This is a genomic window from Aquitalea magnusonii, from assembly GCF_003202035.1.
In the GTDB taxonomy this organism is placed as follows: domain Bacteria; phylum Pseudomonadota; class Gammaproteobacteria; order Burkholderiales; family Chromobacteriaceae; genus Aquitalea; species Aquitalea magnusonii.
On the sequence record NZ_QJKC01000003.1, the window covers coordinates 284,325 to 328,947 of the forward strand.

Annotated in this window: 40 protein-coding genes and 1 rRNA gene (1 of these 41 running past the window's edge); 15 read left to right on the top strand and 26 right to left on the bottom strand. The window is 64.0% G+C overall.

The window, feature by feature from the left end:
- The 3 genes in view from DFR38_RS04950 to DFR38_RS04960 are tightly spaced (at most 36 nt apart) and all read left to right on the top strand, a layout consistent with a single transcriptional unit that may run on beyond the window.
- Nucleotides 1–96, top strand: the end of a protein-coding gene (locus DFR38_RS04950) for a class II aldolase/adducin family protein (protein ID WP_059285835.1). 663 nt of this gene lie to the left of the window's left edge; 96 of the gene's 759 nt are visible here — the last part of the coding sequence; its start codon lies beyond the left edge, outside the window; it ends in the stop codon at nt 94–96.
- Nucleotides 93–1,022, top strand: a complete 930-nt coding sequence (locus DFR38_RS04955; RefSeq protein ID WP_110313085.1) for a 2-hydroxyacid dehydrogenase — start codon at nt 93–95, stop codon at nt 1,020–1,022. The genes DFR38_RS04950 and DFR38_RS04955 overlap by 4 nt, the downstream gene beginning before the upstream one ends.
- 36 nt (nt 1,023–1,058) lie before the next feature.
- On the top strand, nt 1,059–2,288 hold the full coding sequence (locus DFR38_RS04960) for a Zn-dependent hydrolase (RefSeq protein ID WP_110313086.1): 1,230 nt from the start codon (nt 1,059–1,061) through the stop codon (nt 2,286–2,288).
- A gap of 13 nt (nt 2,289–2,301) precedes the next feature.
- On the opposite strand, the gene DFR38_RS04965 is transcribed toward DFR38_RS04960, so the two are convergent.
- The 5 genes from DFR38_RS04965 to DFR38_RS04985 form a co-directional block, all read right to left on the bottom strand.
- Complete coding sequence (locus DFR38_RS04965; RefSeq protein ID WP_082693775.1) at nt 2,302–3,531, bottom strand: GGDEF domain-containing protein; 1,230 nt, start codon at nt 3,529–3,531, stop codon at nt 2,302–2,304.
- Between the two features lie 121 nt (nt 3,532–3,652).
- On the bottom strand, nt 3,653–3,997 hold the full coding sequence (locus DFR38_RS04970) for a cupin domain-containing protein (protein ID WP_059287526.1): 345 nt from the start codon (nt 3,995–3,997) through the stop codon (nt 3,653–3,655).
- Nucleotides 3,998–4,057: 60 nt separating this feature from the next.
- On the bottom strand, nt 4,058–5,455 hold the full coding sequence (locus DFR38_RS04975) for an NAD(P)/FAD-dependent oxidoreductase (protein ID WP_110313087.1): 1,398 nt from the start codon (nt 5,453–5,455) through the stop codon (nt 4,058–4,060).
- Nucleotides 5,456–5,485: 30 nt separating this feature from the next.
- Nucleotides 5,486–6,310 (bottom strand): AraC family transcriptional regulator, encoded by an 825-nt coding sequence (locus tag DFR38_RS04980; protein WP_059286661.1) that lies wholly within the window; start codon nt 6,308–6,310, stop codon nt 5,486–5,488.
- A gap of 84 nt (nt 6,311–6,394) precedes the next feature.
- Nucleotides 6,395–7,327, bottom strand: a complete 933-nt coding sequence (locus tag DFR38_RS04985) for a LysR substrate-binding domain-containing protein (RefSeq protein WP_110313088.1) — start codon at nt 7,325–7,327, stop codon at nt 6,395–6,397.
- 103 nt (nt 7,328–7,430) lie between these two features.
- Between DFR38_RS04985 and DFR38_RS04990 the strand changes: the two genes are divergently transcribed.
- The gene (locus DFR38_RS04990) at nt 7,431–8,741 is read left to right on the top strand and encodes a D-serine ammonia-lyase (RefSeq protein ID WP_110313089.1); all 1,311 of its coding nucleotides are present in this window, start codon (nt 7,431–7,433) and stop codon (nt 8,739–8,741) included.
- Here DFR38_RS04990 and DFR38_RS04995 read toward each other — a convergent pair.
- From DFR38_RS04995 to DFR38_RS05050, 12 genes are all read right to left on the bottom strand, one after another.
- Nucleotides 8,727–10,505 carry an ABC transporter transmembrane domain-containing protein gene (locus DFR38_RS04995; RefSeq protein ID WP_110313090.1) on the bottom strand — a complete coding sequence of 593 codons (1,779 nt, stop codon included), beginning with the start codon at nt 10,503–10,505 and terminating at the stop codon, nt 8,727–8,729. The genes DFR38_RS04990 and DFR38_RS04995 overlap by 15 nt on opposite strands.
- 99 nt (nt 10,506–10,604) lie before the next feature.
- Nucleotides 10,605–10,793, bottom strand: coding sequence for a YgaP family membrane protein (locus tag DFR38_RS05000; protein WP_059286657.1), 189 nt, complete (start codon nt 10,791–10,793; stop codon nt 10,605–10,607).
- Nucleotides 10,794–10,921: 128 nt separating this feature from the next.
- Entirely contained in the window at nt 10,922–11,578 is a 657-nt protein-coding gene (locus DFR38_RS05005) for a Crp/Fnr family transcriptional regulator (protein ID WP_059286656.1), read from the bottom strand.
- Entirely contained in the window at nt 11,575–12,192 is a 618-nt protein-coding gene (locus DFR38_RS05010; protein WP_059286655.1) for a 3'-5' exonuclease, read from the bottom strand. The genes DFR38_RS05005 and DFR38_RS05010 overlap by 4 nt, the downstream gene beginning before the upstream one ends.
- Before the next feature lie 146 nt (nt 12,193–12,338).
- Complete coding sequence (locus tag DFR38_RS05015; RefSeq protein ID WP_059286654.1) at nt 12,339–13,205, bottom strand: alpha/beta hydrolase; 867 nt, start codon at nt 13,203–13,205, stop codon at nt 12,339–12,341.
- A gap of 109 nt (nt 13,206–13,314) precedes the next feature.
- Entirely contained in the window at nt 13,315–14,301 is a 987-nt protein-coding gene (locus DFR38_RS05020) for an amidohydrolase family protein (protein ID WP_204377512.1), read from the bottom strand.
- A 12-nt stretch (nt 14,302–14,313) separates the two neighbouring features.
- Nucleotides 14,314–14,877, bottom strand: coding sequence for a 3-hydroxyanthranilate 3,4-dioxygenase (gene nbaC, locus DFR38_RS05025; RefSeq protein ID WP_059286652.1), 564 nt, complete (start codon nt 14,875–14,877; stop codon nt 14,314–14,316).
- 35 nt (nt 14,878–14,912) lie between these two features.
- The gene (locus DFR38_RS05030; protein WP_059286651.1) at nt 14,913–15,329 is read right to left on the bottom strand and encodes a RidA family protein; all 417 of its coding nucleotides are present in this window, start codon (nt 15,327–15,329) and stop codon (nt 14,913–14,915) included.
- On the bottom strand, nt 15,326–16,102 hold the full coding sequence (locus DFR38_RS05035; RefSeq protein WP_110313091.1) for a 2-keto-4-pentenoate hydratase: 777 nt from the start codon (nt 16,100–16,102) through the stop codon (nt 15,326–15,328). The genes DFR38_RS05030 and DFR38_RS05035 overlap by 4 nt, the downstream gene beginning before the upstream one ends.
- Nucleotides 16,099–17,118, bottom strand: a complete 1,020-nt coding sequence (gene dmpG, locus DFR38_RS05040; RefSeq protein WP_059286650.1) for a 4-hydroxy-2-oxovalerate aldolase — start codon at nt 17,116–17,118, stop codon at nt 16,099–16,101. Before dmpG ends, DFR38_RS05035 begins: the two co-directional genes overlap by 4 nt.
- Before the next feature lie 11 nt (nt 17,119–17,129).
- The gene (locus DFR38_RS05045) at nt 17,130–18,065 is read right to left on the bottom strand and encodes an acetaldehyde dehydrogenase (acetylating) (protein WP_059286649.1); all 936 of its coding nucleotides are present in this window, start codon (nt 18,063–18,065) and stop codon (nt 17,130–17,132) included.
- Nucleotides 18,062–18,874: a 2-keto-4-pentenoate hydratase gene (locus DFR38_RS05050; protein ID WP_110313092.1), complete on the bottom strand. Its 813-nt coding sequence runs from the start codon at nt 18,872–18,874 to the stop codon at nt 18,062–18,064. The genes DFR38_RS05045 and DFR38_RS05050 overlap by 4 nt, the downstream gene beginning before the upstream one ends.
- Nucleotides 18,875–19,044: 170 nt before the next feature.
- Here DFR38_RS05050 and DFR38_RS05055 point away from each other — a divergent pair, with 170 nt between their 5' ends.
- From DFR38_RS05055 to DFR38_RS05075, 5 genes are all read left to right on the top strand, one after another.
- Nucleotides 19,045–20,022 (top strand): LysR substrate-binding domain-containing protein, encoded by a 978-nt coding sequence (locus DFR38_RS05055; protein WP_059287467.1) that lies wholly within the window; start codon nt 19,045–19,047, stop codon nt 20,020–20,022.
- Nucleotides 20,023–20,142: 120 nt separating this feature from the next.
- On the top strand, nt 20,143–21,606 hold the full coding sequence (locus DFR38_RS05060) for a 2-hydroxymuconic semialdehyde dehydrogenase (protein WP_211310729.1): 1,464 nt from the start codon (nt 20,143–20,145) through the stop codon (nt 21,604–21,606).
- Between the two features lie 53 nt (nt 21,607–21,659).
- Nucleotides 21,660–23,018 (top strand): MFS transporter, encoded by a 1,359-nt coding sequence (locus DFR38_RS05065; protein ID WP_110313094.1) that lies wholly within the window; start codon nt 21,660–21,662, stop codon nt 23,016–23,018.
- Between the two features lie 566 nt (nt 23,019–23,584).
- Nucleotides 23,585–24,280: a MarC family protein gene (locus DFR38_RS05070; RefSeq protein WP_059286122.1), complete on the top strand. Its 696-nt coding sequence runs from the start codon at nt 23,585–23,587 to the stop codon at nt 24,278–24,280.
- Nucleotides 24,281–24,350: 70 nt separating this feature from the next.
- On the top strand, nt 24,351–25,385 hold the full coding sequence (locus DFR38_RS05075; RefSeq protein ID WP_059286123.1) for a linear amide C-N hydrolase: 1,035 nt from the start codon (nt 24,351–24,353) through the stop codon (nt 25,383–25,385).
- Here the strand turns inward: DFR38_RS05075 and DFR38_RS05080 are convergent.
- Complete coding sequence (locus tag DFR38_RS05080) at nt 25,290–26,273, bottom strand: LysR substrate-binding domain-containing protein (protein WP_082693454.1); 984 nt, start codon at nt 26,271–26,273, stop codon at nt 25,290–25,292. The two genes, DFR38_RS05075 and DFR38_RS05080, sit on opposite strands and share 96 nt — an antisense overlap.
- A gap of 160 nt (nt 26,274–26,433) precedes the next feature.
- Here DFR38_RS05080 and DFR38_RS05085 point away from each other — a divergent pair, with 160 nt between their 5' ends.
- The gene (locus DFR38_RS05085) at nt 26,434–27,567 is read left to right on the top strand and encodes an S-(hydroxymethyl)glutathione dehydrogenase/class III alcohol dehydrogenase (protein ID WP_059286125.1); all 1,134 of its coding nucleotides are present in this window, start codon (nt 26,434–26,436) and stop codon (nt 27,565–27,567) included.
- Nucleotides 27,568–27,678: 111 nt separating this feature from the next.
- Entirely contained in the window at nt 27,679–28,512 is an 834-nt protein-coding gene (gene fghA / locus DFR38_RS05090) for an S-formylglutathione hydrolase (RefSeq protein ID WP_420865222.1), read from the top strand.
- A 62-nt stretch (nt 28,513–28,574) separates the two neighbouring features.
- Here fghA and DFR38_RS05095 read toward each other — a convergent pair whose 3' ends face one another.
- Complete coding sequence (locus DFR38_RS05095; protein ID WP_059286127.1) at nt 28,575–29,942, bottom strand: sodium:solute symporter family protein; 1,368 nt, start codon at nt 29,940–29,942, stop codon at nt 28,575–28,577.
- 84 nt (nt 29,943–30,026) lie between these two features.
- Entirely contained in the window at nt 30,027–30,983 is a 957-nt protein-coding gene (speB, locus tag DFR38_RS05100) for an agmatinase (protein ID WP_059286128.1), read from the bottom strand.
- A 107-nt stretch (nt 30,984–31,090) separates the two neighbouring features.
- Between speB and DFR38_RS05105 the strand changes: the two genes are divergently transcribed.
- On the top strand, nt 31,091–32,038 hold the full coding sequence (locus DFR38_RS05105) for a LysR family transcriptional regulator (protein ID WP_239688664.1): 948 nt from the start codon (nt 31,091–31,093) through the stop codon (nt 32,036–32,038).
- A gap of 6 nt (nt 32,039–32,044) precedes the next feature.
- On the opposite strand, the gene pdxH is transcribed toward DFR38_RS05105, so the two are convergent.
- A complete protein-coding gene (pdxH, locus tag DFR38_RS05110) occupies nt 32,045–32,686 on the bottom strand; it encodes a pyridoxamine 5'-phosphate oxidase (protein WP_059286129.1) in 642 nt (213 codons plus the stop codon).
- A gap of 193 nt (nt 32,687–32,879) precedes the next feature.
- On the opposite strand from pdxH, the gene hemA reads away from it, so the two are divergent.
- From hemA to DFR38_RS05125, 3 genes are all read left to right on the top strand, one after another.
- Nucleotides 32,880–34,133 (top strand): glutamyl-tRNA reductase, encoded by a 1,254-nt coding sequence (gene hemA / locus DFR38_RS05115; RefSeq protein WP_059286130.1) that lies wholly within the window; start codon nt 32,880–32,882, stop codon nt 34,131–34,133.
- The gene (prfA, locus tag DFR38_RS05120; RefSeq protein WP_059286131.1) at nt 34,133–35,209 is read left to right on the top strand and encodes a peptide chain release factor 1; all 1,077 of its coding nucleotides are present in this window, start codon (nt 34,133–34,135) and stop codon (nt 35,207–35,209) included. The genes hemA and prfA overlap by 1 nt, the downstream gene beginning before the upstream one ends.
- Before the next feature lie 494 nt (nt 35,210–35,703).
- The gene (locus DFR38_RS05125) at nt 35,704–36,621 is read left to right on the top strand and encodes a LysR substrate-binding domain-containing protein (protein ID WP_082693455.1); all 918 of its coding nucleotides are present in this window, start codon (nt 35,704–35,706) and stop codon (nt 36,619–36,621) included.
- A gap of 6 nt (nt 36,622–36,627) precedes the next feature.
- On the opposite strand, the gene DFR38_RS05130 is transcribed toward DFR38_RS05125, so the two are convergent.
- From DFR38_RS05130 to rrf, 5 genes are all read right to left on the bottom strand, one after another.
- Complete coding sequence (locus DFR38_RS05130) at nt 36,628–40,467, bottom strand: ATP-binding protein (protein ID WP_110313095.1); 3,840 nt, start codon at nt 40,465–40,467, stop codon at nt 36,628–36,630.
- A gap of 26 nt (nt 40,468–40,493) precedes the next feature.
- Nucleotides 40,494–41,231, bottom strand: coding sequence for a response regulator (locus DFR38_RS05135; protein WP_059286134.1), 738 nt, complete (start codon nt 41,229–41,231; stop codon nt 40,494–40,496).
- Between the two features lie 41 nt (nt 41,232–41,272).
- A complete protein-coding gene (locus DFR38_RS05140; protein WP_158527690.1) occupies nt 41,273–42,463 on the bottom strand; it encodes a response regulator in 1,191 nt (396 codons plus the stop codon).
- A 258-nt stretch (nt 42,464–42,721) separates the two neighbouring features.
- Nucleotides 42,722–44,335, bottom strand: a complete 1,614-nt coding sequence (locus tag DFR38_RS05145; RefSeq protein ID WP_059286136.1) for a mechanosensitive ion channel family protein — start codon at nt 44,333–44,335, stop codon at nt 42,722–42,724.
- Nucleotides 44,336–44,535: 200 nt separating this feature from the next.
- Nucleotides 44,536–44,623: ribosomal RNA gene (gene rrf / locus DFR38_RS21830) — 5S ribosomal RNA — on the bottom strand; the annotation flags it as partial.

The following is a 44,623-nucleotide window of genomic DNA, read 5'->3' on the forward strand; positions in this document are numbered from 1 at the left end:
CAGTTTGCCCGTGACGACGAGGAGGAAATCATCGCCCTGGGCTGGCAGGCGGCGCTGTCGCTGATTGCCGATCAACAGGAAAGCTACGCCTCATGAACACGATCGTCCTGCTGAGCGATGATGCCGAGCTGATCGCGGAATTGCGCCAGGCTTTTGCCCAGGTGTCACCCGAACTGCGCGTGGTGGAAGCCCACGAGGCGGCTGCCGCCACCGCGGAAGTGGCCGCCTGCTGGTTTCCGCCAGCCGGCAGCTGGCAGTCCCTGCCGCGGCTGCGGCTGATCCATTCCATGTCCGCCGGCATCGAGCATATCGGCCAGGCCGACAGCCTGCCCGCCGTGCCGGTATGCCGGGTGGTGGACCCGGAACAGCGCCAGGGCATGGTGGAATTCATGCGCTGGGCGGTCATCCACTATCAGCGCCATTTCGACCTGGTGCTGGCCAACCAGCAGCAGGCGCGCTGGCAGCGCCCGCCGCAATGCCCGGCCCGTGACTACCGGGTGGGCGTGCTGGGGCTGGGCTCGATGGGCAGCGCCGTGGCACAGGACCTGGCCGGGGCCGGCTATGCGGTGCGCGGCTGGTCGCGCAGCCCCAAGACGCTGGCCGGGGTGGACTGCCACCACGGTGACCATGGCTTGCAGGATTGCCTGGCCGGGCTGGATCTGCTGATCAATCTGCTGCCGCTGACCGCCGCCACCACAGGGCTGCTGGACCGCCGGGCATTTGCCGCCCTGGCCCGCGGCGCGGTGCTGGTGAATGGCGGTCGTGGCCAGCATGTGGCAGAAGCCGACCTGCACGCGGCCCTGGCCAGCGGCCAGCTGCGCGCGGCCTTGCTGGATGTGTTCGAGCAAGAACCGCTGCCCGCCGCTCACCCGTGGTGGCATACGCCGGGCGTCACCGTCACCCCGCACATGGCCTCGGCCGCCTCGGCGCGCTGCATTGCCAGCCAGATCGCAGAAAACACGCGGCGGCTGGCCAGCGGCGCAGAGCTGCTGCATCGCGCCGACCCGGCGCTGGGCTACTGATGCCCGCCACGCCAAGCAATATTGAGGAGAACAAGCATGCTGACCGTGAATGGTCCACGTTTATGGAATAGCCTGATGGACATGGCCAAGGTCGGTCCCACTGCCGCAGGCGGCAATTGCCGGCTGGCCTTGTCGGCCGAGGATTTCGCCGGCCGCGCCCTGTTTGCCGACTGGTGCCACCAGGCCGGCATGAGCCTGGATACCGATGCCATCGGCAATCTGTTTGCCCGCCGCGCCGGGCGCGACCGCCAGGCCAATCCGGTGGTGATGGGCAGCCATCTGGACACCCAGCCGGCCGGTGGCCGCTTTGACGGCATCTATGGCGTGCTGGCCGGGCTGGAGGTGGTGCGCAGCCTGAACGATGCCGGCATCGTTACCGACAAGCCGCTGGAAATTGCGGTATGGACCAATGAGGAAGGTGCGCGCTTCACCCCGGCCATGCTGGGTTCGGCGGCGTTTTGCGGGGTGCTGCCGCTGGCCACGGCCCTGGCGGTGGAGGACATGCAGGGTATCAGCGTGGCCACCGCGCTGGCCGGCCATGCCGGCAACCTGCCGCTGGGCCGGCCTTTTGATGCCTATTTCGAGGCCCATATCGAACAGGGGCCCATTCTGGAGCAGGCCGGCCTGCCCATCGGGGTGGTGACGGGCGGCCAGGCCATCTGCTGGCTGGATGTGCTGGTGACGGGCCGCCCGGCCCACGCCGGCACCACGCCCATGGCCTTGCGCCACGATGCGCTGTTTGCCGCCAGCGCCATGATAGGCCGGCTGGAGCAGCTGGCGGCTGCGTTCAGCCCCTACGGGCTGGTGACCGTGGGGCAGCTGCTGATTCCCGGCTCCTCGCGCAATACCATTCCCGGCCTGGTGCGCTTCACCATCGATCTGCGCCATCATCAGGACGCGCAGATCGCGGCCATGGAAGCACAGACCCGCAGCCTGCTGCAGCAACTGGCAGCAGAGCGTGGCCTGACGGTCGATATCCAGCGGCACTGGTTCAGTGCCGCCACGCCGTTCGACCGCGACTGCATCGGCGCGGTGCGCCAGGCGGTGACGGCGCTGGGCTATCCGCATCAGGACATTGTCAGCGGAGCCGGCCACGATGCCATCCATCTGGCACGGCATTGTCCCACCACCATGATCTTCATCCCCTGCGTGGAAGGCATCAGCCACAACGAGGCGGAAAACGCGCTGCCGCAAGACGTCAGCATGGGGGCGGATGTGCTGCTGGGGGCGGTGCTGCTGCGCGCCGGCGGCCAGCCACCAGGCTGATGCCGGGCAGGGTTCAGTCGCTGGTCACCGCCATGTCATCCGTCGCCAGCTGTAGCTGGTTGCGCCCTTGCTGCTTGGCGCGATACAGCATGCGGTCGCAGCAGGCCAGCAGGTCGGTGGCATGGCGCAAGCCGGCCAGGCTGGACAAGGCCGCCCCCACGCTGATGGTGAGATACGGCTGGCCGTCCGGGCGGTACTCGTGTGCTAGCTGCAAGGCGGCCACTTGCTGCAGCAGGCGCTGGCCGATGCGCCGCAGCTCATCCTGGCGGCCGCTTTGCAGCAGGATGGCAAACTCCTCGCCGCCATAGCGGAAGGCTCTGGCCTGCCCGCTGCGCAGGCTGCCCACCATGGCACTGGCCACCTCGGCCAGCACATGGTCGCCCGCCAGATGACCATAGTGGTCGTTATAGGGTTTGAAGTAATCGATATCGATCAGCAGCAGGGCAAAGGGCCGGCCATGCTGGCCCATCTGCTGCCAGAACTGCTCCAGCTGCAGGTCGAAGGCGCGGCGGTTGCCCACCTGGGTCAGCGCATCGGTGGAGGCCAGCATTTGCAGCCGCCGGTTGAGCGAGGACAGTTCGTTCTTGCTTCTGGCCTCGGCCTGCGCAGCATAAAAAGCCAGCCGCACGCTGCTGGTGGTGTTCCAGCTCATGAACAGGCAGAACAGCAGCACCGGCAGGTAGACCAGCGAAAACACCAGCAGCGGCTTGCTGTCATGTGGATTCATCAGCGCCACATTGCCCATGATCACCAGCGAAATGGCCAGCGAGCTGGCCACGGCGCCCTTGAACGATACCCGTACGCCCAGGTTGGCGAACACGATGAAAATCAGCGAGGCATAGAGAAAGGTGGGCACATCCGGCGAATGGCTGCGCTTGAGCAGCTCGAACCAGGCCACGGTGGCTATCAGGTCGTGCAGCGGCATCAGCAGGTCCATCAGCAGGATGTTGCGGCGGCGGCCGAACACCAGCCAGATATCCAGCATGGCCACCAGCAGCAGGACACTGCGCAGCAGCAGCGATGTCTGCGCCATGTCGGGAATCAGCAGGGCATCGGCCAGCACGTAGGAGAAAAAGGCCAGCGCGGCGATGATGTTGGTCAGCAGCAGGAAACCGCGATGGTGCTGCCAGATATAGCCTTCAAATTCCGGCCACAGTGCCTTGGGGATGTTGACCCGCCAGCGGCCTGGCAAGGCCAGTGGCTGGTCTGATGCGGTATTGAACACGGGACCTGGCTTCGGCATGCAGCTGCCATGAAGGGGGAGCGCCCAGTTTAGGCCAAGCGCCCTGACCCGTCCACCGCAATAGGCTGTCGTCATTATTCTCGTTCAATACCCCCTGCGGCAGCGGCTGCCGGCCTGCGCTTCAGTCCGGCCACAGCACATAGGATTTGCGCACGGTTTCCGTCACTTCCCACACGCCCGCGCTATTGGCGGGAAAATACAGGGCATCGCCGGCGGCAATATCAATCGGGCTGCCGGCGTCGGGAATGAAGCGGCAGCGACCCTGGATAAAGTGGCAAAACTCCGCCTGCATGATCTGGCGGCGCCAGCGCCCCGGACTGCACTCCCAGACGCCGGTTTCCACGCCGTCCGGCCGTTCCACCGCATGAACGGCCACGGTGGAGACGGGCTCGCCCAGTGGCACGGCCACCGGGCTGGGGGCGGACAGCAACAGGTCGCCGCATTGCGGCAGCAGGGTAATCGACATGCGGTTTCTCCGATGGCAGGCACGGCCTGCAAATGGTCTGGTGGTGGCGGGCGGCGGTGGCTAGCGCATCAGGCTTTCCATGCGGTCGGCCAGCCGCTGCGCCAGCCGGCGCTGCCAGGACGGGCTGGCGGGGTTATTCAGCGTCTGGTCTTCCCAGACAAAGCTCTTGATGATGGCGTTGTAGCCCAGCCAGCGCAGCGGCTCCGGCTCCCAGCGGCCCAGGCTGGCCACGGTTTTCACCCAGGGCTGGCGGGTCAGCAGCGTCTCCTTGCCCAGCAGCAGCTCGGCCAGCGTGCGCCCGGCCAGATTGCTGGCCCCCACCCCCTCGCCGCCATAACCGCCGGCCCAGGCCAGGCCATGGGCGGCATCGCACACCATATGCGGCTGAAAACGCCTTGCCGCGCCCAGATTGCCGCCCCAGCCATGGCTGATGCGCACTCCGGCCAGCATGGGGAACAGCTCCACCATCAACTGGCGGCGCAGGGCGATTTCGTCTGCTGTCAGGCTAAAGTCCTGGCGCAGCTTGCCACCAAAGCGGTAGCCCCCCCGCGCGCCAAACACCAGCCGGTTGTCGCGGCTGCGCTGGCCATAGCTGACCTGGCGGCTGTTTTCGCTGAAGGCTTCGCCATGGCGCAGGCCGATCTCCTCCCACAGCGCATCGGACAGCGGTTCGGTGGCGATGATCAGGCTTTGCACCGGCAGCTGGTATTGGCCAAACGGCGGCAGCGTGGCGGCATAGCCTTCCACTGCCGGCACCAGCCAGCGCGCCCGCACCCGGCCATGGGCGGTGCGCAACTCGCCGCTAGCCAGGGAGTCGACGCGGCTTTCTTCGTAAATGGTCACCCCCATGCGCTCCACACATTGCGCCAGGCCGCGCACCAGCCGCGCCGGCTGGATGGTGGCCACATGCGGCGAATACACCGCGCCATACGGGGTGGCCAGCCGCAGCCGCTCATTCAGCTGGGCCACATCCAGCCAGCGGTAATCGTCCGCGCCATGGCCGTGGGCGCGCCAGTCGGCCAGTTGCTGGCGCAGACGGGCTTCCTGCTCCGGATAGCGCGCGGCGCAATACAGCACCCCGCCCTTGCGGTAGTGGCAGTCGATGCCTTCGCGGGCGATGACGCGGCCCACTTCGTCGGGAATGTCATGCAACAGGGCGCGGCTGAGGGCGCGCGCTGCCGGGTCCAGCCCGGCCAGCAGCCGGTCTTCGCCCAGCACCTCGCCTATCACCCAGCCGCCATTGCGGCCGGAGGCGCCAAAGCCGGCGATCCGGGCTTCCAGCACCACGATGTTCAGATCAGGCGCCTGCTGTTTCAGGTAATAGGCGGTCCACAGCCCGGTATAGCCGGCACCGACAATGGCCACATCGGCCTCGATATCGCCAGTCAGCGCCGGGCGCGCTGCCAGGCTGTCGCCCAGTTGTTCCATCCACAGGCTGATAGTGTGTGTTGCGCCCATAGGCCGGCCTCCATGCAAGAAGCATGCAGCTTAATCCGGCGGCGGCGGGCTGGTCGTCTGCGCGGACCCGCACGGAAAACGCCGCAACCAGGCGGCGGGGGTCAGCCCGGTATGGTCACGAAAACAGCGGTAGAACACCGACAGCGAATTGAAGCCGGCGGCAAAGGCCAGTTCGTCCACACGCACATTGCCGCTGGTGGGCAGCTTATCCAGCACATGCTGCAGCCGCGCCTGATTGACGTAGCGGTAAAAGCTTTGCCCCAGCACCTGATTCAGCAGGTAGGACAGCTGGTTGCGGCTGTAGCCGGTGGCGGCGGCCACCGCGGCCAGAGTGCAGTCGGCCTGCAAATACGGCTGCTGCTGGCGGAAATAGCTGTGCAGGTCTTCCGCCATGCGCCCCAGCTGGCGCGCCGACAGGCCCAGCTTTTGCAGCGGGCTGGCCACGGCGGCCGCGGCGGACGCTGCCGCCGGGCCGCGTTGCAGGGTGGCATATTCGCGCACCTGCCAGATCAGGCCGTCGCGCACGGTAATGGCTTCGCTGCTCTGAAACGAAGCCTGGCCGCCACGCAGCACCAGCTGGTACTGGATGAAGGCGGTGTCGCCATCCACGCGGATGCGGTCGCAGTGCTCCAGCCGCTCGGCCACGCCCTGCGGCAGCGAGGCTTGCACATAGTCGCGCAGCTCGGCCAGATGAAACACGCGGTTTTGCAGGAAGTCGTGATAGGCGATGTCCGGGTGGTACAAGGCCAGAATGTCGTCCAGCCGGCGCTGTTGCCACGCCTGGTGATAGCGCAGCACCACCTGGTGGGTGGCGGGCAGAAAACCCTGGCAGTCCGGTGTCGGGAGCTGGTGCATGATGGCTGGCGGTAAAAGCAGGGAAAATCAATGTAGTGCAAAGCGTGGTGGCGGGCCAGTGTTTTGCCCTGCCCGCCCTCCCTTTCACACCCCCAGCAGCTGCTGGCGCTGGCGGGCAAACTGCCGGCATTGCTGCTGCAACCACTGGCAGAACAGCTGCACGCGGCGGTCCTCCGGCCGCAGGCTGCGCAGCACATAGCGCGCCGGTGCGGCTACCGTGGCAGGAAACAGCTGTTGTACGCGGCCTTGCTGCAGCAGTTCCAGCACCTGGGCGGCGCGAGCCATGGCCACGCCCTGGCCCTGACAGGCGGCGGCCAGCGACAGGCTGGCCAGATTGTATTCCCGCTCCTGCCACGCTCCGGGGGCAAAGCGGAATTCCGCTGCCGCGCCTTGCTGCCAGCAGTCCCACTCGGCAAATGGCGGCGCGCCGTCCCAGGCGGCGCTGTCATGCAGGCGCGTCAGGCTGTTTGCTGTCGCCAGTGCCGGCTGGGCCGCCAGCAAAGCCGGGCTGGCCACCGGCAGCAGCACTTCATCCAGCAAGGGAATACCGGGCAAATCGGCCATCTCGTCCGGGTCGTAGCGGATGCTGACATCCACCCCGGCCGCCAGCATGTCCTGCCGGTTCATGCGCTGGAATTCCGCGCGCAGGCGCACCGGAATGGCCGGGTATTGCTGCTGGAAGGCGCTCAGCCGCGGCATCAGCCAGTCCAGGGCAAAGGATGGCGCACAGCTGATGTGCAATACGCTGTCCTGCCGCGCCAGCTGTTGCAAGGTGCTGTCGATGTCTTGCAAGGCGGCGCTGACGCTGCGGTATAGCGCCTGCCCCTGGGCGGTGAGTTGCAGGCGGCGGTGCTGGCGCACAAACAGCGGGTAGCCCAGCCGCTGCTCCAGCTGGCGCATCTGCTGGCTGACCGCACTCTGGGTCAGGTGCAATTGGCTGGCGGCGGCAGTAAAGCTGAGCAGACGGGCCGCCACGTCAAAGCAGCGCAGGCTGGCCAGAATGGAGGCATCCAGCATTTTGCATAAGTCCTGCTAATGGTTACAGCAGCAAGTATCGCTTTTTCCTGCCAGGAATACAGCCCTAGAATGTCAGGCAGTTGATACCACTGGAGCCTGTCCCATGTCTGCGCCGCTGCCACCCGCACTATTAGCCACACTGCAAGTACGCCAGCCCCTGCTATGGCTGAACCCGCAATTGGGCAGCGCCCTGCCTGCCAGCGCCCCCACGGCGCAACAGGTCCAGGCGGCTGCGGCGCGCTTGCAACGCTGTGCCGGCCTGCTGGCCATGCTGTTTCCCGAGCTGGCCGCCACCCAGGGGCAGATCGAATCCGCCTTGCACGATGCCAGCGCCTTGTATGCCCAGCCGCCATACCACGGGGTGCAGGGGCGGTGCTGGCTGAAGGGCGACCATGCACTGCCGGTGGCCGGTTCGATCAAGGCGCGTGGCGGTTTTCACGAGGTGCTGGCCCATGCCGAGACGCTGGCCTTGCAGCACGGCGTAATACAGCCGGAGGACGACCGCCGCCTGCTGGCCAGTCCGGATGCCCGCGCCCTGTTTGCCCGCCACAGCGTGGTGGTGGGCAGCACCGGTAATCTGGGCCTGAGCATCGGCATCATGGCGGCGGCGCTGGGCTTTCAGGCGGTGGTGCATATGTCGGTGGAGGCCAAGGAATGGAAGAAGGCGCGGCTGCGCCAGCGCGGCGTCACCGTGGTGGAACATGCCGGCGACTATGCCGCCGCCGTGGCGGCGGGCCGTGCCACTGCCGAGGCCGACCCCAACAGTTATTTTGTTGATGACGAGCACTCGCTGCCGCTGTTGCTGGGCTATGCCGCCGCTGCCGCTGCGCTGGCGGCACAACTGGCGGCGCAGGGTGTAACGGTGGATGCGGCCCACCCGCTGTTTGTCTACCTGCCCTGCGGGGTGGGTGGTGCGCCGGGTGGCATCGCCCACGGCATGAAGCTATTGTTCGGCCCGCATGTGCATTGTTTTTTTGCCGAACCGGTGGCCTCGCCCTGCATGCTGGTGCAGTTGGCCAGCGGCGGCGATGCCCCGCTCTCGGTGTACGACATCGGCCTGGACAACCGTACCGAGGCTGATGGGCTGGCGGTGGGCCTGGCTTCGCCCTTGGTGGCGCCCTTGATGCGGGCAGAATTGAGCGGGGTGTTTACCGTTGGCGATGATGATTTGTTCCGCCAGCGCCTGCTGGTGGAAGACCACTGCGCCATGGCCGTGGAACCCTCGGCAGCCGCGGCGGTGGCCGGGCCGCACTGGCTGTGCAATAGCCCGGCCGGGCAGGCTTATCTGGCGGCACACGGCCTGCAAGGGCAGCTGGCAGACAGCCATCACCTGATCTGGACTACCGGCGGCGCGCTGGTGCCGGCCGAGGAACACCAGCGCTTCCGTCAGCGCGGCCTGTTATTGCAGGGCTGAACCAGCGGCAAACTGCAGCGCGGCCAAGCGCGCATACAGCGGCGAGCTGTGCAGCAGTTCCTCATGCCGCCCCTGCGCCACAATGCGCCCGCCTTCCAGTACCACGATGCGGTCGGCTTCTTTCACCGTGGCCAGGCGGTGGGCAATCACCAGCGTGGTGCGATTGGCGGCGGCACGTTCCAGTGCCTGCTGCACCAGTTGTTCGGATTCGGCATCCAGCGCGCTGGTGGCTTCGTCCAGCAGCAGGATGGGCGGGTTTTTCAGGATGGCGCGGGCAATGGCAATACGCTGGCGCTGGCCACCGGACAGCCGCACGCCGCGCTCGCCCAGATAAGTGGCATAGCCTTGCGGCAGGGCCTGGATGAAATCGTGGGCGGCGGCAGCACGGGCGGCGGCATAGACTTCTTCATCCGTGGCGTCCGGCCGGCCATAGCGGATGTTTTCCAGCGCGCTGCTGCCAAAAATCACCGAATCCTGCAGCACCACGCCAATGTGCTGGCGCAAGTCGGCCAGCGCCAGTTGGCGGATGTCGATGCCGCCCAGGCTAATCTGCCCCTGTTGCGGGTCGTAAAAACGCAGCAATAGCTGGAACAGCGTGGACTTGCCGGCACCGGAGGGGCCGACCAGCGCCACATGTTCGCCGGGGGCCAGCTCCAGGTCGATGTGGCTGAGCGAGGGCTGCTCCGGCCGCGAGGGGTAGGCAAAGCTGACCTGCTGCAAGCGCAAGCGCCCGGCCACCGGCAAGGCATGCGGGTGGGTGGGTTCGGTTACCGGCGAGGCCAGTTGCAGCAGCTCCATCAGCCGCTCGGTGGCCCCGGCGGCGCGTTGCACATCGCCCCATACCTCGGCCACTGCACCAATCGCCCCGGCGGTGACCACCGCATACAGGATGAACTGCGCCAGCAGGCCGCCGCTCATCTGCCCGGCCAGCACTTGCTGCGCGCCCAGCCACAGCACAAACACGATGGCACCGAAAATCAGCATGATCACCGCCACCGTCAGCAGCGAACGGGCACGGATGCGCGCCAGCGCGGTGGCAAAGCTCAGTTCCACCGAGCCGACAAAGCGTTTGGCCTCTGCCGCCTGCTGGTTGAAGGCTTGCACGGTGGGAATGGCATTGAGCACTTCACCGGCCATGGCGCTGGAATCGGCAATGCGGTCCTGGCTGGACTTGGACAGTGCCCGCACGCGGCGGCCAAACAGCACGATGGGCAGCACCACCAGCAATAGCGTCACCAGAATGTAGCCGGTGAGGCTGGGGCTGGTCATGGCCAGCATCACCAGCCCGCCCAGCATCAGCAGCACATTGCGCAAGCCCATGGACAGGCTGGTGCCGATCACCGTCTGCACCAGCGTGGTGTCGGTGGTCAGGCGCGACAGCACTTCGCCGGTCTGGGTGGTTTCAAAATACTGCGGACTCATGCTGATGACGTGGCGGTACACCGCGCTGCGCACATCGGCCGTTACCCGCTCGCCCAGCCAGGACACCAGGTAAAAACGCCCGGCGGTGGCCAGTGCCAGTACCACCGCCACGCCAAACAGCATCAGGAAATACTGGTTGATATGACCGGCATTGCGGCTGGAAAAGCCCTGGTCGATCAGCACGCGAAAGGCCATGGGCAACACCAGCGTGGACACGGCGGCCACGCTGAGTGCCAGCAGCGCCAGCCAGGCACGGCGGCGATAAGGACGCATAAAGGGCAGCAGACCCAGCAAGGGGCTGATGCGTTGCAACAGGGGACGGGCGACGACAGGTGTGGACATGGAGCAAAAGACAGAGTGGAGGCGTCGTCAGGCTACACCATGCCATCGCCCACTGCCATGCATACCGGTGAGCGGGTCGCCGGCAGCGGGTTGCGGCGCTTATTTCAGCTTGCAGGTCTTGATGCCAAAGGGCAGATAGGCCGGACACCAGCGGATCAGCCCGGTGGCCAGCGGCACGATGCCGATCCAGCCCCACACCGGCAGCAGGCCGGCCATGGTGGCGATGATCAGGGCGATGCCAAAGACGATGCGCAGGGTGCGGTCGATACCGCCTACATTGGGGGACATGCTGTTCTCCTCGGTTCAGGGCCATGCGGGATGGCGATGAGGAGAGGCTAGGCCGTGGCACCGCCCGCGTCAGTGACTAGGTCACACAGCGCGGCCAGCAGGGGCAAAACGGCGATAAAAACCACAGCTTACTTGCCGGCAAGTTGCTGCAGGGCGCCAGCATCCAGCAGCTGCAGCTGGCCACGGCCAAGGCGTATCCAGCCGCGGCGTTCGAATTCCTTGAGCTGGCGGCTGATCACTTCGCGCGCGCTGCCCAGCTCGGCCGCCACTTCCTGGTGCGTCAGCTTGAGCGCCGACTGGCCACGGGCACGCTGCAGCAGGCAGGCGGCCAGGCGCTGGTCGATGCGGCCAAAGCTGACTTCCTCGATCAGCAACAGCAGGTCGGCAATGCGGCTGCCATAGGCGCGGAACACGAAATCGCGAAAGGCCGCCGAGCTGGCCAGCAACTGGCGGAAGGCCGGAATCGGCAGTGCCTGGGCCTGGATGGCGGTTTCGGCCACGCCTTCGGCATCGTAGTCGGTGCCGCTCATCAGGCAGGCGGTGGTGACAATGCAGGTTTGTCCGTCTTCCACCCGGTACAGGGTGATTTCGCGGCCGTTTTCGCCCACTTTCTGCACCCGGATCTGCCCCTGCTGCAAAAACAGATAAGCCTGGCAGGGGCTGCCCTCGCGGAACAGCACGGTGCCAGCCGCAGCCTGCATGGTCTGGCTGTGCGCCAGCAGCTGGGCGCGGCTGGCGTCGTCCAGCCCGGCCAGTGCGGCAAAGGCGCGGGTCCAGTCGTTCATGCTGCCGTTTCCGGCAAGAGGCCACGCGCTTGCAGTTCCTGGTACACCCGCAGTGCCACCCAGGCGTCGTTGCCGGCATAGGCTTGCTGCGCCGGGCTTAGCGGCAGGCGCGACCAGTTGGTGGTGGACAGTTTTTTCGATTTGCGGAAGTACTGGCCAAACAGGCGAGCCACCGCCTGCACCGCGCCCACGGTAATGCGGGCGTCCTCGGATGGCAGCAGATTGCCCAGGTCGATCAGCCCGCCGCATTCCACGCCCAGCCGGCTTTTCAGCAGGGCGCGGTCGGACACCAGGTCGAAACCTACCAGCGGATGGGCCGGATCGGCCAGCAGGGCCTTGATTTCCTCCGGCAGCACGCCCTTCACCACCGGCACCAGCCAGGCACGCTGGCTGTCGGCCAGCTGGATCAGGTGCGGGCCGTCCGATTCCTCGCCCTTGCGGAAGGTGGGCTTGGATTCGGTATCAAACCCCAGCAGCGGTGCCGCCAGCAGGTCGGGCAGCGCGGCGGCCAGCGCCTGCGGGCTGTCCAGCATGCAGACCTGGTCTGGGGTGAGCGCCGGAAACAGCGGCATGGTCTTGATTTCTTCGCGGGGGATTTGCCGGGTGAGGGACATGGGTGGCCTTGCAAGAGGGTTTGCGCCGCCCCTGCACAAAGCGGCAGCAAATCCGCATGATACGGAAAGCGCTGCCGCTTTTCACCCCGCTTGTTGCTGCTGGCCCGGCCGGCGCTGCGGCCATGCGCCGCGGACCGGCCTGGCCTTTATGCGCCGATCATCTCCAGCAACTGACGGAAAAGCCTGCTATCCGGCTTGGACAGCTCATTGACCAGGCTGAAGTGATTGTTGCCGCTATCCTCGATCAGCCGCACATCCAGCCCCAGCTCCAGAGCGGCATGATGGTAAGCCAGGGTCTGGTGGCGAAAGCCGTCGGTCTCCTTGCCGCCCACGCTCAAGCGCAGCTTGCCTGCCTGCGGCGCCGGTGGCAGGCACAGCAGCGGGCTGAGGCGGGCCGCCTGGTCCGGATACAGCCGCAGCCAGTCATTGACATAGATGTCGCACAGCGGACGGATGTCATACAGGCCGCTCAGCGCCAGCGCACCCTTGATCACGTCTGGCGGCAGGCCGTAATCCTGCTGCCAGTCCTGGGCATACAACATGCCCACCAGATGGGCGCCGGCCGAGCTGCCGCCGACATAGATGCGTTGCGGATCAATGCCGTATTGCGCGGCATACCGGTACAACCAGGCAATGGCGCTGCGCACTTCGCGCACCACTTCGGCCAGGGTGGCCTGCGGCAGCAGGGTGTATTCCACCGTGGCCAGCGCCACACCATGCTGGTGCAAGGCCGGAGCCATGCCACAGGCTTCTTCCTTGCGCTGCGAATGCCAGTAGCCGCCATGGATGAACACAAACAGCGGCGCGGGCTGCTGGCAGGCGGGAAACACATCCAGCCGCTCGGCCGCAGCCATGCCATAAGGCAAATCATACAGGCCGGCTACACGGGCCTTGGCCTCTATGGCCAATACCGCATATTCCTCCATGCAGGCGTCAAAATCCGCCACCGAAGCGCGCGCATTGTATTGCACGGCTCGGCTGGCCAGGTCGGGAAAAGTCAGGTCAATACGCATCTCTGGTATCCACGCTGTTGTGTCAAGGGAGCTCAAGTCTACGAAAGGCAGGGACAGGCTGTCGCCGGGTGGCGGTATGGCCCGTTCCCTGCTTGCCGGATTGGCCTGCTCAGGCCAGATTGAAGAACTGGCGGGCATTGGCACTCAGCAGCTGTTGCTGCTGCACCGGGGCCAGCCCGGCATGGCGGATCAGCGAACCCACCTCTTGCTCACCCAGCGGGAAGGGCGAGTCCGAGCCCAGCATCACCCGTTCGCTGCCCATGGTGCCCACCAGCAAGCGCAGCGCCGCCGCATCGAAAATGGCGGAATCGACATAAAAACGGTCGACATAGCTGGAGGGCTTGTTGGGGCAGTCTTCACGCACGATGTCGCGCTGTTCCCAGGCGTTGTCCACCCGCCCCAGCAGATAGGCAAAACTGCCCCCGCCATGGGCAAAGCAGATTTTCAGGCTGCGCGGCAGGCGCTCGAAGGCGCCGGACAGGATGAGCGACAGGATGGCCAGCTGGGTTTCCGCCGGCATGGCCACCAGCCAGGGCAGCATCCATTTTTTCATGCGCTCTTCGCCGCCCATCATGTCCCAGGGATGCACCAGCACCGGGATGCCTTCCGCTGCGCAGTGCGCCAGGAACACCAGCAGGCCAGCGTTATCCAGATCGAGCGCGCCGACATGGTTGCCGATCTGCACCCCGACATGGCCGCAGTCGCGGGCGCGACTGGCTTCGCGGCAGGCAGCGTCGATATCCTGCAGCGGCACCTGGGCCAGCACCTTCAGCCGCTGCGGGGCAATGGCGGCCATCTCCAGCGCCCGGTCATTCATCAGCTGCGCCCAGGGCAGGGCGCGCTCGATGGGCGCGTGGTAGGCAAACATCACCGGGGTGGCACACATGATCTGGATGTCGATGCCCTGCCGCTCCAGGAATTCCAGCCGGCGCGCGCCATCCCACAGGGCATCGTATACCGGGCGGAACGGCCGCTCGCCCAGCATGATCTGCCCTTCGCGCCCGGCCGTGTGCAGCCAGGGCGCGCGCTGCGGGTCGAGCCGGGCCGCCTCGGCCTGGCTGATGCGTGGAAAGAAATGCGAGTGAATGTCTATCATGATGCGTCTTTTCTAGTGTTGCGCACGCAGGTGCAGTGCATGCCAGGCGGCGTAGTCCTTGCCCGGATGGACCGTGCCGCAATGCTTGCAACGCCGACCTTCCTCGCCAATGGCGTAAAACGCCTGATAGGCCTTGGGCAGATCATCCACCAGGCTCTCCAGTTGCTTGGAGATATGCCAGATTTCGCCGGCACATACCGGGCAATACCAGTGCAGGCTGTCATGCGCGCCAAGGGGGCGTGGCCGTTCCACCAGGAAGCACAGGCCGGGCTCGGGGCGCTGCGGTGAGTGGATGACATGGGCGGGCAGCAGGAACACATCGCCCTCGCGCAGATCAATCCGCTCGAAGCGGCCACGGTCCCAGATGTTCAGGTAGGCATTGCCCTTGATCTGGTAGAAGATTTCTTCGGTCGGGTTGTCGTGAAAATCGGTACGGGTATTGGGCCCGCCCACCATATTGATGATGTAGTCACCATCCGGCCAGATGGCCGCATTGCATACGGGCGGCTTGAGTTCGCCCTTGTTGTCTTCGGCCCAGTCCAGCAGGTTGAGCGGCAAACCATATTGCAATTGCATGAGTTTCTCCTCCACACAGTAAAGCCTGCTGCCGTCTATTGCGGCTTGTAGGCAATGGCCTTGATTTCGATACGCAAATGCGGATGCGGCAGCTGATGCACCGCCACCGTGGTGCGGGTGGGTCCGCTTTCGTCGAAATACTCGGCATAAACCGCGTTGTAAGCGGCAAAATCGTTCATATCCACCAGATAGGCGCAGATCTCCACCACATCAGCCAGACTGGCATTCGCCGTGGCCAGGATGTCGCGGATGTTTTCGATCACGCAGCGGGTTTGCACCGCAATGTCCAGCTGGGTGGCGCCCATGGCGTCGGCCTTGGCCCCGGCAATGCTGTTGTCGGGCAGGCGCGAGCTGGTGCCGGAGACAAACAGCAGGTCGCCGGCGCGTTTCAGGTGGGGAAAGCGGCCGCGCGGTGTGGCCTTGCCGCTGACCACGGTAGCCTGGGTGTTCATGGCTGCTCTCCCGTGTTGAAGGCGCAGCAGCCCAGCCCGGCCACCTCGACACTGACATGCAGGCCGGGGCGCAGTGCCTCGGCGGCGGTGGCGGCTCCGGCCAGAATCAGCGAACCGGCAGGCAGCACGCGCTGTTCCTGATGCAGCAGGCGGGAAATCTCCACCAGTGCGCGCAGCGGCTGGCCCAGAATGGCGGCACTGCTGCCGATCTGCACCGGGCGGCCATCAAAGCGCAGTACCACGCCCAGATTGTCCAGCGCGCTGTCCGGCGCGCACAGCGGGCCAAGCACATAGCGGGCGGAGGAGCAGTTGTCGGCCACCACGTCTTGCAGGCTGAAGCGGAAGTCGCGATAGCGCGAGTCGATGATTTCCAGCGCCGGCGCCACACCAGCCAGCGCCAGCCCGGCTTCGGCCAGCGACAAGGGCCGGTCGATGTCACAGGCGGTGATGAAGGCGATTTCCGGCTCCACCCGCGGGTGGATCAGTTTGGACAGGTCCAGCCTGCCGCCGTCGGCAATCTGCATGGCATCGGTCAGTTCGCCCCAGATCAGCGCGTCCACGCCCATCTGTATCATCTTGGCGCGGCTGGTAAAGCCCAGTTTCAGGCCGACCACGCGCTCGCCGCGTTGCTGGCGCAGGCTGATGCCGGCCTGCTGGATGCGATAGGCCGTCGCCAGATCAAACGGCTGCTGCGTACTCAGTTGCGGGGTAGCTTCGTGGCACCGGGTGGCGATATCCAGCTGGGTGGCCATTTCCTGAATCAGCGTGCTCATGCGCGCACCTCCTGCTGTTTCAGCAAATCCAGCGCCACATCGACAATCATGTCCTCCTGCCCGCCCACCATGCGGCGGCGACCGACTTCCAGCAGGATGTCCAGCGTCTTCAGCCCGTATTGCTCTGCGGCTTTCTCGGCGTGGCGCAAGAAGCTGGAGTACACCCCGGCATAGCCCAGCGCCAGCGTTTCGCGGTCCACCCGTACCGGGCGGTCCTGGGTGGGACGCACGATGTCGTCCGCCGCGTCCATCAGGCGGATCAGGTCGCAGCCGTGGTTCCAGCCCAGCCGTTCGGCGGCGGCAATAAACACTTCCAGCGGCGCATTGCCCGCCCCGGCGCCTTGTCCGGCCAGCGAGGCATCGATGCGCTGGCAGCCTTCTTCCACCGCCACGATGGAATTGGCCACGCCCAGCGACAGGTTATGGTGGGCATGAATGCCGGTGGCGGTGGCCGGGTCCAGCACATCGCGCAGCGCACGGAAGCGGTCGCGCACATCCTGCATCAGCAAGGCCCCGCCGGAATCCACCACGTAAATGCAGGTGGCGCCATAGCTTTCCATCAGCTTGGCCTGGGCCGCCAGCTGCTGCGGGCTGCACATGTGCGACATCATCAGAAAGCCCACGGTGTCCATGCCCAGCTCACGGGCGTACTGGATATGCTGTTTGGCGATGTCGGCCTCGGTACAGTGGGTGGCAATACGCACCACGCTGGCCCCGGCATCGTAGGCATTGCGCAGCGCATGCACGGTGGCAATGCCGGGCAACAGCAGGGTGGCAATCTTGCTGTGGCTAACCGATTCGGCGGCAGCGGCAATCCACGCCACATCGCTGTGTGCGCCAAAGCCGTAGTTGAAGCTGGAGCCTTCCAGCCCGTCGCCATGGGCGACCTCGATGGAATCCACCCCGGCGCGGTCCAGGGCGCTGGCAATGGCGCGCACCTGCTCCAGCGAATAGCGGTGACGCACCGCATGCGATCCATCGCGCAGGGTCACGTCGGAGATATACAGTTTGTTCATGGCGGGTTTCCTCAGGCTTGCAGCAGTCGGGCGGCCAGGCGTTCACCGCAGGCCATGGCGGCTGACGTCATGATGTCCAGGTTGCCGGCATAGGCCGGCAGATAGTGGGCGGCGCCTTCCACTTCGATGAAGATGGACACCTTGAGCCCGCCTTGCGCGCCCAGGCCGGGATAGGCGGCGGCATCGGCCGCGGGGATGTCTTCGAATTGCACTGCCTGCTTCAGGCGGTAACCCGGCACATAGGCCTGCACCTTTTCCGCCATCTGCTCCACTGCGGCGGCAATGGCGGCACGGTCGGCCGGGCCGGTCAGGCAGAACACGGTGTCGCGCATCATCAGCGGCGGTTCGGCCGGATTGAGAATGATGATGGCCTTGCCCTGACGTGCACCGCCCACGCTGACAATGGCCTGCGAGGTGGTTTCGGTGAACTCGTCGATATTGGCGCGGGTGCCGGGGCCGGCGGATTTGCTGGCAATCGAGGCGACGATTTCGCCGTACAGCACCGGAGTGACGCTGTTGACCGCCGCCACCATGGGAATGGTGGCCTGGCCGCCGCAGGTGACCATATTGATGTTGGCCGCATCCAGATGCGCTTCCAGATTGACCACCGGCACCACATAGGGGCCGATGGCCGCCGGGGTAAGGTCGATCACCCGCACGCCGTGCTGTTGCAGCACGCGGTTGTGCTGGACATGCGCGCCGGCCGAGGTGGCATCGAACACGATCCTGATGTCGGCAAATTCCGGCAGCGCCAGCAGGCCGTCCAGGCCCTGGTGGGTGGTGGCCAGCCCCAGCCGTCTGGCGCGGGCCAGACCATCCGAGGCGGCGTCGATGCCGACCATGGCGGCCAGCTCGACATGCTGGCCATGACGCAGCAGCTTGATCATCAGATCGCTGCCGATATTGCCGGAACCGATGATGGCGGCCTTGATACGCGACTTGCTCATTGGTGAGCTCCTTGCTGTGGGGCAAAACGGGCAGAGACCTGCCCCAGACCCTGAATACGGGCGGTGAATACATCGCCGGCACGCACCGGCACCATGGGACCCAAGGCCCCGCTCAGCACGATGTCGCCGGCCCTGAGCGGGTGGCCGCGCTGCGCCAGGGTGTCGGCCAGCCAGAGCGCCGCCAGCAGCGGATTGCCCAGGCAGGCGGCTCCACCACCCACGCTGAGTGGTTCGCCCTGGCTTTCCAGCACCATGCCGCAGCCGGTCAGGTCGGCATCGCGCAGCAGCACCGGGCGGTTACCCAGCACAAACAGGCCGGAGGAGGCGTTGTCGGCAATGGTGTCGCTGATGCGGATGTCCCAGCCGGCAATGCGGCTGTCCACCACCTCGATGGCCGGCAGCAGGTAGTCCACCGCGCTGATCAGGTCGGCCAGCGTGTGCTTTGCATGCGGCAGGTCGCGCCCCAGTACCAGGGCGATTTCGGCTTCGACCTTGGGTTGCAGCAGGCGCCGGCTGTCGATTTCTTCGCCATCGGCAATGGCCATGTCGGCAAACAGGTGGCCGAAATCCGGCTGGGTCACGCCCAGCTGCTGCTGCACGGCATGGGAAGTCAGGCCGATCTTGCTGCCGACCAGCCGCCGGCCCTGCTCCAGTGCGTACTGGATATTGAGGGTTTGCACCGCGTAGGCGGCATCGATGTTGTGCTCGCCCAGCACGCTGCGCAGCGGCGGGCAGGGCTGAGCGCTGGCCGCCGCGCTGCGCAGTTGCAGGGCGGCGGCGTGCAGGTCGGATGGGGTGGGGTGGCTCATGGCTTTCTCCTGAACTCCGGCGGGCTGGCAGCAGCCAGGCCCGGCGGCAATGGAAACGCAGACCAGTCTATGAGCCCTTGCACCACGGCAAAAATGAATAATCCGGCTTCTGCTATGCCATAAAGTTATGCAATAGTCAGGGCCATCCCTTGCCTGCCGGAGCCAATGTCATGGATGAACGCCCGCCCTTTTCCATCAACGATATGGTGCTCAACCGCCTGAAGCTGCGGCCGCTGCTGGTATTCGACCGGGTGCTGCGCTGCCAGTCCATTGCCCGCGCCGCCCGCGAACTGAACCTGACCCAGCCGGCGGTCACCAAGGCCATTCGCGAGCTGGAACTGCAACTGGACACCGTGCTGTTCCAGCGCAGCAACCGCGGGGTCTCGCCCACCGAATACGGTGTACTGCTGGGGGAAAGGGTGAAATCGGTGATTGCCGAGCTGCGCTATCTCACCGATGAACTGAATACCTTCAAGGGCGGCATCAGTGGCCATGTGGTGGTGGGCACGCAGATTTCTGCCAGCGCCAGCCTGCTGCCACGCGCCATCCTGATGCTGAAGGAGCGCACCCCGCGCCTGCTGGTGACGGTGCGCGAAGGTCCGCAGGACTATCTGTTTCCGGCGCTGGCCACCGGCGAGCTGGATCTGGTGGTGGGGCGACTGCCGGATGGCGACGATGTCTATACCCGCAAGCTGCCCTTGCGCCATCAGCCCTTGTACCGCAACAGCCTGTGCATCGTGGCGGGCAGCCGGCACCCGCTGCTGGCGGCCACAAACCTGAAACTGGACGCACTGCAACACTGGCCGTGGATCGTGCCGCCGCCGGACTCGCCGGCACGGCGGGTGGCGGAACAGTTCTTTGCCGACGCCGGCCTGCCCATGCCGGACAATCTGCTGGAATCGCTGTCCTTGCTGACCAATGTCAATTTGCTGGTGGAATCGGACTGCCTGGGGCTGATGCCCTTGCTGGCCGCACACCGTTTTGCCAGCGCCGGGCTGCTGGCGATCCTGCCGCTGGGAGAAGTGGGCCCGCTGACCGCCGTGGGTTATTCGGTCCGCAATGACAAGGCGCTCACCCCGGCGGCACGCCACCTGATCGACTGCCTCAAGCAAGTGGGCCAGACCATGCAGCAAGACCGCCCCCTATAAAATTAGGGCATAGCAAAACCCGTTTTATTCATTTTCAATGCTGGCAAGCCCCTTCCTACACTCGCCTTCGTTCGCCATTGCCTGCTGCGTGGCGCGTTTTGCTGAATGGAGGAGAGAGTCATGTCCAGTACCGCTTTGCTGCCGCTGTATATCAATGGGAAATTTGTCGAGGGCACTGCCCGGTTCGACAATATCAGTCCGGTCAATGGCCAGCTGATCTGTCAGGTGTCCGAGGCCAGTGCCGAGCAGGTCGCCGCCGCCGCTCAGGCGGCCGAGGCCGCGCTGCATGGCGAATGGGGCCGCCTGAGCCAGCCCGCGCGTTCTGCCTTGCTGCACAAGGTGGCCGATGGCATCGAGGCGCGCTTTGAGGAATTTGTCGCCGCCGAAGTGGCCGACACCGGCCGCCCGGTCCATCTGGCGCGCACGCTGGATGTGCCGCGTGCCATTGCCAACTTCCGCACCTTTGCCGACCTGGCAGCCACCGCGGTGAGTGAAAGCTGCGAAACCCCGCAGGCCGATGGCGGCGTGCTGTTCAACTACACCGTGCGCAAGCCGCTGGGCGTGGTGGCGGTGATTTCGCCATGGAACCTGCCGCTGCTGCTGCTGACCTGGAAGCTGGGTCCGGCGCTGGCCATGGGCAATACCGTGGTGTGCAAGCCCTCGGAAGAAACCCCGTCCTCCGCCACCCTGCTGGCACGGGTGATGGACGAGGTGGGCATTCCCCCCGGCGTCTTCAATCTGGTGCACGGTTTCGGGCCGGGCTCGGCCGGTGAATACCTCACCCGCCAGCCGCAGATCAGCGCCGTGTCCTTTACCGGCGAATCACGCACCGGCAGCGCCATCATGAAGGCGGTGGCCGATGGCGTGAAAGAGGTGTCGTTCGAGCTGGGTGGCAAGAACGCCGCCGTGGTGTTTGCCGATGCCGATTTCGATGCCGCCGTGGCCGGCGTGGCACGTTCGTCCTTCTTCAATACCGGGCAGGTGTGCCTGTGCTCGGAACGGGTGTATGTGGAACGGCCGATTTTCGACCGCTTCGTGGCGGCGCTGAAACAGCGTGCCGAAGCCTTGCAGATCGGTTATCCGCAAGAGGAAAACGTCGATCTGGGGCCGCTGGTCTCGCACAAGCACCGGGAAAAGGTGCTGTCCTACTTTGCCCTGGCGCGCGAGGAAGGCGCACGGGTGGTGACCGGCGGCGAGGTGCCGCACTTTGGCGATGCGCGCGACCAGGGGGCTTATGTGCGCCCCACCATCTGGACCGGCCTGTCCGATAACGCCCGCTGCGTGCGCGAAGAAGTCTTCGGCCCGGTCTGCCATATCGCGCCGTTTGACCACGAGGACGAAGTGCTGCAACGGGTCAATGACAGCCCCTATGGCCTGGCCTGCGCGCTGTGGACCACCCGGCTGGACCGTGCGCACCGGCTGGCCCGGCGCATCCATACCGGCATCGTGTGGGTGAACACCTGGTATGCCCGTGATCTGCGCACGCCGTTTGGCGGCAGCAAACTGTCCGGCATGGGACGCGAAGGCGGACGCTACTCGCTGGACTTCTACTCCGACATCAGCAACGTCTGCATCAAGCTGTAATCGCCATCCCCATTGCACCGGACGGCGTCGCCGTCCGGTCAGGAGTTCATGCCATGCCTACCCCCCTGAATGTAGAGGCCTTGATCGACGAGGCCGGTTTTAGCCGCTATCAATGGCTGATTCTGTTGCTGTGCTTTCTGGTGATGTTTCTGGATGGCTACGATCTGGCTGCCGTGGCCTATATCGTGCCTTCGCTGATGGAGCAATGGGGGCTGAGCAAGCCCCAGCTGGGCCAGGCGCTGAGCGCCGCGCTGTTTGGCCTGGCCATCGGTGCCTTGCTGGCCGGGCCGCTGGCCGACCGGCTGGGACGCAAGCCGGCGCTGCTGTGGTCGGTGCTGCTGTTTGGCCTGGGCAGTCTGGTCACCGCCTGGGCCGACGGTCTGAACACCCTCACCGTATACCGTTTGCTTACCGGCATCGGCCTGGGTGCCGCCCTGCCCAATACCATTACCCTGCTGTCCGAATACGCCCCCACCCGGCAACGCGCCATGCTGGTCAGCGCCATGTTGTGCGGCTTCCCGCTGGGTGCCGGTGCCGGCGGCCTGTGTGCCGGCTGGCTGATTCCGCTGTATGGCTGGCAATCGCTGATGCTGCTGGGCGGGGCGGTGCCGCTGCTGCTCTGTCTCTTGCTGTGGTGGCGCATGCCGGAATCGGTACGCTATCTGGTGGCCAGACAGGCCAGCCCGGAAGTCATCCGCCGCATTCTGCTGCGCATTGTCCATAGCCCCGCCTTGTTGCAGGCACAGTCCTTCAGCCTGGGCGAACAGGCGGCAGGCGCACAAAACAGCAGCAGCCTGCGCGAGGTGCTGAGCCGCCCGCTGGCGGCGGGGACGCTGCTGCTGTGGCTGTGCTGCTTCATGAGCATGCTGGTCTACTACATGGGGGTGAACTGGATGCCCTTGCTGCTGAAGGAAGCCGGGCTGAGCCTGCAGCAGTTTTCGGTGATCAGTGCGCTGTTTCCCATTGGCGGCGGCGTGGGTTCGATTGTGGTGGGTTGGGCCATGGGCCGCTGGGAGTCCAATAAAATCCTGGCGGGCACCTATCTGGCCGCCGGCCTGCTGGCCTGGGCGGTGGGCAATGCCGTCGGCCATGGCGAGCAGAGCTGGCTGTTGGGCAGCCTGGTGTTCTGCATGGGCTTTGCCTCGGGTGGCGGTCAGTCGGCCCTGTCGTCGATGGCCGCCGGCTTTTACCCCACCCATTGCCGTGCCACCGGCGTGGGCAGCATGCTGGGGGTGGGGCGCTTTGGTGCCATCAGCGGTGTCTTGCTGGGTGCCGAGCTGCTACGCCAGCACATCGCACCGGGACAGATTTTTACCGCGCTGCTGATCCCGGCTGCCCTGGTCTGCATGGCCCTGTTGCTGAAGTATGTGCTGTATCAACGCCAGCGGCCGCTGGAAACCCGCACCGTGTAAAGCCAGCCTGCCTGCCCGCCGGGCTGGCAGGCCCGGCCGATAGCGCCGGCCGGTCCGGGCAGCAGCAGATACCGGCGACTTCAACCGCCTGATACCGCCGCGGATGGCGCTTGCGGCCTTGGCCCCTTCCCGGCAGACAGGCCGCTGTGCCAGCCCCCCTGGACCCGCTCACAAGCCCCCCGCTCCTGCCTTGCGCCTCCTTGCCCTACTGATTGGTACTGTCTGCGTCGGCGCGCCTTGGCCCGGCTTCTCTGCGCGGTTTTGTTAGCCGCGCTTATTGGCTGGGAAATTTCCGAAAAATAGCCAAATCAAACCCCTGCTTCATTCACGATCTTGCTGCCGTATTTACCCCATGTTAGCGTCAGCTGCACATCATTCAGACCCTTCTCATTCAAATGAACCATTTGACATCAAGCCGATATCCACGATTAGCGCAGGGGGAATAACAAAGCATGGCACCATTGATATTCAATGGTCTTTTTGAATCAGCCAGCGCGCTTGTTCAATTAACAAGGTCAATTATTCCTTTACCTTGAATTCAGCCGTTTTCAGCCAACGGGACTACCATGAATATTTTCATTAGTGATTTCAATATTGTCCTGCATGCCGCTTTTGTCGGTTTTGTTACCCTGTTTCCGGTGGTCGACCCCTTAGGCACGGCATTCATTGTGAATCCCTATTTTCGCCAGTTGCCGGTGGAGCGGCGGCGGGCCGCCATTGCCAAAGTGGCATGGTATTCATTATTGATCGGCTTATTGGCACTGGCGCTTGGCCGCTGGGTGCTGGTGATATTCGGCTTGTCCATTCCGGTGGTCAAACTGGCTGGCGGCATCATGATCTGCAAAATGGGCTGGGAATCACTGAGCAATACCAAAACCACAGACAAACCGGCGGAAAACGCCACCGCCGCCGCAGCCGGGGAGCATATGCCGGCAAATGATGTGGAAAACGACTTGTTCTACCCGATTTCCTTTCCGCTGACCGTGGGGCCGGGCACGGTGTCGGTGCTGCTCACCCTGAGCGTGCATGGCTACAACGAGAGCACTGTCAATTACGCCCTCAGTGTCACCGGCCTGGCGCTGGGCATGCTGGGCATGAGCGTGCTGATTTACCTGACCTATCTGAATGCCAGCAATCTGGTGGCCCGCCTGGGTCCTTCCAGCGAAAACATGATCAACCGCTTCATGTCCTTTCTGGTGTTTGCCGTCGGCCTGCAAATCGCCTGGGGCGGTCTGCACCAGTTGCTCGGCCCCGCTGCCTGACATTCCCGTGGCCGCCCTGTCCCTCAGGGTTGGCCCCGTCCGCTGCTGTCATCCGCCAAGGAGTCCCACCATGTGCACTACCTTCATCATCCGCGATCAACATGGCAAGGTTTATCAGGGTCGCACCCTGGAATACGGTGAGGAGCTGGCCTTCTCGCTGGGCTATTACCCGCGTGGCAGCCAATTCGCCAGCCCGGTGCCCGCCGGCTTTCCGGCCATGCGCTTTGCCAGCCGCCTGCGTTTCCTGTCCATCAGCCTGGACATTGCCGCGGATTACCAGCCGGCGGTGGCAGGGCTCAACGAGGCCGGACTGACGGTGAACATGAATATGTTTGCCGAAACCGCGCTGCCCAATCCACAGCAGGACAGCCGCCCGCTGATAGCGGTGTCCGGTGTGGCCAGCTGGCTGCTGGCCAGCTGCGGCAGTTGTGCCGAAGTGCGCCAGCTGGTGGAGCAGAGCCAGTTCTGGGTGGACCCGCTGCCCATGCTGGGCAATACGCCCTCGCCCTTTCATTACGCGGTGTTCGACCGGCATGGCCAGGGGCTGGTGATCGAGTTTGGCCAGGGGCGGGTGCAGCTCTATGACAACCCGGTCGGCGTCATGACCAATGGCCCGGCGTTTGACTGGCACCTGACCCATCTGGATAACTACGCCTTTGTCTCCAACCTGGGCAAGCGCGAGCAATACTTCGGCAGCCATCTGGCCCGTACCGAGGATGTCGGCAACGCCATGGCCGGCTTGCCGGCGGATGACACCTCCAGCAGCCGCTTTGTCCGCGCCGCCTACTATGCGCAGTTCTGCCAGACGCCAGCGCATGCCGACGCGGCGGTGGCCCTGGTGGCCAAGATCACCAACAAGTTTGACCGGCCACGCGGTGCCACCAATCTGCCCGACCCCGCCCACGCGGGACGGCTGGCAGAGGAATGGACCACCTTCAGCGCCTTGACCGACCTGAGCCGCGGCCTGCTGTACATCCGTCCGGACAATGCGCTCAACTATCTGTGCCTGTCACTGGCCGACCACGCCGCCATCGACAGTGTGCGCCGCCATTCCTTCTCCCGTTTCCTGCACGAGCACATCGGCCTGGCCCAACCCGTGCTGTAGTGCCGCGGGCGGGACAAAGCCTGGCAGCCGTGCCGCCAGCTCATCCACCAGCATGCGTACCTTGGGGGAGAGCTGGCGTTTGTGCGGATACAGTGCCCAGATGCCCTCGTCCGGCTCGCGATAGGCGGCAAGCAGCTCCACCAGTTCGCCACGCTGCAAATGGCGCGCCACGTAGTAGTCCGGCAGCTGCACAATGCCCACGCCTTGCAGCGCGGCATGGGTCAGCGCGTGGCCGCTGTTGCAGCGCAGGCTGCCCTTGACCCGCAGCAGGCGGCGCTTGCCGCCCTCTTGCAGATGCCAGAAATCATTGCTGCCCAGCAGGCAGTTGTGGCCATCCAGCTCGGACAGGCTGTTGGGCAGGCCATGGCGCTGCAGATAGGCCGGGGCGGCGCAGACATGCTGGCGGCGGCTGGCCAGCCGCCGTGCCACCAGGCTGGATTCGGCCAGATGTCCCAGGCGGATGGCCAGGTCATAGCCTTCGGCCACCAGGTCCAGCACCTGATTGGTGAGGTTGAGCTGGATCTCCAGCGCCGGATAACGCTGCAGGAAGGCGGTGATCAACGGGGCGATATGGCTTTCGCCATAGGCCACCGGCGCGGTGAGCTTGAGCCGGCCTTGCGGCACGGCCTGGTGCAAGGACAAGGCGCGTTCGGCCTCGTCCAGCCCGTCCAGCAATTGCCGGCAATGCTGCAGATACAGCTGGCCGCTTTCAGTCAGTGTCAGCTGGCGGGTGGTACGGTATAGCAGCTGCACATGCAGCCGTTGTTCCAGCCGGGTGACTTCGCGGCTGACCTGTGCCACCGACAGGTCCAGCGCGCGCGCAGCACGGGTAAAGCTGCCCAGTTCCGCCACACTGACGAATTCATTCACCCCTTGCCACGTCGCCATTATTGCTCCACAGAAAAAATCATTTACCGATCAGGCAGATTATCTGCAAAAACAGTCGCAATACAATGGTGTTTTACTGCTGCCTGGCAGCAGCCCTATTCCGCCGCCGCGCACAGCGCCGCCTGCCGTTGCGGGCGGATTACCCCATCAGGAGATCGCCATGAGTCAGGACATCATCAAGTGCAAGGCCGCCGTTGCCTGGGCCGCCGGCCAGCCCTTGTCCATCGAGGAAGTGGAAGTGGCCCCGCCCAAGGCGGGCGAAGTACGGGTGAAGCTGGTGGCCACCGGGGTGTGCCATACCGATGCCTACACCCTGTCCGGTGCCGACCCGGAAGGCATTTTCCCCTGCATCCTGGGGCATGAGGGCGGTGGCATTGTCGAGTCCGTCGGCGAAGGCGTCACCAGCGTGGCAGTGGGCGACCATGTGATTCCGCTGTACACGCCGGAATGCGGCGAGTGCAAGTTCTGCAAATCCGGCAAGACCAATCTGTGCCAGAAAATCCGCGCTACCCAGGGCAAGGGCCTGATGCCGGATGGCACCACGCGCTTCTCCAAGGACGGCCAGCCCATCTACCACTACATGGGCACCTCCACCTTTGCCGAATACACCGTGCTGCCGGAAATTTCGCTGGCCAAGGTGAACAAGGCTGCGCCGCTGGAAGAAGTCTGCCTGCTGGGTTGTGGCGTCACCACCGGCATGGGTGCGGTGGTGAACACCGCCAAGGTGAAGGCGGGCGATACCGTGGCCATCTTCGGCCTGGGCGGCATCGGCCTGTCGGCCATCATCGGCGCGCGCATGGCCGGGGCCAGCCGCATCATCGGCATCGATATCAACGAGAGCAAGTTTGAACTGGCGAAAAAACTGGGTGCCACCGACTGCATCAACCCCACTCTGTTCGACAAGCCGATTCAGGACGTGATCGTGGAAATGACCGACGGCGGCGTGGACTTCTCCTTCGAGTGCATCGGCAATGTCAATGTGATGCGCTCGGCGCTGGAATGCTGCCACAAGGGCTGGGGCGAATCGGTGATCATCGGCGTGGCCGGAGCCGGGCAGGAAATCTCCACCCGTCCCTTCCAGCTGGTGACCGGCCGGGTATGGCGCGGCTCGGCCTTTGGCGGCGTGCGTGGCCGTTCCGAACTGCCCACCTATGTGGAGCGTTACCTGAAGGGCGAATTCCGCCTGGACGACTTCATCACCCACACCATGCCGCTGGAAGAAGTGAACACCGCCTTCGAACTGATGCATGAGGGCAAGAGCATTCGTTCCGTCATCCACTACCGCCAGGACTGAGCGTTGCGGACACCAGCCCTGCTACGGCCCTGGCCCTGCCAGCCGCGCTCAGACCACCCTGCCGGGCCGCAGCTATTGCCGGCCCGGCCTGTTCGGAAGACGAAAATGAATCTGGAAAACATCAGCAGTGCCATGTGCTTTGGTGGCTGGCACAAGCAGTATCTGCACGACTCTGCCGTGCTGGGCTGCCGCATGCGCTTTGCCATCTATCTGCCGCCACAGGCCGCACGGGGTGACAAGGTGCCGGTGCTGTACTGGCTGTCCGGCCTGACCTGCACCGACGAAAACTTCATGCAGAAGGCCGGCGCGCAGCGTATCGCCGCCGAGCTGGGCATGGCCATCGTGGCCCCGGACACCAGCCCGCGCGGTGAAGGCGTGGCAGATGACCCGGCCTACGACCTGGGCCAGGGCGCGGGCTTTTATGTCAACGCCACCCAGGCGCCGTGGAACCGCCATTACCGGATGTACGACTATGTCAGCCGCGAGCTGCCGGCCTTGATCGAGGCGCACTTTCCGGTGAGCCAGCGCCGCGCCATTGCCGGCCATTCCATGGGCGGCCACGGTGCGCTGATCTGCGCGCTCAAGCGGCCGCAGGATTATGTGTCGGTATCGGCCTTCAGCCCGATTGCCAATCCGCTGAATGTGCCATGGGGGCAGAAAGCCTTTGCCGCCTATCTGGGCGAGGAGCGCCGACAGTGGCTGGAGTGGGATGCCTGCCATCTGCTGGAACAGGCGACCGCGCTGCCGCCGTTGCGGGTGGATATCGGCCTGGCTGATGGTTTCCTGGCCGAGCAGCTCAGGCCGGAAGCGCTGGAAAACGCCGCCGGTGCCGGCGGCCATGCGCTGCAGCTGCACCGCCATCCCGGTTACGACCACAGCTATTACTTCATTGCCAGCTTTATCGAAGAGCAGCTGCGCTTTCACGCCGGCTATCTGGCCGGCTAAACCCAGGCAGATGCAAAAACAGCCGGGATAGCCGGCTGTTTTGCTGAGGGACCAGGGCGCGGTCAGATACTGGCGGCCTGGCGTTGCTCCTTGCGGGTGACCAGGCTGACCAGCACAAAGCTGAGCACACTCACCGCCAGGCTCAGGTAGATGGGCACATTGGAATCCAGCCCATAGCTGATCATGGCCAGAATGGCGGTACCGCAGCCCAGTACCATGCTGCTGATGGCCCCCGGTGTGGTGGCACGCGGCCAGAAGATGGCGCCCAGCAAAGGCACCAGCATGCCGGCCACCAGCAGGTTGTAGGCCAGTGTCAACGCGCTGATCACATCAGTCACCACCATGGCCAGGGCCAGCACCAGCAGGCCGACCAGCAGGGTAACGATGCGGTTGGTCCACAGGCTGCAGCCATCGCGCCCGCTGAGGTCTTCGGTCAGCGTGGTGGAAGCGGCCAGCAAGGCTGCGCTGGCGGTGGACATCATGGCGGCCAGCGCGGCGGCAATCACCAGCCCGCGCACCCCGTCCGGCAAGCCTTCCTTCACCATGGAGGCAAAGGCATTGGCCGGCACCTCCAGATCAGGCAGCAAGACCTTGGTGGCCATGCCGATGGCGGCACAGATCAGCCCGTACAGGATGCAATACACCCCGGCAATGCTGCCGGCGTAGCGCGCCACCCGCTCGCTGCGCGCGGTGAACACCCGCTGCCAGATATCCTGGCCGATCAGGATGCCGAAGAAGTAAATGACAAAGTAGGTCAGGATGGTGTCGCCACCGATGGCCGTGAAGCTGAAGTAGGAGGCCGGCAGCTTGGCTGCCAGTTGCTCCCAGCCACCCACGCGGTACAGGCAGATGGGCAGCAGGATGAACATCAGCCCGATGGTCTTGATCAGGAACTGCACGATGTCGGTCAGCGTCAGCGACCACATGCCGCCCACCGCCGAATACAGCACCACCACCCCGCCGCCGATCAGCACCGCCACCCAGAATGGCAGGGTGAACAGCACCTGCATCACCGTGGCAATGGCCAGCACCGAGGTCACGCTGATCATCACCGCATACATCAGCATCACCAGCGCGCTGGTGCGACGGGCCAGGGTGTTGTAGCGCCGCTCCAGCACCTGGGTGACGGTAAACACCTTCAGCTTGAGCAGCGGCTTGGCCATGAACAGGTTGAGCACCAGAATGCCGCAGCCCAGTGCGGCACACAGCCAGAAGCCGGAAATGCCGTACACGTAGCCCAGCTTGACGGTGCCCACCGTCGAGGCACCACCCAGCACGGTGGCGGCCATGGTGCCCATGTAAAAGCCCGGTCCCAGATTACGGCCCGCCACCAGGAATTCCTCGCGGCTGGTGGCACGGCGCATGCCCAGCCAGCCCAGCAGCAGCATGCCGGCGATATAAATGAACACGACAAAGATATCGAGTCCCATGGTTTGTCTCCTAAGTCTGCCTTGTTGGCAATTGGCTATGAACGGATTGTGATTGGCCGCTCTGTGGCGGCCTGGATGACGTACTCAGCGGCGGATGACCACCCCGGGCAGCACGCACAGCATTTCAAACAGGAGATTGGCCCCCAGCAGCGCGGTATTGCCGGTGGTGTCATAGGGTGGCGACACCTCCACCAGGTCACAGCCCACCAGGTTCAGCCCCTGACAGCCGCGCACGATTTCCAGCGCCTGCACCGAGGTGAGGCCGGCCACTTCCGGCGTGCCGGTGCCGGGGGCAAATGCCGGGTCGATGCCGTCGATGTCAAAGCTCAGATAAACCGGTCCGCCCCCCATCTGCTGACGCACTTCCTGCATCAGGCCCTGCAGCGAATGGTTCCAGCACGCTTCGGCCGGCACCACGCGGAAACCCTGGCGGCGCGCCCAGTCGAAATCCTCGGCGGCATAGCCGCTGCCGCGCAGGCCGATCTGCACCACCCGGTCCGCAGCCAGCAAGCCCTCTTCCTGGGCACGGCGGAAGGTAGTGCCATGGGCGATTTTTTCGCCAAACATTTCATCGTTGATGTCGGCGTGGGCATCGACATGGATCAGCCCCACCGGGCCGTGCTTGGCCGCGATGGCACGCAGGATGGGCAGGGTGACGGTGTGGTCGCCGCCCAGCCCCAGCGGGATCACGTCGTACTGCAGCAGGTCGCGGTAGCCCGCCTCGATGCGCGCCACGCTGTCCAGCAGGTTGTAGGGATTGGTGGCGATATCGCCGATATCGGCCACTTGCAGGCTGTCGAAGGGGGCCGCACCGGTCCCCATGTTGTAGGGACGCAGCAATACCGATTCATTGCGGATTTCCCGCGGACCAAAACGGGTGCCGCTGCGGTTGGAGGTGCCGATATCCAGCGGCAGGCCGACAAACACGGCATCCAGGCCGGCGGCGGTTTCCACCTTGGGCAGCCGCATCATGGTGGCGATGCCGCCAAAGCGCGGCATGGCATTGCCACCCAGCGGCTGATTGCGTTCAGCGATTGACATGCTGACTCCTGAAACTGAGGTTGAACGAGGGCTCAGTCTATTCAGGCGGCAACTTGGGAAAAATCACCGTATTCCACTGTTTACATTGATAAATCTGAATGTGTGTAATGACCGGCCTGACCTATCGCCATCACCGGGACAAAACCATGCTCAACACCCTGTCCAGCCTTGATCTACGCCTAATCAGGGTTTTTCGCGCCGTTGTCGATGCCGGCGGCATTTCCGCGGCCCAGTCCACCCTGAATGTCAGCCAGTCCACCATCAGCAACCAGCTGGCCGCACTGGAAACCCGGCTGGGCTACCGCCTGTGCGAACGTGGCCGTGCCGGCTTTGCCCTCACTGCCAAGGGCAGCCAGCTGCTGCATGCCAGCCGCCAGTTGCTGGATGCTGCCGAGGCGTTCTGCGTGGAAGCACGGCAACTGGAACGCAAGCTGGTGGGGCAGTTAAGAATTGGCGTGGTGGGCCATACCACCATGCGGGCACATGCGCGGCTGTCGGAAACCATACGGCGTTTTCGCCAGCGCGAAGAGGCGGTGGAGCTGGTGCTGTCCATGCTGGCACCGGGCACCCTGGAAGAAGCGCTGATCAACGGAGAAATCCACCTGGGCATCGGCTATTTCTGGCACCGCGCGCCCAGCCTGCAATACCTGCCGCTGTTTACCGAACACCAGCTGGCCTATTGCAGCCAGGAACACCCGTTGTTCAGGCAGGCGGGCAATATGGCGGTGGAAGAAGCCGCCCGCCACGACTGGGCCTGGCGCAGCTACCCGCTGCCGGACATTCAGCTGCCGGTGGAAAGCTGGCGCATCACCGCACGGGCCGACAATATGGAGGCGATGGCCGTGCTGATCCTGTCCGGCCATCATCTGGGCTTTCTGCCCGAACACTTCGCCCGCCCCATGGTGGAGCAGGGTCTGCTGCGGGCGCTCAATCCGGCGCTGCTGTGCTATCACCCCACCTTTCACATGGTGACGCGGCAAAGCGCACGGCAGAGCGAGGTGGTCTGCGCCTTTATGCAGGATTTGCTGACGGCGCACCAGCTACCGCCAGCCTGAGCCGACTCAGGGAGCCAGCCGCAGCCGTTGCCAGCTGGCATCGGCCTGCAGCAGGTACACCACCCGGTCATGCAGGCGGCTGGGGCGGCCCTGCCAGAATTCGATACGGTCGGGAATCACCGCATAGCCGCCCCAGTGCGGCGGGCGCGGTACATGCAGCGGGTGCTTGACGCCAAACATGGCGGCACGGCTGATCAGCACATTCTTGGAGCTGATCTCGGTGCTCTGCTCGCTGGCCCAGGCCCCCAGGCGGCTGGTATAGGGACGGCTGGCGAAGTAGGCATCGGACACCTCTGGCGCCACCTGTTCCACCCGGCCCTCGATGCGCACCTGACGCTCCAGCTCCGGCCAGAAAAAGGTGATGGACACATAGGGATTGGCCGCCAGCTGCCGGCCCTTGCGGCTGAGATAATTGCTGTAGAACACCAGCTGGCCGTTTTCCACACCCTTGAGCAGCACGATGCGCGCCGTGGGCCGGCCATCTTCGCCCACCGTGGCCACATTCATCGCCGTCGGCTCGTGTACCTGGGCGGTCATCGCCTCGTTCAGCCATAGTTCGAACTGCGCCACGGCATCCGGCAGGCAATCTTCCGGTGACAATTCCTTTTTTGAATAATCCTGGCGGATATCGGCAAGATTCAGCGACATGCGGTTCTCCTGATGCGGTCAGACGCCATGGTAAGTCAGAAGCCGGCGGCAGGGGTAGATCAAGCACGGCGGCAACAGCACTCATCGGAAAAAGTGCAGATGAATCAATCTGCTGGCGAAAAACCCCGTAGTTAGGGACGTTAGCTGTAACTTAGGCTAGAATACTGCATTTCCTCTGCGGCCTTTTCCGCTCATGCATCTGGTTGCCTTTGGCCTGAATCATCACACCGCCCCGCTGTCGGTACGCGAGAAGCTAGCCTTCCCGGCCGAGGTATTGCCCAACGCGCTGGAAAGCCTGGTGGGTTCGCACGCGGCGCGCGAGGCGGCCATCGTTTCCACCTGCAACCGCACGGAAATCTACTGCAACAGCAATAATCCCGAGCAGGCCCTGCAATGGCTGTCGCAATACCACGGCCTGGCGGTGGAAGAACTGCGCCCCTATCTGTACCAGCTGGATGCCAGCAGTGCCGCCCGCCATGCCTTCCGTGTGGCTTCGGGCCTGGATTCCATGGTGCTGGGGGAAACCCAGATCCTCGGTCAGCTGAAGGACGCGGTACGTACCGCGGAGAATGTCGGCACGCTGGGCTCCTTGCTCAACGGCCTGTTCCAGCGCACCTTTGCCGTGGCCAAGGAAGTGCGCAGCAGCACGGCAGTGGGTTCCAGCTCGGTGTCCATGTCTGCCGCAGCGGTAAAGCTGGCCGAGCAGATCTTCCCCACCATTGGCGAGCTGAACATCCTGTTCATCGGCGCCGGGGAAATGATCGAGCTGGTGGCCACCCACTTTGCCGCCCGCGAGCCTTCCTGTATCACCATTGCCAACCGTACGCTGGAGCGTGGCCAGAAGCTGGCCGAGCAGTTTGGCGGCAATGCCATCACCCTGTCCGAGCTGCCCGATGTACTGCACCGCTACGATGTGGTGGTGACCTCCACTGCCAGCCAGCTGCCCATCGTCGGCAAGGGTCTGGTGGAGCGCGCCATCAAGGCCCGCCGCCATCGTCCCATCTTCATGCTGGACCTGGCGGTGCCGCGCGATATCGAAATCGAAGTCGGCAAGCTGAATGATGTCTACCTGTACACGGTGGACGATATTGCCAGCATCGTCGAGGTGGGCAAGGAAGCCCGCCAGAGCGCGGCAGAAGAGGCCGAGTCCATCATTCAGGCCCGAGTGGCCGAATTCAACGACTGGCTGAAAAAGCGCGAGACCGTACCGCTGATCCGCGCCCTGCGCGACGAAGCCGACCGTACCCGCCGCCATGCGCTGGAGGCCGCACTCAAGCAGCTGGCCAAGGGCACGCCGCCGGAAAAGGTGCTGGAAAGCCTGTCGCAGCAACTCACCAACAAACTGATGCACCCCCCTACCCAGGCGCTGTCCTCCGGTAGCGGCGCGGAGCATGCGGCCATGGTGGAAACCATCGCCCGTCTGTACCACTTACATCCGGAGTCGTAATGAAACCGTCGATTGCGACAAAACTGTCGCAGTTGGCCGATCGCCTGGAAGAGGTCACCCACCTCCTGGCCAGCGAATCGGCGACTGCCGATATGGATCAGTTCCGCAAGCTGACCCGTGAACACGCCGAACTCACCCCGGTGGTGGAAACCTTTCAGCAATACCAGCAATGTGAAACCGACATCGCCACCGCCAGCGAGATGCTGTCCGACCCGGACATGAAGGAATTCGCCCAGCTGGAAATCGATGAGGGCCGGGAAAAAATGGCCGCGCTGGAGCTGGAGCTGCAAAAGCTGCTGCTGCCCAAGGACCCCAACGACGAGAAGAACATCTTTCTGGAAATCCGCGCCGGCACCGGCGGCGACGAGGCGGCGCTGTTTGCCGCCGACCTGCTGCGCATGTATACCCGCTTTGCCGAACGCAACCGCTGGCAGGTGGAAATCGTCTCCGCCAGTGAATCCGACCTGGGCGGCTACAAGGAAGCCATTGTCCGCATCATCGGCTTCGGTGCCTATTCCAAGCTCAAGTTCGAATCCGGCGGCCATCGCGTGCAGCGCGTGCCGGCCACCGAAACCCAGGGCCGCATCCATACCTCGGCCTGCACCGTGGCGGTGATGGCCGAGGCCGACGAACTGGTGGATGTGGTGCTGAACCCGGCCGACCTGCGCATCGACACCTTCCGCGCCAGCGGTGCCGGTGGCCAGCACATCAACAAGACCGACTCGGCGGTGCGCATCACCCACCTGCCCACCGGCATTGTGGCGGAGTGCCAGGATGGCCGTTCGCAGCACGCCAACAAGGCCAGCGCCATGCAGGTGCTGGCGGCGCGCATCAATGACATCCAGCGCCGCGAACAGCAGCAAAAAGAGGCGGCCGAGCGCAAGAGCCTGATCGGCTCCGGCGACCGCTCCGAGCGCATTCGCACGTATAACTATCCGCAAGGCCGCATTACCGACCATCGCATCAACCTGACGCTGTACAAGCTGGATTACGTGATGGATGGTGACCTGGTCGAGCTGACCGATGCACTGATCACCGAACAGCAAGCCGAACTGCTGGCCGCACTGGGCGACTGAGCGGTGCAGCCCGGTTTGCCCCGCAGCAGACATCGTTGTACACTCTGACCCCGAAAAAGCAGCCCTTGTCCGCAAGGGTCCGGTTCATCCGGTCCTGCCGCTTTTTCTCCGAATCTTCAGGCCACGCAAGTGGCCTTTTTTCTTGCCTGCGCCGGACTGCGGGCCGGCAAGGAACAAAAAAATCGGCCAGGTCCCAGAGGTAAGACCCGGCCGTTCCCAACGTGGAGATGGGTGGAAAACTGCTGGCGCTGCCGCAAGGGCAGCCGCCGTGTGCTTGCATCATGCTGGCGGCAGCCTGCCGGCCAGCAGATTATCCATGCATTGAGGACATCGCTCGTACAAAACTCCGGCAAGTGGCGGCTTTGCACAATAAAATGCTTCAACTGAAGTAAATCGCGGCTTTGCATTGATTATCAATGAGCTAGCCGCAAGGATAAGCAGCCACTGCAAAACTGGCAAAGCAGTTATAATCATGCCAGCCATGACTAAACCACATGAATCCGATGAAACTGCCTCCTCTTAACGCGTTGCGTGTTTTTGTCGCTGCGGCGGAACACCTGTCTTTCACCCGTGCCGCCACCTCGCTGCACCTGACGCAAGGCGCCGTCAGCCGCCATGTGCAGACGCTGGAAGAGTTCTACGGCACCAGCCTGTTCATCCGGCAGGCGCGTGGCCTGGCGCTGACTGCCGAAGGCGAGGCGCTGGTGAAACCGGCACGCGATGCCTTCCAGCTCTTGCATGAAGCCAGTGAAATGCTGCGGCTGCGCCAGAGCGGGCTGCGCGTGCGCATTCCCCCCACCCCGGCCATGCGCTGGGTGCTGCCCAATCTGCCGGACTTCCAGACCCGCTATCCGGAATACACCCTGCACCTGATCACCCAGCTGATTCACGACAAGCCCTTCAACCGCGCCGAATATGATCTGGCCATCATCGGCATGGCGCGCCCGGAGGTGTCCACCGACATGCGCATTGAATGCATCTGCCGCGAAAAACTGGTGCCGGTGTGCTCGCCAGCCCTGCTGGAAGGCCCGCATCCGCTGCGCACGCCGGAGGATCTGCAATACCACACCTTGCTGCATCCCTGGCGTGATCAGGATGTATGGGACCGCTGGCTGAAACTGGCCGGGGTGAACTCGCTGAATTCGGAAAGCGGCGTGACCTTCGACGCGCTGGAATACGCCCTGCATGCGGCCGCAGCCGGCATGGGGGTGACGCTGGCGCAGGTGTCGATGGTCAACGACGATATCCAGCGCGGACGGCTGGTGATTCCCTTTGATACCGTGCTGGAAACCGAGTGGGCTTACTACCTGATGTACTCGCACGAAATGGCACAGCAGCCGAAGATCCGCGCCTTCCGCGACTGGCTGATCGCCACACTGGAGCGCAGCGAGGCGATCAGCCGCAGCATGTAGCCAGGCTTATACGCTGGCGGTGTCCTGCTGTTGCAGCCAGTGTTCAAACTCGCCCAGCGCTGCTTCCAGCCCGGCCAGCAGCGCCGCGGCCTGCTCACCCTGGCCAGCCTTGGCCGTCTTTTCCACCCGTTCGGCGGCATCGCCCATGGCATTGGCCCCCACCATGCGACTGGCCCCCTTGATGCGGTGGGCCGCCCAGGCCAGCTGCTCGGCATTGCGCTCGGCCGCGGCCTGGCGCAGGGCGGCCATGTCATCGCGATTGGCCACTTCGAAGTCGTGCAGGATTTCCAGCTCGACCGACAGTTCGCCATCACTGTAGACCTCCAGCACGGAGCGGTCGACCGGACAGAGGGCGGCGCTATCGGGTGTCTGCTCAGGGGTATCGGACATCACATTCTCCTGCGGTTGGTGCAGCCATTTATCCAGCATGGCCGATAGGACATTGATGGCCAGCGGCTTGGTCAGAAAATCATCCATGCCGGCGGCACTGGTCTTGTGCAGCTCTTCCTGCCCGGCATTGGCGGTACAGGCGATGATGGGCAGCCGGCCGCGTTCGGCATGCTCGGCCTCATAGGCACGAATCAGCCGGGCCAGTTCGTAGCCGTCGGTGACCGGCATGTGGCAGTCGGTCAGCAGCAGGCTGTACTGGCCGGCCTGCCACATGGCGTAGGCTTGCGCGCCGTCTTCGGCACAGTCGGCCTTGTAGCCCAGCTTTTGCAGCTGGCGCAGCGTGAGCTTGCGATTGGTGGGATTGTCTTCGGCAAACAGGATGGGCAAGGCCGCGCCCTGCGGCGTATCCGGCGCAGCTGTCGATGGCTGGCCGTCGTCAACCTCGGCGCCCGGCAGCTCCTCGGCATCCACGATATTGGCCACCAGCAGCAGCGAGGCACGGGTGCCCTCGCCCGGCTGGCTTTCCAGTTCGACATGGCCGCCCATCAGGCCGGCCAGCCGGCGGCAGATGGCCAGCCCCAGCCCGGTGCCACCAAAGCGCCGGCTGGTATCGGATTCGGCCTGGGTAAACGGCTCGAACAGCCGCGCCAGGTTTTCCTGGGAAATGCCGATGCCGCTGTCGATGATGTCAAAGCGCAGGGTCTGCGCGGCAAATTCCTGCTCCAGCACCTCCACCCGCAGGGTGATGCCGCCATTGGCGGTGAACTTGACGGCATTGCTGACAAAGTTTTGCAGGATCTGCCGCAGCCGCAGCGGATCGAGCAGCAGGGCCGGGGCCAGCTTGTCGTCCACTTCCAGTTGCAGTCGCAGGCCCTTGGCGGCGGCGGTCTCGGCATACAGGGTGCGGACCTGTTCCAGCAGCGGCTTGACCGCGGTCGGGGTTTGCACCACTTCCAGCTTGTCGGCCTCGATCTTGGAGAAGTCCAGGATGTCGTCGATCAGCCGCAACAGGGTGCGCGCCGACTCCTGAATGGTGTTGACGCTGTCTTGCTGCTCGGGATTGAGCGGCGTCATGGTCAGCAGTTCCAGCATGCCCAGCACGCCGTTCATCGGGGTGCGGATTTCATGGCTCATGGTGGCCAGGAAGGAGCTCTTGGCACGGTTGGCCGCATTGGCCTGGTCGCGTGCCATGCGCAGTTCGAATTCCGCCAGCTTGCGCTCGGTGATGTCCAGGCAGGCCAGGATGGTGCCCTCGCGCGGCCGGTCGGGGAAGAGCAGCATGCCCTCGAACAGCACCCAGATCGGCCGGCCATCGGCCCCCAGGCATTCCAGTTCGCAGCGCAGCTTGCTTTGGTATTGCGCCATGTTGTTGAGCTGGCTGGTCAGGTCGAACCAGCTCTGGTCGGACGCCAGCAGCTCCATCAGGTGCATGCCGGGCAGGCTGCTGCCGCCCTGGCCGAAGATGTCTTCCGCCATGCGGTTGGCGCGCACGATCTGCATCTGCTCGTTCAGCCGCAGCAAGCCGACCGGCGAGGCGGAATAGATGGCTTCTTCTTCCTGCAATACCGAGCGCAACTGCGATTCGGACAGCATGCGCCGGTCTTCTTCGTCGAAAAAACCGAGAATGTTGGCATAGGCACCAACCAGCGGCTGGATGCCCTTGCCCAGCATGGCCAGGTCCGGATGCAGCAGGCAGATCAGCGCCGACACATCGTCATCCATCGACACCGGCAGGGTAATCCACGCGGGCATCTCGGCCAGCCTTTGCAGCAACCAGGTCAGCGGCTCGGCCTCGTGGGACAGCGCCTCCAGCGCGGGCAGGGTGTCCGGCCATTGGCCGGCCTGCAGGCGGATTTCGAAACGGTCGTCCGGGAACTCGGCCAGTACCAGCATGAAGCCCTGTTCGGCATGGCTGAAGTGGATGAATTCCTGTAGCAGCCGGTCCAGTACTTCGTGGCGTGGCCAGCGGCTGAGCATGAGATTTTCCACATGGGAAATGGCCGACAGCATGCTCAGATTGTGCTCCAGCGAATTCTCGGCAATGCGGCGCTGATGTTCGTCGCGCACGATGAGCATGAAGACTTTTTCCGCTGCCGAGGTTCGGAAGGTGCTGAGGGTGATGCCGGCGAAAAACAATTCGCCATTAAGCTTGATGCCCTCGCCTTGCAGCTGCTGGCTGCCCAGCTCGCTGACCGCCAGCAGGGTGTCGGCCAGGGACTGTTGCAGCCGCAGCAGCTGGCTGATGTGCCGGCCTTCCAGTTCCTGGCTGCCGGTGCCGAATAGTCGCTGGGCGCCGGCATTGGCCGATAGCACCCGGCCTTGCTGGCTGATGGTCATGATGGCGTCGCCGGCGGCATCCAGCATGCTTTGCAGATGGTTGAGCGGCTTGAGCACCCGTTTGGTCATGCTGTACAGCAGGATCAGCGCCAGTCCCAGTATCGCCAGCCCCAGCAGGCTGTCATGGATCAGCTGGCGGCGGTAATCAGCCAGTGCCTGCTGGATCTGCTCGGCACACAGGCGGTTGGCATGCTGGAACATGGCCCAGCTTTCCTGCTGCACCTTGTCCAGCAGCTGCTGCATGCCGCTTTGCATGTCATGCATGCTCTGGTGCTGCTGCTGGCGCTGCAGTTGCTGCTTGTTGAGCATGTGCAGCGCCAGGGCAGAATCGGAAATGCGGCGCAGGCTGTCGGCCAGCGCCGGGTCTTCGAGATGGCCGGCATCCACCCGCAGCTGTTGCAGCATCAGATTGCTCAGGTCCAGCCGCGACTGCAGGTCACCCTCTTCGGTCTCGCTCAGCGGCGAGTCCAGCTGGCTGCGCAGCAGCAAGGCGGTGGCGGTGGTGCGCAGGGTATGGCCTATGCTCCAGCTGCTCTGGGCAATGTCCATATTGACGAAAAGCCCGGCCGGCGCAGTCCATTTCATCTGACCGTTCATGCCGATCAGCACGTTATCGATGGCATCCTGCAAATGGCGGGAGGACAGTTCCTCGGCATAGCCCAGGGTTTCATCCTGCCCCCAGGCCGGGCCGATGCGCATGTCCACCTCGGGCCGCAAGCTGCGGAAACTGTCCAGTTGCAGCTGCACCATGGCCAGCTTGGCGCGCTGCTCGCTCACCACATCGCGCTGGCTGGCAGCCTGCGCCAGTTCCATCCAGTGATCGGCCTGCGTGCGCAGCAACAGCAGCTGGCTGCGCTCCTGCGGAAATGGCGGATAGCTGCGATACAGCAGGCTGCGGCTGAGTATGGCCTCGCGCCGCAGCAGATCGGCCGCGGTATACAGCTTGGTGCGGATCTCCTGCACATCGGCCAGCGCTACCGCCTGCTGGTAGTGCTGCCATGACACCGACAGCAATCTGGCCACCCAGCCGATCTGGAAGACCCCCAGCAACACCACGATGGCAATCACCGCCCTGCCGATGGATAAGGTCTGGCTTGCCTTGCTGCTGATCGTGGCCATGCACTCTCCCCTGCGGGCAGTCAGTTTCAGCCGGTCGGCTCGGAGGCAGGGTCGCCATCACTGGCAACCACCACGGCTTTTTCCACCACCAGCTGCTGTACGCCATAGCGGTCGCTGTAGTTGCGCAGCACCGCCAGCTGGTTGGCGGATATGCTGGCACCGCGAGGCAGCAGCAGGTGACCGCTCTTGCTGAACAGGTCTTCGGCCAGTACCGCACCGGGCTTGGCACTGTTTACGGTAACGGTCTCATTGGGCGCATCCGGCAGGTCTTCCGGGCGCGGCTCGAACAGGCGGCGGAATACTTTCTTGTCGTAGTCGGTACCGGTATCCACACCGTAATAGCTGAAGGGATCGACCTCGGGCCGGGTGCGACGCAAGGCCTGCATGATGGCCTTTTCCACATCCACCGGCTTGGGTGGCTTCACCACGAAACCATCGGCATGCAGCTGCATCGCCACCGTGACATTGCCGCGGTCGGCATGCCCGGACAGGATGATGAAGGGCAGGTTGGATGCATTCATGGTATGGCCGCAGCGCAGTTCCTTGAGCAGGTCCAGGCCGTTCATCGGCTTCATTTCCACATCGCACAGCACCAGGTCAACCATGCGCATGTCCAGCGTGCGCATGGCGGTGCTGCCATCCGGCGCCTGCGAGATGTTTTCCGCACGGATCCCCATGGATTGCAAGGACTGGCTGACCAGCGTCCTGACCAGTGACTGGTCATCCACCACCAGTATCTTGAGCTTTTCCAGTTCGTTGGACATGTTTACCCCTTTGCATGGCGGGACATCGCTACGCTGCCGGTCTAGTGCGTAAGCTCGCCGGCAGTCTGTTGCTGTAAATAAGATGATAGTTCGCCGCTGCCCAGCTGCAGGGCGATCTGCTCGCCACTGACGCTGCACCCCTCCAGACCAGCCAGCAGTTCGAGGTCGGCTTCCATGTCGAGCCGGGTGATGGTCAGCTGCGACAGGCTCAGGCCACAGCATTGCAATAGCGCCGGCATGTCCACCCCCTGCGCGCGCAACTGGCGCAGGGCCGGGGCAGAAACGGTGGCGCCATCCAGTGGCAGCCGCAACAGATTGCCCACGGTCAGGCCACCCTCGCCCAGCTGGTCTGCCAGCAGCGCAAAGCCGAAGTACTTCAATTTGGCAATGTTTTCAAAGCAGACCGCGGCAGTTTGCTGCTGCAGGCCATCGGCCAGCAGAAAACCGATCTGCCCGGGCTGGATGCCATATTGCCGCAATACGCTGTTGTAACGGTCGAACAGATTGTCGTTGGCCAGGCAAGCACCATCCAGATAAAGACTGAACAGACAGTGCTGGCGCTGCTCCCGCGGCAGGCTGGCCAGCAACTGGGCCAACTGCTCCAGCACCACTTCCAGAACCAGCACCGGCAATGGCGGGTTGGCCGCCAGCTGGCGGTAGCGGGCGGCATCCAACGGCAACAGCCCGTCGGGCAGCCTGATGGCGGCCAGCTGCATGCCGCGCAGCTGCTGCATGTCCCGGCTCAGTACCGGCTTGAACTCCAGCTGCAGTGGCTGGCTGATGCAGTCCTGCCAGACCTTTTGCAAATCAAGCGGGTAGGCCAGCGCGCGTTGCTCCAGATCGGCAAAGACGGCGTTGAGCCGATGCAGAAACTGGTCGATGCTGTAGGGCTTGCACAGGAAATGCACGCTCTCGATACCCTGGTGGCGCGCCATGTCGGCAATGGTGTGCAAGGTACGCTCGTCATAGCCGGAAATGATCAATAGTGAGGCCCGGCAGCCGATGGCGGTGAGATTCTTGATGAAATCGATGCCGTTCATGCCCGGCATGCCGATATCGGTAATGATCAGGTCATAGCTGGTTTCGGCAGCGCTGCGCAGTGCCTCGGCCGGGTCGCTGAACTCATCGATCTGGGTGGCATGCCGGCTGAAAAAACCGGTCTGGCGGGAAATCAGCTTGCGCAGAATGACCTGGTCTTCCAGGATCAACAGCCTCATTGGCAGCGACGACATGACGGTATCCCCCGGCGGATGGCCGCCGGGAATGGGAAGCCGGCAGCAAAGCGATAATTTACCCCTTTGGTATAGCAGCAAGCCACGCCGGGAGGCAAGCATTGCGCCGTTATTCATTGATAAAATTGGCGATCACTTAAACAATTAATATAAATTCCCGCCAGGGAAAGCGCGGATTGCCCTGCTCAAGCACATAAGGCTGCCCGCTGCATTGCACACTGCAGATTTCTCACAATTCATGACAAGCAGCTAAGCAGCCTATTCCCCCTTTGCCGCGGCCGGCTGCGCGGGCGGCGCATACCACTGCGCAGCCGGCACCACCACCGCCTGCTCCGGCTGGGCCATGAAATGCGGCGACATGATCTGCACGCCGAATTCGTTGAAGGTATCCTGAATGTGCCCATGCAGCTCGCTGCGCACTTCCTGTGGCAGGGCATCGGCCAGCGCACGCAGCTGCAGTTCGTACTCGACGTAAAAGTCCTGCAGATTCAACTGCCGCACCACCACCGCTTCGGTGTGATCCACCAGCGAGGTGCGGTGGGCTGCCAGTTCCAGCATGGCTTTCACCTGTCGCCACGGCGTGTCGTAACCAATGGTGACCGTGGTCGTCAGCATCAGCCCCCGCCCCGGGCTGGTCCGGCTATAATTCTCCACCTTGCCGCCCACCACCACCGCATTGGGCAGGGTCACCTCATGCTCCTGCCGGGTCAGTATCTTGGTCGACAGTGCACTGAGTTCGGTTACCACGCCCTCGACATCGCCAATACGCACAAAGTCTCCCGGTCGCAGGGCTCGCGAATACACCAGGACCAGGCCACTCATCGCATGGTTCATGATGCCCGCCGAGCCCAAGGTAACCAGCAAACCGAAAAACACGCTCATTCCCTTGAATGCATCAGAGTCGGCACCAGGCAGATAGGGATAGGCAACGGTCAGCGCAAACAGCCAGAGCACCACCCCCAGCAGCCGACGGGTGGCACCGGCAGTCTCGGGATGCAGGCCGGGAAAACGCAGCTGGCCACGTTCGGCCATGTCGAATATCAACTGCAAACCACGGGTCAGCAAGCGGGTAAACAGGAAGATCAGTCCCACCGTCAGCAAACCGGGAACGGCACTGAGCGCATCAGCCGCCAGCGTGGCGACCAGCTGCCACAGGAAACTGCCCAGGCGGCGACTCCAGGGCAGGGTATAGGGAAAACGTCCCAGCAGCCAGGTAAGCCACAGATAGCTGAGGAAAATGACGCACAGCGCAGTGGTCAGGTTGATGATGCTGCCTTCGGCACGCTGCAGCAGCCGGCGCAGCGTCTGCCGTTTGCTAAGCCAGCCGGGAAACAGGGCATGGCGGTGCGACACCCGCAACAATGCCCGCCGACGCAAGACCATGATCAGATAAAGCAGGGCGGCAAACAGCACACTACCCGCCAGACTCTGCGCCAGCGCACTGACGAGTGCGCCGGAAGAATGCTCTTCCAGATAAGCCAGTCGCAAGGCATTCAGGCGCTGCTGCACATTGCTGGCAGACTGCTGCAAGCTCAGGCCATCCGCCGGATCCAGATCACCCGCAACAATATTGAATAGCGACTTGCCGTTGACCGACAGCCGGTAGCCGGCACTCGCCCCCTGCCCATAAGGTGTCGCCTCAACCGGATGGCTGGCATCCGCCTGTTCCAGAGCCTGCAAGCGAGCCTGCACCCTGGCCACACGCTGCTGGGCAGTCAGCTCCCCCTCCTTGGCCATGAACAGATAAATCGGCTGCCCACCCAGCACCAGAGTGCGTTGCTGTTCCCAATTATCCGGGGCCAGCCGCGGCTCTGCCGCCTGTGTCAGGCTGGCCAGCAACAAGGCAAGGATACAGAGCAGAATTCGGGCCATGATGCATTCCTCCTGTCGATGACAGCAACATCATAGCTGTTTGCTGCCTTCGGGGGCAGGCAGCACAGCCACGCCCCCCCAGAATGCACGGGCCGAGACGTAACAAAGCCGCCCACAGGCGGCTTATGCGATGACATCAACAGCAGAGCCAGCCCCAATGCAAAAAGCCCAGCTCGATTGAGCTGGGCTTTCAAAGGGGAGTCTGGCGGTGTCCTACTTTCACATGGCGAATGCCACACTATCATCGGCGCTAAGGCGTTTCACGGTCCTGTTCGGGATGGGAAGGCG

Excerpts from the sequence above, each read along its gene's own strand:
- DFR38_RS05095 (WP_059286127.1), bottom strand. The coding sequence starts at position 29,942 with ATGGGACTCGATATCTTTGTCGTGTTCATTTATATCGCCGGCATGCTG.
- dmpG (WP_059286650.1), bottom strand. The coding sequence starts at position 17,118 with ATGAACAAACTGTATATCTCCGACGTGACCCTGCGCGATGGATCGCAT.
- DFR38_RS05015 (WP_059286654.1), bottom strand. The coding sequence starts at position 13,205 with ATGCGTATTGACCTGACTTTTCCCGACCTGGCCAGCCGAGCCGTGCAA.
- DFR38_RS05130 (WP_110313095.1), bottom strand. The coding sequence starts at position 40,467 with ATGGCCACGATCAGCAGCAAGGCAAGCCAGACCTTATCCATCGGCAGG.
- DFR38_RS04955 (WP_110313085.1), top strand. The coding sequence starts at position 93 with ATGAACACGATCGTCCTGCTGAGCGATGATGCCGAGCTGATCGCGGAA.
- DFR38_RS05045 (WP_059286649.1), bottom strand. The coding sequence starts at position 18,065 with ATGAGCAAGTCGCGTATCAAGGCCGCCATCATCGGTTCCGGCAATATC.
- DFR38_RS04960 (WP_110313086.1), top strand. The coding sequence starts at position 1,059 with ATGCTGACCGTGAATGGTCCACGTTTATGGAATAGCCTGATGGACATG.
- DFR38_RS05135 (WP_059286134.1), bottom strand. The coding sequence starts at position 41,231 with ATGTCCAACGAACTGGAAAAGCTCAAGATACTGGTGGTGGATGACCAG.
- DFR38_RS05055 (WP_059287467.1), top strand. The coding sequence starts at position 19,045 with ATGGATGAACGCCCGCCCTTTTCCATCAACGATATGGTGCTCAACCGC.
- DFR38_RS05145 (WP_059286136.1), bottom strand. The coding sequence starts at position 44,335 with ATGGCCCGAATTCTGCTCTGTATCCTTGCCTTGTTGCTGGCCAGCCTG.
- DFR38_RS05070 (WP_059286122.1), top strand. The coding sequence starts at position 23,585 with ATGAATATTTTCATTAGTGATTTCAATATTGTCCTGCATGCCGCTTTT.
- DFR38_RS04970 (WP_059287526.1), bottom strand. The coding sequence starts at position 3,997 with ATGTCGATTACCCTGCTGCCGCAATGCGGCGACCTGTTGCTGTCCGCC.
- DFR38_RS05125 (WP_082693455.1), top strand. The coding sequence starts at position 35,704 with ATGAATCCGATGAAACTGCCTCCTCTTAACGCGTTGCGTGTTTTTGTC.
- DFR38_RS05080 (WP_082693454.1), bottom strand. The coding sequence starts at position 26,273 with ATGGCGACGTGGCAAGGGGTGAATGAATTCGTCAGTGTGGCGGAACTG.
- DFR38_RS05075 (WP_059286123.1), top strand. The coding sequence starts at position 24,351 with ATGTGCACTACCTTCATCATCCGCGATCAACATGGCAAGGTTTATCAG.
- DFR38_RS05050 (WP_110313092.1), bottom strand. The coding sequence starts at position 18,874 with ATGAGCCACCCCACCCCATCCGACCTGCACGCCGCCGCCCTGCAACTG.
- DFR38_RS04990 (WP_110313089.1), top strand. The coding sequence starts at position 7,431 with ATGTCTGCGCCGCTGCCACCCGCACTATTAGCCACACTGCAAGTACGC.
- hemA (WP_059286130.1), top strand. The coding sequence starts at position 32,880 with ATGCATCTGGTTGCCTTTGGCCTGAATCATCACACCGCCCCGCTGTCG.
- DFR38_RS04975 (WP_110313087.1), bottom strand. The coding sequence starts at position 5,455 with ATGGGCGCAACACACACTATCAGCCTGTGGATGGAACAACTGGGCGAC.
- DFR38_RS05010 (WP_059286655.1), bottom strand. The coding sequence starts at position 12,192 with ATGTCCCTCACCCGGCAAATCCCCCGCGAAGAAATCAAGACCATGCCG.
- DFR38_RS05065 (WP_110313094.1), top strand. The coding sequence starts at position 21,660 with ATGCCTACCCCCCTGAATGTAGAGGCCTTGATCGACGAGGCCGGTTTT.
- DFR38_RS05035 (WP_110313091.1), bottom strand. The coding sequence starts at position 16,102 with ATGAGCACGCTGATTCAGGAAATGGCCACCCAGCTGGATATCGCCACC.
- nbaC (WP_059286652.1), bottom strand. The coding sequence starts at position 14,877 with ATGCAATTGCAATATGGTTTGCCGCTCAACCTGCTGGACTGGGCCGAA.
- DFR38_RS05060 (WP_211310729.1), top strand. The coding sequence starts at position 20,143 with ATGTCCAGTACCGCTTTGCTGCCGCTGTATATCAATGGGAAATTTGTC.
- prfA (WP_059286131.1), top strand. The coding sequence starts at position 34,133 with ATGAAACCGTCGATTGCGACAAAACTGTCGCAGTTGGCCGATCGCCTG.
- DFR38_RS05030 (WP_059286651.1), bottom strand. The coding sequence starts at position 15,329 with ATGAACACCCAGGCTACCGTGGTCAGCGGCAAGGCCACACCGCGCGGC.
- DFR38_RS04985 (WP_110313088.1), bottom strand. The coding sequence starts at position 7,327 with ATGCTGGATGCCTCCATTCTGGCCAGCCTGCGCTGCTTTGACGTGGCG.
- DFR38_RS05085 (WP_059286125.1), top strand. The coding sequence starts at position 26,434 with ATGAGTCAGGACATCATCAAGTGCAAGGCCGCCGTTGCCTGGGCCGCC.
- DFR38_RS05140 (WP_158527690.1), bottom strand. The coding sequence starts at position 42,463 with ATGTCGTCGCTGCCAATGAGGCTGTTGATCCTGGAAGACCAGGTCATT.
- DFR38_RS05000 (WP_059286657.1), bottom strand. The coding sequence starts at position 10,793 with ATGTCCCCCAATGTAGGCGGTATCGACCGCACCCTGCGCATCGTCTTT.
- DFR38_RS05105 (WP_239688664.1), top strand. The coding sequence starts at position 31,091 with ATGACCGGCCTGACCTATCGCCATCACCGGGACAAAACCATGCTCAAC.
- speB (WP_059286128.1), bottom strand. The coding sequence starts at position 30,983 with ATGTCAATCGCTGAACGCAATCAGCCGCTGGGTGGCAATGCCATGCCG.
- DFR38_RS05020 (WP_204377512.1), bottom strand. The coding sequence starts at position 14,301 with ATGATAGACATTCACTCGCATTTCTTTCCACGCATCAGCCAGGCCGAG.
- pdxH (WP_059286129.1), bottom strand. The coding sequence starts at position 32,686 with ATGTCGCTGAATCTTGCCGATATCCGCCAGGATTATTCAAAAAAGGAA.
- DFR38_RS04980 (WP_059286661.1), bottom strand. The coding sequence starts at position 6,310 with ATGCACCAGCTCCCGACACCGGACTGCCAGGGTTTTCTGCCCGCCACC.
- DFR38_RS04995 (WP_110313090.1), bottom strand. The coding sequence starts at position 10,505 with ATGTCCACACCTGTCGTCGCCCGTCCCCTGTTGCAACGCATCAGCCCC.
- DFR38_RS04965 (WP_082693775.1), bottom strand. The coding sequence starts at position 3,531 with ATGCCGAAGCCAGGTCCCGTGTTCAATACCGCATCAGACCAGCCACTG.
- DFR38_RS05005 (WP_059286656.1), bottom strand. The coding sequence starts at position 11,578 with ATGAACGACTGGACCCGCGCCTTTGCCGCACTGGCCGGGCTGGACGAC.